The organism is Streptomyces sp. NPDC088254 (assembly GCF_044740925.1).
In the GTDB taxonomy this organism is placed as follows: domain Bacteria; phylum Actinomycetota; class Actinomycetes; order Streptomycetales; family Streptomycetaceae; genus Streptomyces.
This window is the reverse complement of the sequence record NZ_JBIURQ010000012.1, coordinates 171,301-228,971: the sequence shown is the minus strand read 5'-3', so window position 1 is coordinate 228,971 and position 57,671 is coordinate 171,301. Positions and strand designations below refer to the sequence as shown.

Genomic DNA, 57,671 nt, shown 5'->3' with positions numbered 1-57,671 from the left:
GGACGGCGAGACTGCTGGCGGTCCCGGCGCTGATCCTGGCGCTGCTGGCGGTGATCGCGTATCCGATCGTCAACAAGTACTGGTGAGACGGGCGCCTACTTCAGCAGACGGGACATCCTGCGGTCCGCCAATGGCTTTCCGTTCGTCTGGCAGGTGGGGCAGTACTGCAGCGAGGAGTCGCTGAAGGAGACCTCGCGGATCGTGTCGCCGCAGACCGGGCAGGGCTCGCCGGTGCGGCCGTGGACGCGCAGGCCGCTCTTCTTCTCCGCCTTGAGCCGTCCGGCCGCCACGCCCCGTGAGCGTTCGACGGCCTCGGTGAGCGTCGTGCGCAGCGCCTCGTAGAGGACGTGGACCTCCTCCGGGGTGAGGGAGGCGGCCAGTTTGAAGGGGGACATGCGCGCGGCGTGCAGGATCTCGTCGCTGTAGGCGTTGCCGACGCCGGCGATCAGGCTCTGGTCGCGCAGAGCGCCCTTGAGCTGCCGGCGTTCGCCCGTGAGGAGGCCGGCGAAGCGCTGCTCGTCGAAGTCGGCGGCGAGCGGGTCGGGGCCGAGGCGGGCCACGCCGGGCACCTCGCGCGGGTCCCGGACGAGGTGGACGGCGAGACGCTTCTGCGTCCCGGCCTCGGTGAGGTCGAAGCCCTCACCGGTCTCCAGGGCGACCCTGAGGGCGAGGGGGCCCTTGCCCGGCCGGGGCGGGCCGTCGGGGAGGCGGTCCCTCCAGTGCAGCCAGCCGGCGCGGGCCAGGTGGGTGACGAGGTGCAGGCCGTCGTCGGTCGACAGGTCGAGGAACTTGCCGCGCCGGCGCACAGCGGTGACCCGGTGGCCCTCGACGGCCGTCAGCGGCGGGTCGTAGGTCTTCAGGACGCTGATCGCGACGGGCAGGACGCGTACGATCTCGTGGCCGACCAGGTGCTCGGTGAGGAAGTCCCTGAGCGCCTCGACCTCGGGCAGTTCCGGCATAGGTCCAGAGTGCCACCGGAAGGCCGGGTCCTCAGGTCCGCTCCGCGCCCGGCGGGACCTCGAACTCGCACCACACGCACTTGCCGCCGCCCCGCGCCTCCACGCCCCAGGCGTCCGCGAGCAGGTCGACGAGGAGCAGGCCGCGCCCGGAGACGCCCGACACTCCCGCCTCGCGGCGGCGCGGCAGGGCGCTGGAGGAGTCCTCGACCTCGATCCGCAGCCGGCGGCCCTCTCCGACGAGGACCCGCAGGGTGACGATCGCGGCGCCCTCGGTGTGCATCAGGGCGTTGGTGACGAGTTCGTCGGCGACCAGTTCCATCTCGTCGGAGCGCTCCCGGCCGCCCCAGGCACGCACGGCGGCGCGGATCATGTGCCGGGCCCCGGCGAGGGCCTCGGGGTCGCCGGGCGCGACGTGCTGCTGGAGCCGGCCGCCGCCGGGCGGGGTGTCCGCGCCGCGCCTGCGCAGCAGCAGGAGGGCGACGTCGTCGTCCCCGCCGCGTTCCTCGGCGACGTCGATGAGCCGGTCGGCGAGTCCTCGTACGTCGTCGGGGCCCTCGGCGATCATCTCCATGAGCGCCCGCATGCCGTCGTCGAGGTCGGCGCCGGGCTGTTCGACCAGCCCGTCGGTGCACAGCAGCAGGGTGTGCCCGGGGTCGAGTTCGAGGGTGGCGACCGGGTACTCCAGGCTGCGGAACTCGGCGGACAGGCCGAGCGGCATCCCGCCGGGCACGGAGATCCGCCGGCAGACGCCGTCGGCGCCGCGGACCAGCGGGTCGATGTGACCGGCCCGCACCATCTGGACCACTCCGGTGGACAGGTCGGCCTCGGCGTACAGGCAGGTGGCGAAGCGGTCGGTGTCCAGCTCGTGCAGGAAGACGGAGGCGCGGGCCATCACGGTGGCCGGGGTGTGGCCCTCGGCGGCGTAGGCGCGCAGCACGATGCGCAGCTGGCCCATGACGGCGGCGGCGTGGGTGTCGTGGCCCTGGACGTCGCCGATGACGGCGCCGACCCGGCCGCCCCGGGAGGAGTCGCCCCCGGGAAGCGGGATCAGGTCGTACCAGTCGCCGCCGATGTCGCGGCCGAGGGAGCCGCCGATGGTGGCGGCGCGGTAGCGGACGGCGACGTCGGCACCGGGCACGCTGGGGATGCTGCGCGGCAGCATGGCCTGCTGGAGGCCCTGGGCGATGTCCTTCTCCTGTTCGTAGAACATGGCCCGTTGCAGGGACTGGGCGATGCTGCTGCCGAGGGCGACGAGGATGTTGCGCTCCTCGGGGGTGAAGCCCTCCCGGTCGCTGTAGAGGAGGCCCACCGCTCCGATCGGCCGGGCCTGGACGATGAGCGGCAGGTAGGCGGCCGAGGTGATCTCCAGGTCGGTGAGGTGCGGCCACAGCACGGGGTAGCCGGCGGCGAACTCGTCCGGCGACTCGATGAAGCGGGGGGTGAGGGTGCGCACGACCTCGCTCATCGGGTACGGCTCGTCGATGCCGGTGACGAGGGTGCCGGGCACGAAGCTGCCCTCGGGGCCCTCGGCGATCAGCCGGATGCGGCCGGCCTCGACCAGGCCCATGACGAGGCTGGTCGCGCCCAGGTGGGTGAGGCCGTGGGTGTCCTTGAGGACGTCGATGACGTCCTGCACGGTCCGGGCGTGCGCCAGGGCGGCCGTGGTGAGCTGGACGACGTTGGTCTGCTCGCGCCGCGCGTCGTCCAGGGCGGCCTCGTCACGGCGGGCGGCGAGGTCGCGCAGCTCGTCGGTGGCGTCGCGGACGATGCCGATGATGCGGCGGGGGCGTCCGGTGTCGTCGCGCCGGATGTAGCCCTGGGTGTGGGTCCAGCGCAGCCGGCCGTCGCGCAGCCGCATCCGGAAGTAGACGCCGTAGTGCTCGCTGCCGTCCTTGATGGCCCGGGCGACCAGGGCGTCCAGGCGGATGGCCTCGGCCGCCGGGATGCGCGGGGCCAGGCTCTCCGGGCGGCCGTCGTATTCGTCGGGACGCACGTCGAAGATGGCGTGGGCGCGGGCGTCCATGTGGAACAGCCCGGCGTCCAGGTCCCAGTCGAAGCCGCCCATGCGGTTGAGGGCCAGGATCGGATCCGGGTGGGTGGGCCAGTCGTCCGGGAGGGACAGCTCGCTCGCTCCCCGATCAGCCATGGGCCTACCTTGCCAGCATTTGCCCGAATCTTCGAGTGGGCTGGGTCACGTCCCGGCTTGCGCGGGCTCGGGCCCCGGGTTACCCAGGCCCTGGCGAGGAACACGCGCCGCGAGCGGGGCGGGCGGGGAGAAGGGAGGCGTACGGCCGTGGACTGGTTCACCTCACCGGAGTACTGGACGAGCCGGCTGGTCTTCCAGCGGGCCCTGGCCGGCGTGTACCTCGTAGCGTTCCTGACGGCGGCCCTGCAGTTCAGGGCGCTGATGGGCGAGCGGGGGATGCTGCCGGTGCCGCGCTTCACCGCGCGGGTGCCGTTCCGGCGGGCGCCGAGCCTGTTCCACTGGCACTACTCCGACCGGTTCTTCGCGCTGTGCGCCTGGACGGGCTGCGCGCTGTCGGCGGCGCTGCTCGCGGGGCTGGACGGCTCGCTGCCGCTGTGGGGCGCGATGCTGCTGTGGCTGGCGCCGTGGGCTCTGTACCTGTCGATCGTCAACGTCGGCCAGACCTGGTACGGCTTCGGCTGGGAGTCGCTGCTGCTGGAGACCGGGTTCCTCGCGGTGTTCCTCGGCAACGACGAGGTGGCGCCGCCGGTGGTGGTGCTGTTCGGGCTGCGCTGGATCCTGTTCCGGGTGGAGTTCGGCGCGGGCCTGATCAAGATGCGGGGCGATCCCTGCTGGCGGAAGCTGACCTGTCTGGACTACCACCATGAGACGCAGCCCATGCCGGGCCCGCTGAGCTGGTTCTTCCACCATCTGCCGAAGCCGCTGCACCGGGTGGAGGTCGCCGCCAACCACGTCACGCAACTGGTGGTGCCCTTCCTGCTGTTCACGCCCCAGCCGGTGGCGACGGCGGCCGCAGCGCTGATGATCCTCACCCAGCTGTGGCTGGTGCTGTCGGGCAACTTCTCCTGGCTGAACTGGATCACCGTGGTGCTGGCCGTGCCCGCGCTCGCCCTGCCCGCCGATCCGCCGCCCGTGCCCGACGCCCCGCTGTGGTACGTCGTGGTGGTGTCGGCCGTCGCCGCGTTCCTGCTGTTCCTCAGCCACCGCCCGGTGCTCAACATGCTCTCCCGGGGGCAGGTCATGAACCGTTCGTTCGACCCGCTGCACCTGGTCAACACCTACGGCGCGTTCGGCAGCGTCAGCCGCGTCCGCTACGAAGTGGTCGTCGAGGGCACGCTCGACGAGACGCCCCGGGAGGACTCCGACTGGCGGGAGTACGAGTTCCGGGGCAAGCCGGGCGATCCCCGGCGCTGGCCGCGCCAGTTCGCCCCCTACCATCTGCGGCTGGACTGGATGATGTGGTTCGCCGCGCTCTCCCCCGCCTACGCCGGTTCCTGGTTCGGCGCGCTGGTGGAACGGCTCCTGGAGGACGACCGGGACACCCTCAGACTGCTGCGCCGCTCACCGTTCCCGCCCGGCACGCCCCCGCGTCACGTCCGCGCCCGTCTCTTCCGCTACCGGTTCACGACCTGGCGCGAACTGCGGGAGACCGGGGCCTGCTGGGAGCGCACGTTCGTGCGTGAGTACCTGCCGCCGACCCGGCTGTCGACGACGGCTCACCGGCCGTAGGGCGTGCCTCGGAAGTTCCGTCGTGCGGTGCGGAGTCGGGGTGGCGGAGGGCCGGTGGTGCGGCCGTGGGTGGTCACCGGGCGGTCGGCGGGCGCAGCCGCAGGCCCTGCACGCCGCCGTCGACGGCGAGGGCGGTGCCGGTGGTGGCGCCGGACAGGGGGCTGGCCAGGTAGGCGATGGCGCCGGCCACCTCGGCGGCGCTGACCAGGCGGCCGAGGGGCTGGCGGGCCTCCAGGGCGGCGCGCTCGGCGACGGGGTCGTCGGCGGCGTCGAGCAGCCGGGTGACCCAGGCGGTGTCGGCGGTGCCGGGGGTGACGCAGTTGACGCGGACGCCCTCGCGGACGTGGTCGGCGGCCATGGCGAGGGTGAGGGAGTACACGGCGCCCTTGGCGGCGCTGTAGAGCGCCCGTTGGGGCAGTCCGGCGGTGGCGGCGATGGAGCAGGTGTTGACGATCGCCGCGTGCGCGGAGCGGCGCAGGTGCGGGAGGGCGGCGCGGGTCACCCGGACCATGCCGACGACGTTGACGTCCAGGACGCGGTGCCACTCGGCGTCGTCGTTGTCCTCGACGGTGCCCAGGGCGCCGACGCCCGCGTTGTTGACCAGCACGTCCAGCCCGCCCAGTTCGGCGACGGCGGACGTGACGGCCGCGCGCACGGAGGCGTCGTCGGCGAGGTCGGCGCGGTGGCCGGACAGCGGCGGCTTCACGCCCGTCGGATCGAGGTCGAGGACGGCGACCCGGGCGCCGCGCTCGGCCAGCAGTTCGGCGGTGGCCCGGCCGATGCCGGAGGCGCCGCCGGTCACCAGTGCGGCGATCCCCTCGAACTCGCTCATGCGTGCCATGCCGCATGGATAGCAGATCGAATGCGCGTCGCGACACCCCGCACCGGCAGAGGCGGAGGAACGGTTCGCGCCGGCCGGCCCCTCTCGACGGGACGCGGGACAGCGGGCACAGTCCTCCCACACGTACTCGCGAGTAGCACCGTGCCGCGCGAGGGCACCGCACCGCACACGGACCACCGGTCCCCGGCGCGGCGCGCGGCTGCCCTCGGGGGCCCACCGCGGCGCAGTTGGTGGGGCGGCCGGGCACGGAGGGCGAACTGCTCTCGCCGGCGGAGCAGTTGGAGGAGCTGCGGCCCTGGAGGCGGACCGCGCCGCTCACTTGAGACGACGTGGGCCGCAGGGGTGTGGCGCACGCACACCCCTGCGGCGGGCGATCGCGAGATCCCGTCCGGGTCAGTCGACGCTGGGCAGGATGTGGGGCTCGGCGAGGTCGTCCTCGTAACCCGCCAGACGGATGGGGGCGGAACGGGCCCACACGTCGAGGCTTCCGAGTTCTCCTGGCCGGCGGCCCGCGCGCTCCGTGCGGTCCTTGGGGCGCTGCTCGCGATTCGTCGTATCCGGTGTCACCGCGCACTCCTTATGTGTCGGGTCACCCTCGGGGCGTGCCGGCCGCTTCGCCGTCCGTCGCCCGGTCGCGTCCCGGGGGCTGTCTGAAGGCAGTCAAGGACGCGGTGGCGCCGGTCTACTCGAAGGGGTGCAGGCCGTGATGAGCCGGCTGTCCCATGACGGACCGTGGGTGTGGGTGGCACTCCGTGTTGCTGTCCGTCCGCTACAGACTAGCCAAATGAGCGGGGGGCCGCTCGATAGCGCTCGAAGTTTTGGGGCAACCATGGCCGTACGGCCCTGTCGCCCGCAGGGGAACGACGTCCCTGGAACCGCTCCGGCGCCCGCCGGGTCTCACCTGAACGATCTGCGCGGGCGACGTCCGGCGGGTGCGGGTCACCACTTGCCGGGCGCGTAGTCCTTCAGGAAGACGCCGTACACGTCCTCGCCCTCCTCGCCGCGGACGACCGGGTCGTAGACGCGGGCCGCGCCGTCGACCAGGTCGAGCGGGGCGTGGAAGCCCTCCTCGGCGAGGCGCAGCTTGTCGAAGTGCGGGCGCTCGTCGGTGATCCAGCCGGTGTCGACGGAGGTCATGAGGATGCCGTCGGTCTGGAACATCTCCTGGGCGCTGGTGCGCGTCACCATGTTCATCGCGGCCTTGGCGGCGTTGGTGTTCGGGTGGCCTGCCCCCTTGTAGCCGCGGCCGAAGACGCCCTCCATCGCGGAGACGTTCACGACGTAGGCGCGCCCGCTCGCCGCCTTGCGCGCCGCGTCGGCCATGGCCGGGCGGAGCCTGCTGATCAGGATGAACGGCGCGGTGTAGTTGCACAGCTGGGTCTCCAGCAGCTCCACCGGGGAGATCTGCTCGATGGTCTGCACCCAGGTGTTGGTGTCCACGACGTCGGGGACCAGGCCGCCCGCGTCGATGGCGGTGCCGTCGAGGTGCCGGGCGACGCTGGCGTTGCCGGCGACGAGGGCGAGGTCGGCGACCTGCTGCGCGTCCATGCCGCTGGTGCCGAGCGGCAGCGCGGCGAGGCCGTCGACCGCGCCGGAGTTGAAGGCGCCGATCACGTGGTGGGCGGGCAGCTCGCCGGCGGGCAGCGGGGCGCTCTCGCCGTCGACCAGGGCGGCGTAGGCGGTGGGCAGGCGCCGTACGGTCTGCGTGGCGTTGTTGATGAGGATGTCCAGCGGACCGGCCTCGGCGACCTGCTCGGCGAGGGCGACGGCCTGCGCCGGGTCGCGCAGGTCGATGCCGACGACCTCCAGGCGGTGCATCCAGTCCGCGGAGTCCTCCATCGCCTTGAAGCGGCGGATGGCGTCCTTGGGGAAGCGCGTGGTGATCGTGGTGTGGGCGCCGTCGCGCAGCAGCCTCAGCGCGATGTACATGCCGATCTTGGCGCGGCCGCCGGTGAGCAGGGCCCGCTTGCCGGTGAGGTCGGCGCGGGCGTCGCGCTTGGCGCGGTTGACGCGGGCGCAGTCCGGACAGAGCTGGTGGTAGAAGTAGTCGACCTCGACGTAGCGGGTCTTGCAGGTGTAGCAGGAGCGCGGGCGCTGGAGTATCCCCGCGACCCTGCCCTCCTCGGTGACCGACGAGGGCAGCAGGCCCTCGGTCTCGTCGTCGATGCGCTGGGCGGAGCCGGTCGCCGTGGCCTCGGTGACCGCCTTGTCGTGGGCGGTCTTGGCGGCCCGGCGCTCCTGGCGGCGGCGCTGCTTGACGGTGCGGTAGATCCCGGCGGTGGCCCGGCGCACGGCGATCGCGTCGGGGTGGTCGACCTCCAGCGTGTCGAGCTCCTCCAGCACGGAGAGGCAGACGGCGAGCCGCTCCGGGTCGATGCCGGGGCCGTACACGACCTCGTCCACGGCCGCGTCCGTGATCGCCGAGCCGTGGCCGTCCTCTGTCACCGTCATCGCGCTGCGTTCCCTGCTCACCCGCGCGGCGCTCCGACCGAGGCCGCTGTCGAATGCGGAAGTGTACGGAGCGCCGGGCCGCACCTCCAAATGGGCGAAGGACCCCTCAGGGGTCGCAGGCCGTGATGAGGGTGCGCAGTTCCTCCGAGAGGGCGTGAGCGAGGCGGTCGAGGTCGGGGACGGCCTCGGCGTCGGCGACGAGGCCGTAGTGGACCCGGCCGCGGTAGGTGGAGATCGCGACGGCGAGGGACTGGCCGCGGGCGAGGGGGGCGTAGGGGTAGACCTCGGTGACCGGGTTGCCGCCGAGCTTCAGGCCGAAACCGGGCAGGGGCACGCTGGTGACGAGGATGTCGAACCAGAGCCGGGCCGCCTGGCCGACCAGGGGGCCGCCGAGCCGGTGGCCGAGGGCGGGCACGTGGTCGGCGAGCAGAGCGACGGCGCCCGCGCCCCGGTTGGGCCCCGCGTCCTTGTTACGGTCCATCGCGGCGCGCACCACGCCGAGCCGGCCCAGCGGGTCGCTCTCGTCGACGGGGAGCCGCATCAGGTAGCCGGAGAGCCGGTTGCCCTGCGGGTGGGCGCTGCGCGGGCGGCGCCGGGAGACGGGGATGAGCGCGCGCGGCGCGACGCCCTCGCTGCCGTCGCCCCGCTCGTCGAGCCAGCGCCGCAGGGCGCCCGCGACGACCGCGATCAGCACGTCGTTGACGGTGCCGCCGACGACCTTGCGGATGCGGTGCACGTCGTCGAGGTCGAGGACCACGCCGGCGGTGCGGCGGGTGCCGGTGGGCGCGGCGGTCAGCGCGGCGGTGGAGCGCATGCCGAGGGTGTGCACGGCGACGGAGGCGCCGATGTCGAGGGCGCGGCCCACGTCGGACAGCGCGTCGCGCAGCAGGTCGGGCAGCCGGCGCACGTCGGGCAGCAGGCCCCGGGGCGGCTCGGCGGGGCGGGGCCTGCGCTCGGGCAGGTCCATGGGGTCCAGGATGGCGGCGGCGAGCGTCAGGGCGCGCAGGCCGTCGGCGAGGGCGTGGTGGAACTTGAACAGGACGGCGAAGCCGCCGCCCTCCTCCCCCGGCAGCACATGGGCCTCCCAGGGCGGCCGCTCGCGCCGCAGCGGGCGTTCCATGAGCCGGCCGGCCGCGGTCTGGAAGTCGGCGGCGGGCGGGTGCAGCACGACGTGGTCGCCTGGGTCGAAGGCGGGGTCGGGCTCGCGGACCGCGCCCCCGAAGGCGGGCGGCTGCCACACGTCCCGGATCCGCATGCGCAGTCCGGGCACGGCGGCCGCCCGGGCGGCGAGCAGATCGGCGGCGTGGGCGGCCGCGGTCGGCGAGGACGCCGCGAAGACGCCCAGCGCGCCGAGGTGCATGGGGTGTGCGGGGGACTCCAGATTCCAGAACGCCAGGTCGAGAGGTGTGAGCGGATCGGTCAAGGTCTTGCCTCTCGTCGAGGACGGATGGCAAGCAGTCAACAACCCCCGGACGATCACGGTCAAGCATGATCGCACTACCCTCGGTTAACACCGCATTACGTTCACGACACCTGACGGCCCTTGCCCAGGGCGATCACGCCTCCTTGCGACACGGTGTACAGCTCGGCGTCGCGTTCCGGGTTCACCCCGATGGTCGCGCCCGGCGGGACCTCGACGTTCTTGTCCAGCACCGCGCCGCGCACCACCGCGCCCCGGCCGATGTGGACGTTGTCGTGCAGCACCGAGCCCTGCACCACCGCCCCCGGATCGACGAGGACGCCGGGCGAGAGCACCGAGCGGGTGACCTGGCCGCGGATCAGGCAGCCGGAGCTGATGATCGACTCGCTGGCGATGCCGCCGGCGTTGAAGCGGGCCGGGGAGAGCTGGCCCGAGTGGGTGTAGATCGGCCAGCTGCGGTTGTACAGGTTGAACGCCGGGCGCTCGGCGATCAGGTCCATGTGGGCGTCGTAGTACGCGTCGAGCGTGCCGACGTCCCGCCAGTAGCCCTGGTCGCGGGTGGTCTCCCCGGGCACGTGGTTGTCGCTGAAGTCGTAGAGCTGGGCCTCGCCCCGGTCGGTGAGCTGGGGCAGGATCGAGCCGCCCATGTCGTGCACGGACCGCTCGTCCTCGGCGTCCCGCTGGAGCGCCTCGATGAGGGCCTTGGTGGTGAAGATGTAGTTGCCCATGGAGGCGAACACGCACTCGGGGTCGTCCGCGAGGCCGGGCGGGTCGGTGGGCTTCTCCAGGAACCGCTCCACCGTCTGCCCGTCCGAGCCCGGGGTGATCACTCCGAAGGCGGAGGACTCCGACTTCGGGACGCGGATGCCCGCCACGGTCACGCCCGCCCCGCTGTCGATGTGCTGGGCGAGCATCTGGCGCGGGTCCATGCGGTACACGTGGTCGGCCCCGAACACGGCGACGTACTCGGGCCGTTCGTCGTAGACCAGGTTCAGCGACTGGAGGATGGCGTCGGCGCTGCCGAGGTACCAGCGCGGGCCGAGCCGCTGCTGGGCCGGGACGGGGGTGATGTAGTTGCCGAGCAGGCTGGACATCCGCCAGGTGGTGGTGATGTGCCGGTCCAGCGAGTGCGACTTGTACTGCGTGAGGACGCAGATGCGCAGGATGTCGGCGTTGACGAGGTTGGACAGCACGAAGTCCACGAGCCGGTAGGTGCCGCCGAAGGTGACCGCTGGTTTGGCGCGGTCGGCGGTCAGGGGCATCAGGCGTTTGCCCTCTCCGCCCGCCAGGACGATCCCGAGCACCGAAGGCCCACCACGACGCATGGCCGCTCCCCTCACCCTGCTTTGATCGACGGCTGCCCCCGGGCGGGGGAGCTAGGACTGCTTGAGGATCTCCTCGTACAACCGGACGGTGCGCCGGGCCACGGCGTCCCAGCCGAACTGTTCCACCGCGCGGACCCGTCCGGCCTCACCCATACGGCGGGCTCTCCCCGGGTCGCCGAGGACCGCGTCGAGTGCCGCGACGAGGCCCGCCTCGAAGGAGGCGCCGCCGTCGGCCGCGCCGTGCACGGCGTCCACGCCGTCCGGGGGGACGAGCACGCCGGTCACGCCGTCCTCGACGACCTCCGGGATACCGCCGACACGGGAGGCCACGACGGGCGTGCCGCACGCCATCGCCTCCAGGTTGACGATGCCGAGCGGCTCGTACACCGAGGGGCACACGAACACAGCCGCGTGGGTCAGCAGCTGGATCACATCGGGGCGCGGCAGCATCCGCGGGATCCAGTGGACGCCGTCCCGGGACCGGCTCAGCTCCTCGAACAGCTCGCGGAACTCGCGGTCGATCTCGGGCGTGTCGGGTGCGCCCGCGCACAGCACGACCTGGGCCGCCGGGTCGATGCGCCGGGCGGCGCGCAGCAGGTGGGGCACGCCCTTCTGCCGGGTGATGCGGCCGACGAACAGCACGAACGGCCGGTCCGGGTCGAGGCCGATCCGGCTGAGCGCGTCGGTGCCGTGGTCGGGCCGGTACAGGGCGGTGTCGATGCCGTTGTGCACGACGTGCACCCGCTCGGGGTCGAGGGCCGGGTAGCAGCCGAGGATGTCGTCGCGCATCGCGCCGGACACGGCGATCACGGCGTCGGCGGCCTCCACGGCGGTCCGCTCCGCCCAGCCGGACAGGGCGTAACCCCCGCCGAGTTGCTCGGCCTTCCAGGGGCGCAGGGGCTCCAGCGAGTGCGCCGTCACCACGTGCGGGACGCCGTGGAGCTGCTGGGCGAGGTGTCCGGCGAGGTTGGCGTACCAGGTGTGGGAGTGGACCAGCTCGCGGCCTTCGAGGGCGGCGGCCATGGCGAGGTCGACGGAGAAGGTGCGCAGCGCGTCGTTGGCGCCGTCGAGCGCGGACCAGGGGCGGTGACGGCGCACCCCGGCCGCCTTGTCCTTGGCGGAGCCCTCGCCCCAGCAGTGCACGTCGAGGTCGACGAGCTCCCGCAGTTCGCGGGCGAGGAACTCGACGTGGACGCCCGCGCCGCCGTACACATCCGGGGGATACTCCCGGGTCAGCAGTCCCACACGCACCCGGAACCCCTATCTCTGAAGCGGCCGGTCCCTTTCATGGTCACTCAGACGGGCCGCGCACGGAAGAGCGCGGGGGGCGTGTGAAGCAACAGTCGCCGCACAGGCCTCCCTGGGGCACCCGGTAGTACAGGCAGCAGCTGCGGCGGCGGAAGGCGGTGCCGGTGAGGGTTCCGGCGCGGGTCGGGGTTCCGGCTCCGGTGAGAGTTCCGGTTCCGGTGAGGGTGCCGGCGTCGGCGAGCAGGGGGTGGGTGAGGAGCTCGGCCGTGAGGGCGCGGCCTCGGGCGGCGACGTCGTCACGGCCGTGAGCCCGTGCCCAGCCGTCCAGTTGACGGGCCGCGCCGGCCAGCGCGGAGGCGGCGTTGCCCCGCAGGAGGCCGGGGGCGACGGGGCAACGGGCGCGCAGGGCGGCCGACAGGGGTTCGAGGTGACCGTCCAGGACGGCCGCGGCGAGGCTCGCGGCATCGCCCGGCCGGGCGTGGGCCTGAGTGAGGAACAGGTCGTCGGGGGCGCTGCCTTCCGGGTCCCAGCGCAGCAGCCGCGCGTCGAGGTCCGGCAGCGCGCCGTACAGGGCGGCGCAGCCGAGGGCGACCGACCAGAGCCGGGCGGCGAGCCCCTGCTGGGCCACGGAGGCGGCGATCCGGGCCTCGGGGGCACGCAGGGCGTGGGCCACTTTGCGGAGGCGGAGGGTGAGGGGGTCGACGTCGGGGTCGAGGGGCGGGGGCGTGCGGTAGGCCTGTGCCAGGGTGGGAGGCGGTGCTGTCGACCTCGCGGCCGTCGCCGTCGCGGCTGTTCGCAGAGCGAAGAAGGGGCCGAGCGGGTACAGGGCGGCGAGGGCGGGGTCGAGGTCCACGACGTGCAGTACTACCAGCAGCGGGCGCCGGTGGCACCGAGGGTCGTAGGGGGTGGATGATGAGGGGTGACCCTGAGTCCTCCCCCACCCTGGGGAGGACCGTGATCCCGTAGTACTCCATCGGCAGTATGACCCATTGAGTGCTCAGGGACGACGACGGGAACAGATCGGCACGGCAGTGTGTTCTTCATGAGAGCCGACCCTTCGCCGCGCCGGGCCCCGAGCCCCCGCCTCACGCAGAGGAGCCGCTGATGAGCGCCCTCGCGTTGTCCGTGCTCCTGTCCCTCGTGTCCGCGGTCGCCTACGCGGCCGGGGCCATCGTGCAGGAGCGCGTCGCGGAGTCCTCGCCCGCCGGGCAGTACGCGCCGCTGCGGCGGCCGGGCTGGTGGGCGGCGGTGGCGCTGAACGGCAGCGGCGGGCTGCTCCACGTGGTGGCGCTCGCGTACGGTCCGCTGAGCCTGGTCCAGCCGCTGGGCGCGCTGACGATCGTGGTCGCGCTGCCGATGGCGGCGCTGTGCGTGGGCCGCAGGGCCGGGGCCACCGCGTGGCGTGGCGCGATCATGGCGACGGTCGGTCTCGCGGGTCTGCTGTCCCTGGTCGGCGCGGCGGACGCGCAGTCGCTGAACACCGCGCAGCGGGTCGGCGCGGCCGTCGTCACCGTCGGCGCGGTGGCGGCCCTGACGGCCGCCGGGCGGGCCGCTCACCGGCACCCCGCGGTGCGCAGCATGCTGCTGGCGACCGGCGCGGGCGTCGCGTTCGGCATGTCGTCGGTGTTCACCAAGACCGTCGCGGTCGACTGGTCCGACGGCGTCTCCGCGGGCGACGTGCCCTCCCTGGCGGTCATCGGCGTGCTGGCCACGGCCGGCATGCTGCTGTCGCAGGCCTCCTACCGGGGCGCGGGCCTCGCCGCCCCGCTGGCGACGCTGACCGTGGTGAACCCGGTGGTGGCGGCGGCGGTCGGCATCACGATGTTCGGGGAGACGTTCCGCTACGGCTCCATGGGCACCGCGCTCGCCATGGGCTGCGGCGTGGTGGCGGCGGGCGGCCTGATCCTGCTGACGACGGAACGACTGGCGGCGGAGCAGCGGGAGGCCGCGCCGGTGGAGGTTCCCGTTCCGGGGACGGTGGAAGGCGCGCGGTCGGTGACACGGGAGCCGGCCCCGGTGGCCGCGTTCGTGCCGGAGCCGGGGATCGCGTTCTCGCCGGGTCCGGTGGCCGCGTTCACGCCGGCGCAGACCGCCGTACCGGAGCAAGCGGCCGCGTTCGTGCCGGCGCAGGTGGCCGCGTTCACCCCAGCGCAGGCCGTACGGGAGCCGGTTGCCGCTTTCGCGCAGACGCCGGCCGTACCGGAGCCGGTGGCCGTCGGTGTTTCCGACAGCCCCGGCCCCGCCGGGCTTCCGCCCCTGTACGGGCCGTTCTACGGCGGCACCTACGTCAGCACGTCGGTCGGCACCCTCGTGCCCCGGCAGTCAGTGCTCGACCGGCACCGCGTCCGGGTCAAAACGTGACGCCGCGCGCCCGCAGATAGGCCACGGGGTCGACGTCCGACCCGAAACCGGGCCCCGTCCGCACCTCGAAGTGCAGATGCGGGCCCGTGCTGTTGCCCGTGGAGCCGGACCGGCCGATGCGCTGGCCGGCGCCGACCGACTGCCCGTCCCGTACGGAGATCGCCGAGAGGTGGGCGTACTGCGAGTAGTGGCCGTCGGCGTGCCGGACGACCACCTGGTAACCGAAGGAGCCGCCCCAGCCCGCGCTGACCACGGTGCCCGAGGCGACGGCCTTGACCGAGGTCCCGGTGGGCACCGGGAAGTCGACCCCGGTGTGGTAGCCCTTCGACCAGGAGGAACCGCTCGCGTGGTACCGCGTTCCGAGGCCCCCGCTGACGGGAGCGACGACGGAGTGCCCGGCCGACGTCGGCGTCCTGCGCTCCGGGGCCGTCCTCGACGGAGCCGAAGGGGCCCTGTCCTTGCGGGACTTGCCGGCGGCCGGAGCCTTGCCCTTGCCCTTGCCCTTCCCCGCGGCGGACTCCCTGGCCTCGGGAGCCTTGTCCCGGGCCGGGGCCTGACCGTTGAGTCTCAGCCGCTGACCGGGGACGATCAGGTCGGGATCGGCTCCGACGACGGACCGGTTGACGGCATGGAGACGCCGCCAGCCGCCCCGTACGTCTCGTTCGTCGGCGATACCGGAGAGGGTGTCGCCGCGCACGACGGTGTACATCTCGGCCCTGCCGGCGCGCGACTGGGGCGTGGACTGCGGCTGGACGTCCTTCAGTGAACTCCCTGCGGACTTCTTCGACGTCTTGGCGGTCTTGGACGTCTCGGCCGTCTTCGCGGTCTTGGCCGCCTTGGATTCCGCCGGAGCGCCGGCCGGCCGGACGTCGGGGGCGCCGCCGCCCCGCTGCAGCCCGGCCCGCACGGAGCAGGCCGGCCAGGCGCCCGGCCCCTGGACCTCGAGCACCCTCTCCGCGACCGCGATCTGCTGGTCCCTGGTGGCGAGGTCGGCGCGCGGCGCGTACCGCGTGCCGCCGAAGGCCTCCCAGGTGGACTGGGTGAACTGCAACCCGCCGTAATAGCCGTTGCCGGTGTTGATGTCCCAGTCGTTGCTCGACTCGCACGCGGCGACCTTGTCCCAGGTGTCCACGTCGGCCGCTTCCGCGACGCCAGTGCCCAGGAGCGGGATGGCCATGCCGGCGCCGCCCGCCGTCACGGTGAGCGAGGCCCGGTTGATCCTGTTCGGCTGATACCGGCGGTGCCGACCGCGTACGGCCATGGAGGTCCCCCTCGACATTGCGTCAGGAGCGGCAAAAGTAAAGGCGGCCAACAGGCCATGACAAGACGAGTATCGGCCGCCCTGTCTCAACTCCGCCGGGATGTAACGCCGTTGTGGGAGCCGTGGGGCGGGCGGGGCGGCGGGGAGCGATACGGGACCGGTCCCGGGAAGGGATTTCGGTCCGTCTCCCGGCCCGATGACGCGCGTCGCAGACGTGCGCGGGGCTGCCCGGGGCGTCAGGATGGGCGGCGGGACCGGAGGGACCGGCGGGCGGGACGACGACCCGGGCAGCCGGCGCGGGCCGGACCCGCCAGCACATGATCCTTATCGTTGAGGAGCCAACCGTATGAGCACGTCAGCCCAGATCGGTGTCACGGGACTCGCGGTGATGGGCCGCAACCTCGCCCGAAACTTCGCGCGCAACGGCTACACGGTCGCCGTGCACAACCGGACGGCGGCGCGGACCCACGCGCTGGTGAAGGAGTTCGGCCACGAGGGCGAGTTCGTGGCGGCCGAGACCGCCGAGGAGTTCGTGGCGGCGCTGGAGCGGCCCCGCCGGCTGGTGGTCATGGTGAAGGCCGGCGAGCCGACCGACGCGGTGATCGAGGAGTTCGCGCCGCTCCTGGAGCCCGGTGACATGATCATCGACGGAGGCAACGCGCACTTCGCGGACACCCGCCGCCGGGAGCGCGAACTGCGCGAGCGGGGCGTCCACTTCGTGGGCACCGGCATCTCCGGCGGCGAGGAGGGCGCGCTGCACGGGCCGAGCATCATGCCGGGCGGGTCGCCGGAGTCGTACGCCTCGCTCGGTCCGATGCTGGAGAAGATCTCGGCGAAGGCGGCCGACGGGGCGCCGTGTGTCACGCACGTCGGTCCGGACGGCGCGGGACACTTCGTGAAGATGGTCCACAACGGCATCGAGTACGCCGACATGCAGCTGATCGGCGAGGCGTACCAGTTGCTGCGGGACGTGGCCGGCTACTCCCCCGCGCAGATCGCGGAGGTCTTCCGGACCTGGAACACCGGGCGGCTGGACTCCTATCTGATCGAGATCACCGCCGAGGTGCTGTCGCACGTGGACGCGGCGACCGGGAAGCCGTTCGTGGACGTGGTGGTGGACCAGGCCGAACAGAAGGGCACCGGCCGCTGGACCGTGCAGATCGCGCTGGACCTCGGCGTGCCGGTGTCCGGTATCGCGGAGGCCGTCTTCGCGCGGTCGCTGTCCGGTCACGCGGCGCTGCGCGAGGCCTCGCGCGGCCTGGCCGGACCGAAGGCGGCGACGCTGGACGAGGCGGAGGCGGCTGCCTTCGCCGACCGGGTGGAACAGGCGCTGTACGCCTCGAAGATCGTGTCGTACACGCAGGGCTTCCACGAGATCGCGGCGGGCAGCGAGGAGTACGGCTGGGACGTGGACCTCGGCGCGGTCGCCGCGATCTGGCGGGGCGGGTGCATCATCCGGGCGGCGTTCCTGGACCGGATCCGTGCGGCGTACGACGCGCGGGCGGACCTGCCGAGTCTGCTGTCGGACGAGACCTTCGCCTCGGAGATCACCGAGGCGCAGGACGACTGGCGTGAAGTGCTCGTCGCCGCGACCCGGCAGGGCGTGCCCACGCCGGGGTTCGCGGCGGCGCTGGCGTACTACGACGCGCTGCGCGCGGAGCGGCTGCCCGCGGCGCTGACGCAGGGCCAGCGGGACTTCTTCGGGGCGCACACCTACCGCCGGGTGGACCGGGAGGGCGCGTTCCACACGCTGTGGGGCGCGGACCGGTCCGAGGTCGAGGCGTAAGGAGGCCTTCGCGCCCCTCATGTCAAGGGCGGGCCCGGCTCCGGAGTGGGGGCCGGGTCCGGGCCCGGGGGGACCGGCGAGGGGTCGGGGACCGGAGGGATCGGTGACGGATCCGGGGTCGGAGGCGGCCCCGGGTGGGGCGGGGCCGGGGGCGGCGTCGGATCCGGGCCGGGGGGCGGCTCGGGCGGCGGCACCGGGGTGGGGTACGGATCGGGTCCCGGCGTGGGAGCGGGCGGTACGGGGTCGGGCTGCGGGTTCGTCATGGTGTCCTCCGGCCATGGAGTGAGCGTGGCTCTGGACTCCTCCCCCGCGTACCCGGGGGCGGCGCGGACAGTCACCCGGTGGTGGCAGCGGGTACGCCCGGGCGGGCCCGCCCGCTTGCCGCGCCGGGGGCGGGGTCAGAAGCGGCCGGGGTGGGCGCGCAGCCAGTCCTTCGCGGCCTCGAGGAGGGCCGGATCGGCTGCCGGGGCCTCCTCGGGGTGCCGCTCGGCCCACTTCACGACGTACGGGCACAGGGGCGCGACGACGACGCCCTCGCGGGCGGCCACGGCGTACAGCTCCCGCGCCAGCGAGCCGGCGATGCCCTTGCCCTCGTGGGCCGGCTCGACGATCGTGTGCACCGGGACCAGGGCGCGCCCTGGCGACTCCAGCACGAAGTACTCGATGCGGCCGACGACTTCGTCGCCGTCGCCGAGGGCTTCGAGGCGGCCGGCCGCACGGTCGTCGCGGATCCGGATGTCGCTCATGGGCACGCTCCTGGTGCGGGGGTTCAGACGGACACGGCCTGCGGACTGCGCTCCTGGTCGGAGCCCGGCACCGGCTCCGAGGGGTCGGCGCCCAGGGCGACGATCCGGTTGTCGCGGTCCACGTGCACGACCCGGGGCCGCAGGGCACGCGCCTCGGCGTCGGTCACCTGAGCGTAACTGATGATGATCACCAGGTCCCCGGGGTGCACGAGATGCGCGGCGGCCCCGTTGATCCCGACGACACCGGAGCCCCGCTCCCCCTCGATCACGTACGTCTCCAGCCGCGCCCCGTTGGTCACGTCGACGATATGAACGAGCTCACCCGGCAACAGATCGGCGGCGTCCAGCAGATCGGCGTCGATGGTCACGGATCCCACGTAGTGCAGGTCGGCCTGAGTGACGGTGGCTCTGTGGATCTTGGACTTGAACATGGTGCGCAGCATTTTCAACTCCTGGAAGACGGCTCCCTGCCTGCTTTGTGCAGGTCAAGGGCGTCCCTCACTGTACATCGGCATGCGTCGGAGTGGCTGATTGTGAGGAACATCGCTTGCTATTGGGGCAAGGCTCCCTGCCTGGGCTTTCGCGTGAACCAGGCTATTGAGACGCCACCGACCAGGTACCTGTTCGGACAGCCTATTCAGGATGTCCGGGAACTTGATGCTGACTTGCCTGACGTCGCATCAGGTGCATGCGTCACGGGTATCAGCACCAAGGTTTCTCATGGCAAAGCAAGCTCGGCAACGAGATGGAAAGGAGTGTCGAAACTCCGATTGTGGCCGCCGACAGGAGGCGGGTGTGCTGGTCGAATCTCAGTGGGGCCAGGGGCGCCCCGGCCCCACTCGGTGGGTCAGCCCTTGACCTCAAGTACGCCCAGCGCCGTATGGAGGACCGGCTCCACGCGCAGGCGCATCCCGTCCCGGTCGAACACCTGGAGGGCCTCCAGGCAGACGACGGCACCACGCGCCTCCCCGGACGAGAGACCGGCCATCTCGGCCGCGGTGACGAGGTAGGCGTCGTCATGCCAGTCGGTACCGAGCTGCTCAACGACCCCGTCGTAAGCGGCCTTGAGGGTGTCGTTCTCCAGCAGTCCCACGGCGTCGACGAACTGTTCGGCGCCGCTGGCCTGCTCCAGCCACGACGTCAGGTCTGCCAGCACTCGGTCCTGGTCCGGTCGGTGATCACGCAGCTGCAGCGCCTTGTCCAGCAGGTACGGCCAGCCACCGGTCGCCTCCGCCAGGCGCGTCAGTCGTTCCTCCGTCTCGCACAGGCTGTGGCGTTGCGTCCAGTCCTTCAGGCTGAGCAGGTCATGCCGGCGCAGCACCACGACGGTGTCGTGGTCCGCGTCGGGACCGGTGAGTAGGCCAGACCAGAAGCCGAGCTGCTCCACACCCGACACGAGGACCACCGAGCGGGTCGCCTCGGCAGCCTCGGGCAGCACGGCCCTGGCCAGGTCGAAGGACTCCCGGCAGGACTTCTCACTGCTCTGCGAGAGATCGCTGATGAGCAGTCGCCGCTCGCTGGCGCGGCCGCCGGCGAGCTCCTTGCGGAACGCCTTGGCACTTCCGATCGCGGGCACGGACCAGCCCGCCACCCTGCCGGTCACCTCACGCAGAGTCCGTTCCACATCCGCGACGCCGGTCCCCTGCGTGCCGAGAACGACGCGGACCTGGTTGACGTATTCACCCAGCAGGTAATCGATCTGGTTGACGGTGAGCGGGGCCGACCTGCCGTCAGAGAGGTCCGGACGGCTCTCCAGGACAACGGTCTCCTCCAGCCGGGACTCCGTCTCCGCTCGCAGCAACCGTGCCTCGATCTCCTGGGCAGTACCGATCATGCGCAGCGCGTTGGGCCCCCGCAGGTGCCAGCCCCGCCCGTCGTTGTTCGGCGCCAGGACACCGAGGCCGACCATCTCCTGCAGATAAGCACGGAAACCCTCGCTGTCCAGGTACTCGAAGCCGCGGGGCCACCAGCCGGCACATTCCTCCCGCAACTCCCTGTCACTGAGCCGGGTTTCCAGACCGTTGTCCCGGGCATGCTGGGCAAGGACATTGGCGATGACGTGGTAGCGGTCGTCGAGGGCGAGGGTGTCCTTGAAGGCCGCGGTGATGTCCGAGCGCAGCGAGGTGTCCTGCTCCACCGCGTCGACATCGGACTCCTCGATGGTGTACGGAGGCGGCGCGAGTGGTGCGCGCGCCCGCTTGTCCTGCATGACCTGCACCATCCGGCTGCCGAAGATCTGCAGCAGGAAGGGCTGGTACGAGCAGAATCCGAGCACCCGGTTGACGAGGTCGACGTCGGCGAACTCGAAGCCGAGCGCACGCATCGGGTGCACGATCAGGTCGGCGGCGAACTGCGGAGCGAGCGGTCCGACGACCGTCGGGGTCTGCGCCAAGTGGCTGAACGGGCCGTTCCTGGCGAGTCGGGTGAAACGCTGCACCGAGTGCAGACCGGCGAAGACCACCTTGGCCCGCCCGCGCGAGTCCTCGCCCAGACCACGCAGCCGGCGGGTCTCCGTGCACTCGGGGACGTCTGCCTCGAAGAAGCGGTCGCACTCGTCGAGGAGGATGAGTAGCCGCCGGTCGGGATCCTGAGCGAGCCACCGGGCGATCCCGTCGGTGACCCGCTGCCATGCCTCCTGTCGTGGGCCCCGGCGTCGAGGCTCCTCCAGGACTCCCTGCCTGATCAGCTCCTGGTCCAGCGTGGGCCAGATGGCTTCGGCACCGAGTGCGGTGCCCCGGCCGATACCGATCTTGTCCAGGTTGAGGTAGAGCTTGCGGTAGGACCCCGGCCGCTGCTCCTCGAAACGGTCCCCCGCGTCGGCGAGCAGGGCCGACTTGCCGAGACCCCGGCCGCCATAGAGGATTTGGGTCCCCGCAGGGTCGTGGATGCTCTTGCGTTCGCGGTCCCGGCCGTAGAACATCTCCCGGCCGATCTGGCCCCGCTTCTCCTTGATGTACGGGTTCACCGCGGAGAACGGCAACAGCGTCTCGGTCGTGGCGTCCACCCGCCGGTTGCCGTGCGCGATGAGGTAGGCCAGCGCGGCGTCGTCCACCACCATGATCGGCTTTGTGTCCTGGGAGGCGGCGGCCAGCTCATTTCGGGTCCTGCTGTCCAGTGTCCCGAAGTGGACGACCAGCAGACTGCTCTCGTCGGGGTCCTGCAGAGCGCGGGTGATGAGCAGTTTGGCCGCGGGCCGGCCCCAGATCAACAGGGCGCGGAGCTTGCCGCCACGGTCCTTGATCTGCGATCCGAAGGCGGGCGCCCAGGCACGGCCGGTGACGTGCACGGGTGCGAGTTCGAAGAACCGGTAGTCCTTGCCGCGCGGTAGGTCGTCCAGAGGCCGTGCGCGCCGGGCCTCGTATCCGAGGAGGGCCAGAGCCGGATTGAGGCTCTCGCGTGGATTGATGTTGATACGGTCCTTGGTCGCGGCGAGCGTGCTCCACAACTCCAGAGCTGCGGTCGCCCGTTCGGCTTCCTCCTCCGAAAGTCCTGCGTAGTCCAGCACGACGTTGTCGCCGTACCGGCCACGGGCGCGGACGGCCGCGATCAGCTCCGCGTCGATACCGCCCGGCAACGAGTCCGGCACGGCGGGAAAGAAGGCTTCCAGATGCGAGTCCTCGGACCTGATCTCCGGTACCGGCTCGCCCAGTTCGAGGAAGTAGACCAGTTCAGCCGCGGTGGCCAGGCTGTCGGTGTCCAGATTGCGCAGGACACGTTCGCGATCCTCCGCGCTCACGTCCGTCAGCGCGGCCAGCCGGGCACGCAGCCGGTCAGCGGCTTCCTCGCGGTAGCGGGGCAGCAACTCCTCGACTCGGTCGAGGTTGCGGCGGACCGCGGCCAGCTCGCCCGGCCGGTCGTGCTCCAGGTGTGCTCGGGCGTCCGCGAGCAGCTCCTGGAGGCTGACGTCCTGTTCGACGGTGAGTGCCTCGTCAGCCTGGGACCGGCGCAGCCGGGCGGCCAGTTGCCGCTGCTTTTCGGCGAGCGTCGCGCGGCGCTCCTTCTCGAACGCGCCGAGGTGTGCGCGACGCTCCTCCGAGAGCGACAAGGTGTGGGCCGCAGGAAGGACATCGAAGTCCGCGAGGTCCGTGATGATGCGAATCACACCGAATTCGTCACGAGCGAGCTGCTGCTCAATCGCGTCGTCCCAGGTACGGTCCACTGCATTCAGCAAGCGGTCCAAAGTCGGCTTCTCGCCCGGCACAGCCGGTTCGGCCTTGTGGAGCTCGACGTCCAAAACCGTCTGAACGTCCGGTTCGGCTCCCGTCTCGACCGGTCGACTGTTCGCATCCAGCCCGTAGAAGACCTCGGCGAACAGGTCCCGCGCCACGTAGGCGGTGGCTTTCGCCAACACGGCGGAGCTGCGTTCGGCCGCGGTGAGGTCGTCGGCGACCCGTTCACGCAGGCCGAGGAGGGAGAGGCGCAGGGATGCGACGGACTGGAACGCCCACACGTTCTCCTCCGCGCGTCCTGCTTCCAGGTCGCGCTTGACCGCACGCCACTGCCGTACGGCATCCCGGACGCGCTCCAGGCAGTGGCGGACGTTGTTGCGACCCGACCCCTGGATGCCACGACCGCCCGGTCCGCGCAGCGCAGCGTCCATCTCGTCGATCGCGGCCTCGACCTGAACTCGGCGAGCGAGCTTCTCCAGCAGCTCGTCGGCCAGGTGCTCGGCGTCCGGGGCCCCGGCCACGATGGCGGTGAGCACGCTGCCGAGCAGACCGGTCGGCGCCAGCCAGCGCTGCACCATGGCGCTGGCCCGTTGGAAACGCAACCGAGGCACGGTAAGCAGAGCCTGGCAGGCATCCACGGCCGCACGCAGTTCGCCCTCGGTGTGGGAAACATCGGCGACAACGGCATGGGGCGGCGCGATGAGCAGTGCTCCCTGCAGTGCGCGTTCTGCCACCATGGTGGCCACTTCGTGCAGGGCATCGGGCAGTTGCGGGGCAAGCGCCCTCAACTGCGCACCGACCACGGGCGCACCGGTCACGAGGGCCGCGCGGACCAGCGTGGGCAGCAGGAGCAAGGACAGCGCGTCGCTGTCGCTCTCCTTACGGGCTTCCCACTCGTGCAATGCCTCCTCGATGACCTGAGCCGCTCGCCTGGTCCTGGAGTGCAGCAGTGTCGCCACGGCGGCCAGGCGCAGGACCGTGGACTCGGTGTCCGGGCGGTCGGCGGCCTGCGAAAGGTGGGCGGCAAGCCCGAAGCGCTTCTCGGCGATCAGCCGGGCGAGGACGAATTCAATGTCCCTCGCTCCCGTGTGGTCGGCGGTACCCGTGGTGGTGTTGTCGACGGCAGCGGTCACCGCGGGGTCGGCCGCGACCCGCCGTTCCGCCGCCGGCTGCTGCTGGTCGGGGTCGGCGGACCGGGGAGGTCGCGCGGCCGGGACGGAATCGGCAGTGCTGTGGTCCTGGGTCTCAGGCGCGCCGATGTCAGCCTGTGCGGCGGTGGCCGCCTCCGAGGATGTGACCAGTGCCGGCGCCTCGGGAACCTCGGCGGAGTCCTCGCCCTGCGGGGCGGCGGCCGTGTCGTGGGTGGTGGGCCTGTCCTCGGTCAGCGAAATCTGGTGGTACAGGACGGCGGCCACAGCGTACGGCGGGTGTGCGACCGACAGCTGCTGTTGGAGTTCGATGATCTCCTGCTGTGCGTCCAACCGGTCCTTCATGCCGGCGAGGCGCACCAGCAGCGTGAGAACGTGTGCGTACGCGTCGTCCTGTTCGTCCCACTCCTGCTTCGCGAGCAGTGACTCCGCCCTCAGCCTGGCGTCCGCGATCACCGCGGCTACCGCACTGCCCGGAGAGCAGCCTAGAGCCGTCACCGTCTCCACCACGTGACGGGCCTCGGCGTTCCTCTCCATCCGTTCGACGCGTGCACGAACCTCGTCGATCGCCCTCAGGACATCGGTGAGGCGGTCGGTGACCCCGGTGACGCCGAGTGCGGAGAGTACGCCCCGCGCGCGGGAGAACGCCGGGGCGACGGTGGCAAGCGGCGCCAGATCCGTGTCGGCGGGCGGGCACCCGTCGAGCAGTGCGGCGCTCACGCGGTCGGCGGCGCCTCGTGCCTGCTCGACGACGTGCTTGAGCTTCTCCTCGACGGAGGCCAGGTCGTCCAGGGAGCACCCCTCGCCAGGGGGCTGCACTCCCTGCTGCGCCGAGGACTCGGCCAGGTCCGGAACCGAGAGGTGACCGGGCCGCCGGGGAACCGGGACAGCAGCGGTCGGCTGAGTTTCCTGAACCGCCGCATCCTCGTCCAGCGCGGTGACGTGGTCACACCCGGGAGTCACGTCGATCACCTGCTGGGCGGCCTTGAGTACGGCGGCCAGTGCCGCCTCGTCCGCCTCCATACCGAACCAGTCGTGTTCTGCGGCCCATACGAGCAGTCGGGCGTCGTGCGCCGAAGCCTGAAGGTGGGAAAAGAGCGCCAAACGGAGCAGGCAGGTACCCCAGCGGTCTACGAGACCGGGGCTCATGTCGGCGGCCCCGCGCTCAGCGACCACGTGATCGATGTCGTTCATGATCCGGGCGGTGAGATGGGACGCGGCATGCCTGTGGTGAGTCGGCTCCATCCGCTGCAACCGCTTGAGCACCTGCTCACTGAGCACGCGCCCGAATCGCCGCGGCTCGACCTTGCGGAAGCCGAGGCCCCTCATGATGGCCTGACGATCCCTGGGGCCAAGGGAGTTCAGCGCGAGTTCCGTCTCGCCGACCGTGAGGGCGCCGAGGGCAGCGTCCAAGACCTGGCCGAGCCCGTCGAGCGTTGCGGCGAGTTCCCTGAGCAGTCCAACCGGTGTGCCGTGCGGGGAGTGCGGTGGTTTGGCAACCACGGGATAGCTGACGGTCATTCAGTCCCGATCTCTTGTTTCCTGTGATGTGGATGCGGGGGGTGTGGCGTGTGGCGAGCGCATGCCCGGCCGATCCGGCTGGCGCGGATCAGCGCCGGCGGGAGTGTTCCGTGACGAAGGTGTAGCCGGGCGGCAGTTCCCAGCCGTCCGCCTTTCCGACGTGGCGGCAGTGCTGGCGGTAGGCAGCGCGCTGGGCATCCGTCGGATTCGAGCCCGCAGGCAGCCTCCGCAGAAAGCCGTGGACGTAGTGCGCGACACCGTGGACCTGCGGCGGCGCGCCGGCGCCCGAGCCCGGCCGTGGCACCACCACGGGGTTCGGCGCGTAACCGATCAGGGCGATGGGCGGCTCGCCGTCGCGGGCAGGATGGTGGGGCTCGCCGTCCGCACCGCGGCTGCCGATGGCCGGGTACAGGTGGTCTTCAGCGAGGAGCTCGTCCACGGCCTGCTCCAGTGCGGTGGCTTGGTGGGGGGCGGGAGTTGTGCCGTAGACGCCTCGAGGGAGGGCGGCCCGGTCGAGAAGGGCATGTCCGTCGGGCGTGAGGCGGCCGAAGCGCCGCACGGCACGCAGGACGAGACGCCGGGTGTCGAGGCCGGCGGACGAGTCACCGTCCCGGTCACTGCCAGGCGCTCCTTCCCGGGTGAGCACTCCCGGATCGTAGCGGTGCGCAATGAGCTGCCCGTGGATGTCGACGGGGTGTTCCAGTTCGACGGTGTGCACCCGGAAGACGGTGCCGCCGCGCGGCCACTGGATGTACAGACACAGCCCGGGGAAGAAGTCGATGGGCCACTGGACGTTCCGGAGCATGCCGGTCTCCCCGGTGAGATGCAGAAGCACCTCCTGGACTTCCTCGGACACGTCGAGCTTGCCGCCGGGGTGGCTGAGCTCCAGGCGTACCCGCACATCCGTGCCGAGATATGCCAACCCGTCCCGGGCCCTGGCGCTCAACGGGAGTCGGTCCTCCATGAGGTGGGCGAGACGCAGCGGGGTCTGCCAGCAGATCTCGCTGTCGTTCATCCTCAGGTAGTTCGGCGGACCGATCCGGTCACCGTCCACGAGCGGGGTGTCCGCGGGTTCGGCATCGACGTACGGTTTGTCCTCAGGCTGCTCCTCTTGGGGGACGCACTGTACGTGCGACACCGTGACAGGCCGGGGCGGCGCGGGTGGATGCACCGTGTCATGCCAGCCGCGCCCCGCTGGGCGCAGCGGATCACTGTCGTCCGCCTCCTCCGAGCCCGGGTAGTGGGACCGCCAGATGCCACCGTTCTGGAAATCGTCGTCGAGGGTGATCCGTACGTCGCTCCCGGCGCGTATGCCGTTGTCCGTGTCTCCCCGGACGAAGTCCGCGACCGCCAGGTTGGCGCGGCACACCGAGACCGCGTATTCCACTCCGTTCAGCAGTGGTTCGGCACCGTCGACGCCGCGCAGCCACGGCCCGATCGCTGTGTACACGGTGCGGGAACCATTCAGGCCGTGCCGTCGGCGGGTGGCAGGGGACGCACTGCGTTCTAGGGAGCCGACAAGGGCTCTCAGGTCGTCGCCGCCCAGTGGCCCGTCCTGGCCCAGGGCGGCCCCGATGCGGGTACGGGTCAGTGCGTAGTGACCCCAGCTGCGCAGGTTGTCGCTGGTGCGCAAGGCGTGATCGATGGTGTCCAGCAGTCCGCTGAGGGCGTTCTTCACCCGCTCCTCCGTGCCACTTCCGGCCAGGTGGGCGACGGACACGGGAACGAGGGGGCTCACCAGTGCTTCCCGCTGGTGGGTCAGCAGGTGCTGCACGAAGGCGGTGCAGTCGTCGAGCGCGGCCTGCGGCGCCGAGCCGTAGCGGGCGTCGACGACGACGTGGCCGTCCTTGTTGAGCCACTTCTGACGGGCCCGGAACCGCTGCAACTTCACCTCGTCGAGCTGCAGCGCGGAGCCGAAGGCCGTGAGATCAGGGACCAGCAGCTCCCGGCGCACTGGGTGCGGTGCCTCCGATGGTTCGCCCGGTCCTCGGTCACCGGCCGGTGCCCCGGACACCCACGCGGGTACGTCGGCACCCTCTTCGACGCCGGGGTGGCGGCCCTCCTTGTAGACGATCTCCGCGTACAGCGGGTCGGATCCGGTTTCGATGCGCACGAGTGCCCCGACGGGCAGGGCCGGTACTTCGTCGCCCAGCGTCAGGGAGGGGAACGCGTCCAGGTCGAAGGGTCCGTTGCCATGGCCTTCACCACCGAGTTCGTAGCCGAAATAGGCCGCGTTGAAGGCGACCGCGGTGTGCACCGGACACACGCGGTCGGCCACTACCGCCTCCAGATAGCAACGCAACCGTTCTATTTCCTCGTCCGGTGTGCTGCGGTGTCCGCCGGTCATGGCGGGAGTGAGCACAGGCTCGCCGTCGAACGGCCGCCAGATGTCCGGTCCAGTGCTGATCATCGTGGTCACGCCCAGCCGTCCTTCCGTTCGGATCCGCTTCCCACCCGGCGGGATCTCGCGTGTCGGACCGGGCGGACGGCTCGCCAGAGGTTGTCCGGACCCTCGACTGCGGCTCCGGCTGCGGCCAGCCGTGTGAGGCTCGCGCCTACTGCCGCATAGGGCAGATCGGCCCGACCGCCGAAGTGGCGGCTTTCCCGGATCGCCTTCGGCAGGGGGATCATCTGTCGATTCCGCGGGTTGTAGGAGGATTCGTCGCCTCGCAGTGCGTGCCAGAGTCGGCGCGGGTGTGCGCCCTGCGGCTGGAGCTGCAGCAGCCGGTGGATCTGGAGGTCGACGCGCTGATTGCGCAGTGAGGTGTCGGCACTGCCTCCTTCGCGAGGGCGCGGGCTGTCGAAGGCCTGGGCAACGGCAGGGCGCCGCTCCTCCACGGGCCACCAGCCGGTGTCCCAGCAGGCCGAGCAGCGGCAGCGGGCCGTCGTGCAACATCCTTCGGGCAGGTCGCTGACGCCGAAGTAATCGGCGAAGACCCGTTGGGCGCAGACCGTGCTCGCGTCGAAGAAGTGCCGGAGCCTGGCCAGTTCCTCGGCTGCTCGGCGGCCGCGTCCGCCGAGCAGCGGGAGGAAGCCGTCGGGCAGGGTGCCCGTGCGGATGGTCAGACCGGTGACCAGGCGGCGGCTGGGTGCCGCGGAGACGTCCAGGAGCCCACGGTCGTGGAGGTCGGCGAGCAGTTCCCAGGTCGCCGACGGTCCATCGGCGACCGAGCGGTAGTCGGGGTATCGGGCGGCGAGTTCCCGGTCGAGAGCTCGGACGTCGACCTGTCGTGGGGTGTCCCAGGACAGGGCGGTGTCGATGACAATCTGCTCAAGCGGCACGAGCCCGACCGCTTCCTCGTCGCGCTCCGCTGCAGTCGTCGGCGTCTGTCCTGCGCCGCGGCCGACCGGTCGGAGGTCGCCGGGTTTGACCGCGCAGAACGGCGGGTGATCGCCGAGGTCCTCGACAGCGCCGAGGTCGGCTAGCGCGCTGAACGCCCGCATGATGCCGCCCTGGTAGCGCTCCTGGATGTGTCGGTCGTCCAGCTCGGCCTCGCTCAGCGCACCGCTCGCGGCGTCCTCGGCCATGAGCAGGTCGGCCAGCCGCACCGGATCGAGCGTGCCGTCCCGCTGGGCGAGGACAAGCCGGCCCATGCGCCGGAGAAGCGACGGGGGCAGTTCCTGGCCCGTCATGAAACGGACCATACGCAGACCCCGGCTTGTCGCGAGGGCCAGACCGCTGTTGACGGGGCCGTCGCCGGCCGTGCCCCGGCCCGCGCCGTCCCGCCCCGCCCGACCCAACTGCTGGTAGAGCGCGGCCAGGTCGGTAGGCGGCGACACGCACATCACGGTGCGTACGTCGGGCCGGTTGACACCGAGCCCGAACGCGGAGGTAGCCACCACCACGACCGGGATGAAGCCGTCGTCGCCTTCCCGGGGCGCCTCCCGGAACTCCGTCATGACGGCGGCCTTCTCAGCCTCCGTCAGACGGCCGTGGAACCGCAGCACGCGGACGCCGCCGTCACCCACGTATTCGCGCAGGTGGGTGTAGAGGGTGTTGACCTCCTTGACGGTGAGGCAGTAGAGGATGGCGTGACCGTCGAGCGCATCGACGACGCGCTCGACCAGCCCCGCCACGCCTCCCTGTCCGAGCCGGTCGAGGGAGCGGCGGAAGACGGCGAGTTCGGGCCTGATCGGGTTCTCGCGCACCGTCAGGAGCCCGCCGACGACTTCGGGATGCTCTGCTTCGGCGGTCGCCTCGGCCGAAGCGGGCTCCGGGACCTCGGCGGGCAGACCGAACAGTCCTTCGCGCAGCGCCTCGTGGACGGCCCTGTTGGCGGTGGCGGTCACCGCGGTGACCGCCACCCCGTGGTCCCGGCGCAGCTCGTCCAGGAACCTGCTGACCCGGCGCATGCTGGGCCGGAAGTCCTCCCATTGCGGGAGGGTATGTGCCTCGTCCACGGCGATCCGGGTCACCCGGCCCGCCGCCGCGGCCGCGCGGACGGTCTCCCGGAAGCGCCGCTGGCACAGGCGTTCCGGGCTGACGTAGACCAGGCGGATACCGTGGTCGGCTCGACCGAGGAGCTGGTCCGTCACTTCCGTCTTACCGGCCCTGCTGCTGGACTCGCGCAGCGGGGAGATGAGCGCGCGGACCGCGCCACCGATGGACCGGTTCAGTTCGAGGGCTTGGTCGTGCATGAGAGCGACGAGCGGACTGACGACCACGGTGACGCCGGGCAGGACCAGGGCGGGCAGCTGGAAGGTGAAGCTCTTGCCGAAGCCTGTGGGAAGCAGTCCGAGTACGTTGCGTCCCTCGGCCACGGCGGCAACGACGGCCTGCTGGGCCGGCTTAAGGGCCACGGGTTCGTCGACGAGCCGCAGCAGTCCTCCGATGCGGGCGCAGCGGTCCTTGATCTCCTCCACGAGCAGCCCCTGTTCCCGCAACTTCCGAGTCTCCTCGGTCGTCAGCGCCAGTTCGCGGATGCGCCTGGTGTGCGGCAGGAGGGTCTGTCGTTCGAGGGCTTCGTCGGTACACAGCTCCGCGGCCCGGGCGGGATCCAGGAGGTGGTGGGCCGCCATGAACTCCCAGATGCGACGCCATCCTTCAGCCATGGTTGCGACGTTGCCGCCGCCGATGTCGCCGGTTTCCGGGTCGGGGCGCTGAAGTCCGTCGTCAAGGCTGCCGAGGAAGGCACGCCGGTAGGAGCGGCGCAGGCTGCTTGCTCCCGAGAGTTTGCGGTCGCTGATGACGACGACGCCGCGGTGGTGGTCGGAACGGATGAGCCGACCCACCGCCTGACGCAGTTGGAGCGCGGCGAGCGGCAGGTAGTAGTGCTCGGTGGCGGCACCTTCCGGATCGGAGTGGCCGGCCTGTTCGGCCCGTGCGGCGACCGCCGCGCGCCGGGCCTCCACGATCGGAGCGGCGAACGGTGCGAAGGGCAGTTTGTTGATCCACACCACACGCAGCCGCTCGGCGTCGGAGACGTCGACCCCCTGCCAGAGCCCCTTCGTGCCGACGAGAAACCCTCCACCGTCCCGGCGGTCGGTGAAAGCCTGATAGGCCCGGCCGTTGCCGAGAGTGAGCGCCTCGACGACCGGGGCGTCGAGGGCGCGGGAGCGCAACTCCCGTACGAGGTGGAAGCCGATGCCCGCGGCGGTCGAGCGGGCGGTCGTGAGGATCATGCCGCCGCCGTCGAAGCCGTTGCCGTCGGCGCGTACCCGCGTTATTTCGGTGGCGAACCCGGCGACCTGGTGGGCGACGGTCCGCAAGGCGCCCTCCTCCTGCTCCGCCCAGGAGGGGAAGTCAGAGAAGCAGACGACCTCTGCCTGACTGCGCAGGGCGAACGGGGAGGGCAGGGCCAGCGTCGGCAGATCGTCGGGCAACCCGAGTCGGGTCCGCATGAAATCCCATTCCCCGGCGACACGCAGGGTCGCGGAGACGTAGTGGACACGGCCGAAGGACTCCAGGTAGCGCCGCCACTCCGGGTCTGCGGGCAGATCGACGGGACTGGTGGCGACACGGAAGCGGTAGGACCGCAGCTCCGCCCTGGGTTCGTCCACTTCCTCCAGATGTGCGACGCGGGAAGGGAGAGCCTCGTCCAGGGTGAGGGCGGGGTCGAGAAAGGCACGGATGTCGGCCGTGATCCGGTCGAGGGCCGTGGTGAGGGAGTCGGTGTGCTCCGCGAGCGCGGTCAGGCGCTCGCGTACCAGGGGATCGATTCCGGTAGCGTGCTGGACCACGTACCGCTCCAGCGTCATGCGACAGGACACGAGCGCCTTGGCGATGCTCTCCAGCACCAGCGACAGCCGCCGGGTGTGCCGGGTGCCGGAGGTGCCGGCGTAGGGGCTGGCGAGCGTGGTCGACCGGCTGCCGATGCGTACGCCCACGCCCTTGGCCTGGGCGTCGAAGGCCTGCGCCGCCAGCCGCGGAAGGCGTTCATCGTCGAGCAGCCGTTCGAGTTCGGCAATCGCTGCGGCGGCCTGCTCCTTAGCTGTGCCCGGGTGAACGTCCGCGATCCATGCCTGGTACTCCGACAGCAAAGCTTCCAGGTCCTGGTAGTCGGCGGTCACGGTCAGCGCGGATGTGGCGGCGTTCTCCAGCTCGTGCGCCTCGTCGATCACGAGGAGCACCTCGGGTCCGACGGCACGCAGGTCGTCCAGGTGGGAAAGGACGAGCGCGTGGTTGGCGAGGATGAGGCGGTGGCTGTCGATCGACTCCCGGACGGTGTCGGTGTGCACGGTGAGCGGGTTGCCTGCGGCGGGTCCGTAGTCGCCGTCGCGCTGGGACAGCGACTCCAGCCAGAGCGGCAGGCCGCGCCCGGTGTAGTCGGCGAAGAAGGCGGGCAGGTCCACCGGGTCGACCGATCTGGCCGTCCAGGACTGCGGGGGCTCCTTGGCCGCGAGCAGGCGCAGTGCGAGGAAGACGGCGAGTTCACGGAACCGGCTCCGCTGGGAGAAGCGGGCGCGGGCGGTGCCCGCGGAGCCTCGCCGACGCGTGGCCTCGGCGAGGGTCTTCGTCAGGGCTGCGAGGGAGAGCCGGTTGGACTTTCCCTTGACCAGGTCGGCGACCCCAAGGATGCCCGGCAGGGCACGCTCCAGGTCCTGGATGTCCTTCGCCATCTGGCTCTGCAACTGTTTGGTGTACGTGGCGATGACAGCGGTACGACTGTCGCCACCGGCGAGCCAGTCCAACGCGGCGGCAAGTACCGCATAGCTCTTTCCGGTGCCGGTGGGCGCTTCCAGTAGGCCGCCGACACCGCGGTCGGTCCAGTCGTGCAGTGTCGCCGTCATCTCCTGCTGGGCGGGCCGGGGTTCAACGCGGGAGCCGTGCACGACCCGGGCGAGAGCGGTCGGCTCGACCCGTCCGCCGGCGCCCCGCAAGACGTCCGGCACGTCCACGGCGCCCTTGCCCGGTGCCCTTCCGCCAGGGGTTCGACGCGGCGTGTGCTGTTCACACTCGGCACCCAACAGGCGGGCCACGTGCGCCTGCTCCCACACCTGCGGCTCTCGATCGTTGGCGTCCTCGCCCTCGGCCAGTTCCCGCAGCAGCCGCCAGGCGTCGGAGTCGGGGCAGACGTCGGCGATGAGATCGCGCAGTTCGGCCGTCCTGCCTGCGAACTCCGCGGCGGCCCGCTCCAGGAGGCGTACCAGCAGTACCGCGTCGCCGTCCGCAGTGTGGGCGCGGAGGTCCGAACGGGAGACGTCGAGCTGCAGCGCGAGGTCCTGAAGTCGGTGGGACGGGGCTGTCGGCCAAACGGCGTGCGCGAGGTACAGGCCATCGACAGGGCGCACGACGGACAGCGGATCGCGGGTTCCGGCCTCCTTCGCCGCCTCACTGACGACGGGGAAGTCCAGTGTCGTGCCGTTGTAGGCGACCACGACATCGGCATCCGACAGGAAGTCGCTCAGCTCCGTCCACGCCTGTTGCGGCGGTAGCCCCTGGCCGAGTACGGCGTTCCGGACTCTGCCGTCACGCAACTCCGCAGTGTCCCCAGGGAACCTGAGGTAACGCCCCCAGCGGGGGGCCGCAGCGACCCACTGCCGATCGGCGCCGAACCTGACCGCCGCCACCTCGTAGACGTGCCGCTCCACGTAGGGAGCGGTCACCGTCGTCCGTACCGCGCTTTCGACGTCGAGCGCGACAGCCCGCAGCACGGATCTCTCGTCTGAGCGCGCGGCAACAGCGGACCCGGCGCCTGGCCTGTGCCGTTCAGACGTCACCTGTGCCGACGGCGCCGATGCCTGCGGAGCAGCAGGTAGGAGAAGGCCCCCCGAAGCGATCAGCAAACCTCCGCGGACTGCCTCGGCGACCAACTTGACCAGCCGCTGCTCCGGCAGTGCGCCGAACTGTCTCTTGGCCTCGACGAGCAGTTCACGCTCAGAAATGCCGGACGAGAAGGCGCGGACCAGCTCTGCAACCTTCCGCGACGCCGCAGAAACCGTCTGCCCTTCGGGCACGCATACCCCCCTTGCATACGGCTCCGGCCCATGCACGACCGCGCCGCTCCGTCGGCTCTCCCTCCCCTGGAGACCCGTGACGTGGCCTACATCATAGTTTGATTCGCACGGTTACGGACCTTCCGCGGAAATATTTCGGGAGCTGACGGGCATGGGGACAGCGTGACGGAGTTCAGCCGCCACGGGGCCGTACTGCCGTGGATGCGAGCACAGCGGGTCAGCCCGGAGAGCCTCAGTCCCTGAAGAAGGAGCTCATTCATGGGCGAGCTGCCGAACCACGCATCAAGCCTTCCGAGCAGAGAGATGGGCGGCGCATAAGAGGTCCTAACAGAAGTTGTTGATCATGTGACTGTCGGCGTGGTTGCTCGTTGGTCGTGCCGTGGGGAAAAGGGAGTCGCGGCCGTGGATCGTCTCGGACGAACTCTGGTCGCTCATCGAGCCGTTGTTGCCCGCGCCGGGTCCGAAACTGGTCGAGGGCAGACCGCGGATCCCGGACCGGCAGGCGCTGTGCGGGATCCTGTTCGTGCTGCATACCGGCATCCAGTGGGAGTACCTGCCCCAGGAGCTGGGCTTCGGCTCCGGTATGACCTGCTGGCGGCGTCTGGCCGCGTGGAACGAGGCCGGTGTGTGGGACGCGCTGCACCTGGTGCTGCTGAAGAAGCTGCGGGCCGCGAAGAAGCTGGACTGGTCGCGGGCGGTGATCGACTCTTCCCACGTCAGGGCGGCCCGGCGCGGCCCAAAAGCGGACCTAGGGAGCGTATGCGGTTGTGATCATCGGGCGGTCCGGGTGAGTTCTCTGAGCCAGATCATCGAGGCGCGGAGGTGAAGGCCGGCGAGGTAGCTCGCGGGTGTCTTGTCGTACCGCGTAGCGATGCCTCGCCATGCCTTCAGCTTGTTGATCAGCCGCTCGACGGTGTTCCGCTCCTTGTAAAGATCGGCGTCGTGACTGACAGGCCGGCCGCCTCTGGAGCCTTTCTTCTTCCGGTTGGCGGCCTGGTCCTTCTTCTCCGGGATGACCGCCTTGATATGGCGTTTGCGCAGGTGGGCGCGGTTGCCGCGGGACGAGTACGCCTTGTCCCCGGCGACTGCGCCGGGCAGGGTGCGGGGACGGCCGATGGGCCCGCGCACCCACACCTTCCCCAGCACGGGGATGAACTGGGGGCTGTCGGCGGCCTGGCCGGCGGTCAGGATGAGCGCCAGCGGGCGGCACTTGCGGCCGCCGGCGACATGGATCTTGCTGGTCTGCCCGCCCCTGGAACGTCCGAGCAGGGCGGCCTTCAGCCGGAGTTTGCGCCGGCGTCGGATACGCCGCCGCTCTTCCCGCTCGGGATCGACTTCGGCCTCCTGCCCGGTTTGTTCGTCGCAGTCGCCCCTTTTGACCTGGCCTTCTCCGTCTCGGCGGCAGCCTTCTCCAGAGCGGTGAGGACGTCTTCGGCCATGTGCATCCCGGCAGCGTCGTGGTGGGCCCGGGCGGTGGTGGAGTCGATGCTGACCAAAGACAGGTCCACCTCGCCCCGCTTCGCGGCTTCCGCGATCAGGCCCTCCATCAGGGCCTCGAAGACGCCGGCGTCACGCCACTGCCGGAAGCGGTTGTGGACGGTCGACCAGGCGCCGAACTCCGCCGGCATCTCCCGCCACTGCCCGCCCGTCTTGAACCGCCAGATCACGCCCTCGAACTGCTGCCGCAGCCGCTCGGGGTACGGGCCGTACTCGCCGATCGGCAGGTACGGCTCGATCAACTCCCACTCCGCATCCGTCAGTTGCACTCGCGTCACCCAGAAAGGTCTACCGGTCCACACCCTGCCGCGCAGGCAGATCTCACAGATTGATCACGACGCAATACGCTCCCTAGTCCGGTCGACCGCGCACGGCCGGGCAGCAAGCACCACGTCCTCACCGACGGCCAGGGCATCCCGCTCGCAGTGTCCCTGACCGGCGGAAACCGCAACGACGTCACCCAACCCCTGCCTCTGCTCGACAAGGTTCCCGCGGTGGCCGGCCTCGTCGGCCGGCCCAGACGCAGACCCGACGCGCTCCTCGCGGACCGCGGTTACGACCACGACAAGTACCGGCGCCTGCTCTGGGCCCGTGGCATCCGCCCCGTCATCGCCAGACGCGGAGAAGAGCACGGCAGCGGACTGGGCATATTCCGCTACGTCGTTGAACGCACGATCGCCTGGCTGCACGGCTTCCGACGCCTTCGCATCCGCTGGGAACGACGCGAAGACATCCACGAAGCCTTCCTCGGACTCGCCACGTGCCTGATCACCTACCGCCACGTCCAGCGCCTTTGTTAGGACCTCTAAGGCGGTCCCTGCCGCGGGTGCAGGTCAGCAAGCCGGACACCGTCCGGCCCTATGCTGACCGTTTGCTGACCCGGAGGCAGCGATCAAAGCTCTGACCTGCGGAAACGCCCAACCGCTAGATCTTGGACTTGAACATGGTACGAAGCATGGAGAAGCTCCCGGTTTGTCTGCTCCCTGCCTGCTCTTTCCAGGTCAAGGGCGGTCTTCGGAGAGTACATCGATTCGCATCTTCGGTCAGCTGTCCTCAGGTGCTTCAGGACTCACGCTGACCACCTGCCGACTTTCCTGACGCCCCGTCAGGTGACTGGAGGAGGGCTTCACCCCTTATCGCGGACCCCACCGTGGCGACGACCCAAGCCTACGCAGCACCCGCCGAAGGACGTCCGTGATCACAGTCACGCGGACGGTCTGGACGGCGGTCAGGGGAGGCGCTCGACCGGGCATGAGGCGCTCTTCGGACAGCCCACTTGGAAAGCGCTTGTACTCGGAAGGTGACCCTAGGCGCGAGAGAAAGTCTCGACCCCTGCAGCGACCTGCACACGGCCTGCCCGAACATCCCCCAGCTTGGGAGGAGATTCCGATGGCTGCCAACGCCATGGAAACGACGTTCCCCGCGTTTCCGAAGGGGCTGACCCCGCGCCCGGAGCATGCGCATCAGGGCCCGGGCGGGAACATACTGGCGTGTAGAGGTGAGAGCCATGGCGCCTTTGCGAGACGGATTCGACGCGCCTCCGCCCGTAGGACCGCACGACCTCCTCGATGCGTCCGCCGACGCGGTAGCGCTGGTGTCCGCGGCCGGCAAGGTGATCGGCTGGACGCGGGGGGCCGAAGCACTCCTCGGCTACTCCAGTGCGCAGGTGGTCGGGCGTCCCGCCGCAGAGCTGCTGGCGATGCCCGGGGACCCGGTACGCGTCGCCCGTATCGCGGAACGGTGCCGCGCGGGAATGGGTTGGAGCGGCCGGGTCGCCGTCTGGCGCGACACTGCTCCCGTCGAGGTCAGCCTGCGCGTGTCCGGGTCCTTCCACATCGGCGAAGACGAGTGTTTTCTGATCTCGGCACGACCGGAACGGCAGCAGTGGACCATGGGCGAGTCCGTCCTCGACGGCTTTCTGACCCGCTCTCCGGTCGGCATGGCGGTGATGGATCTGGAGATGCGCTACGTCTGGGTCAACGACACCCTGGAGCGTTTCGGCGGTGTGCCACGTGAACAACGGCTGGGGCGCCGGCTGAGCGACCTGCTGCCGGGCCTGCAGGGGGAGACCATCGAGGGCGTGATGCGCAAGGTGCTCACGACCGGCGTGCCGGTCACCGACTACGAGTACATGGGATGGAGCTGGGCGGACCCGCACCGTCAGCACGCCTACTCCACCTCGTTCTTCCCGCTGGTGGATGCCAACGACTCCGTCACCGGGCTGTGCTACATGGTCATGGACGTCACCGAGCGCTGGAACGCCCGCCGACTGCTGTCGCTGGTCAGCGAGGCCGGGACCAGCATCGGCAGGACGCTGGACGTGATGCGCACGGCGCAGGAACTCGCCGACTTCGCTGTTCCGCGCTTCGCCGACTTCGTCATCGTCGACCTTCTCGAGCCGGTCCTCAGCGGCGAGGGCCAGGGGACCTGGTTGCCCGACGCCGGGCCGGCGCCGGCCCGGCCGGTGATGCGCCGGGCCGGAATGAGCTCCGTACGACCGGGCTGCCCGGAGGCCGTCGCGCGGACAGGAGACAAGGTCGACTTCGTTCCCCCGCCGCACGACGCGAACCTGCTCGTCGACGGCGAACCGATCTTCATACCCGTACTCGACCCGAGCGATCCCCTGTGGATCACCGAGCAGCCGGCCAGGACGGCCAGCATCCGCGAGTTCGGTCTGCACTCCCTCATCTCGGTGCCGATGCGGGCGCGCAACACCGTCCTCGGTCTCGCCACTTTCGCCCGGTCGGTGAACCCCACCCCGTTCCAGCAAGACGACGTGCTGCTTGCCCGGGAGCTGGTGGCGCGGGCGGCGCTGTGCGTCGACAACGCCCGCCGCTACACCAGGGAACACACCGCGGCGGTCACGCTGCAGCGCAGCCTGCTCCCGCACGCCCTGACCGGTGGAACAGCACTGGAGGTGGCCTCCCAGTATCTGCCGGCGGACGCGTCGGGCGGGGTCGGCGGCGACTGGTTCGATGTGATCCCGCTGTCCGGTGCCCGTGTGGGTCTGGTCGTCGGTGACGTGGTCGGCCACGGCATCACCGCGGCGGCGACGATGGGCCGGCTGCGCACCGCCGTGCAGACCCTCGCCGACATGGACCTGCCCCCCGATGAGCTGCTGGCCCACCTCGACGACCTGGTGCTCCGGCTGAGCGAGGAAGCGACCACCGGCCCCGCCGACCAGACCGCCACCGCCTTCCTCGGAGCGACCTGCCTGTACGCCGTCTACGACCCGGTGACACAGCGGTGCACGCTGGCCCGGGCCGGCCATCCACCGCCGGTCGTCGTCACCCCGGACGGGCAGTTCTCCTTCCCGGAGCTTCCCGCCGGTCCTCCGCTCGGGCTGGGCAGCATGGCCTTCGAGGCCACCGAGATCGAACTCCCCGAGTACAGCATCTTCGGCCTCTACACCGACGGCCTGGTCGAGGGGACCGACCGCGACATCGAGGGCGGCATGTCCCGTCTCGGGCATCTGCTGTGCTCGCCCGGCTCCGACCTGGAAACTCTGTGCGCGAACGCGGTGAGCCGACTCGTTCCCGCGCCGCAGCCCGACGACGTCGCCCTGCTGCTCGCCCGCGCCCACGCCCTGGGCCCCGATCAAGTCGCCTCCTGGGACATGCCGCTGGACCCGGCCGCCGTCGGTGACGTCCGCGCAGCCGCGACACGTAAGGTCGAGACCTGGAGCTGCCGGGAACTGGCCATGACGACGGAGCTCATCGTCAGCGAACTCGTCACCAACGCGATCCGCTACGCCTCGGGCCCCGTACGCCTGCGACTGCTCCGTGACGCTCGCCTGACCTGCGAGGTCGCCGACGGCAGCAGTACGGCTCCTCGCCTGAGGCACGCCCGCAGCATGGACGAGGGCGGCCGAGGCCTCTTCCTCGTCGCCCAGCTCTCCCATCGCTGGGGTGCCCGCTACACGCCCGGAGGGAAGATCATCTGGGCCGAGCAGGAGCTCCCATGACCGCACCGTCCTCATGCGGACCATGGGCGCTGGAGTGCGGGCAGAACCGGAACGGCCGCATCCCGCCGCCCGTCAGGCGCCGGCCCCACTGAGCAAGAACCGGCAAGGTCATCGGGAAGCTGTCCGCACAGCACCGGGCGGTGGACTTCCGCGACTTCCTTGACGAGATCGACCGCCGGACCGATGCCAGCCTGGCGGTCCACGTGATCTGCGACAACCTCTGCTCGCCGAGCTGCTCCATGGTCTGCTGGACGGGATCAGCCGGCATCAACGGCCGTACCCTGCCGGTCAGCGCACGCGAGTCTCCTCGATCGGGGCGGCGCGCAGACGCCCGGCCTCGGCAGGCAGGTGGGGTGTGTGGTTGACCAGGCGGGCGGAGTTGGCAACGACGGCGATGCTGCTGGTGTTGTGCAGCAGGGCTGCGGCGACGGGGTTGAGGGAGCCGCCCGCGCTGGCGAGCAGGCCGGCGAGGTTGACGCCGATGGCGAGGCCGTAGTTTTGCCGTACGACGCGCAAGGTGTGTCGGCTGAGTTCGACGACGGCGGCGACCTGGCGCAGGTCGTTGCCGGCGAGGGCGATGTCGGCGGTCTCCAGGGCGACGTGGGAAGAGTGTTCGCCCATGGCGATGCCGACGTCGGCCAGCGCGAGGGCGGGGGCGTCGTTGGTGCCGTCGCCGACCATGGCCACCGTGTGGCCTTCCCTCTGGAGGTCGCGGATCAGCTGGAGCTTGGCTTCGGGCAGAGCGTGGGCGTGGACCTCGGCGATGTCGAGGGCGTCGGCGACGGTTTGGGCTGTTTCGACGGCGTCGCCGGTCAGCAGGATGATGCGCTGGACGCCCAGGTCGCGCAGTTGCTGAATGACCGTGCCGGCTCCGGCGCGTACGGCGTCGGAGACGCCGAGCATGCCGATGAGGTCCTCGTCGTGGGCGAGGCAGATGACCGTCTCGCCCTGGCGGCGCAGTTGTTCGGCCCATTGCCGGGCGACCGGGGTGAGTTCGAGTCCGTGGCGGCGCAGCAGGGCGGGACTGCCGACCAGGAGGCGGGTGCCGTCGAGTTCGGCGCGCATGCCCATGCCGAGGACGACTTCGCATGCCTGGTGGATCGGTATGTGGAGGTGCTGTTCCTCGGTGCGGGTGACGATGGCGTGGGCGAGTGGGTGGCGGGCATGCAGCTCGCCGGAGGCGGCCAAGCGGAGGACGTCGTCGGCGGTGTGGTCGCCGTGGAGTGCGACGACGCTGGTGACGAGCGGGCGGCCGAGGGTGAGGGTGCCGGTCTTGTCGAAGACGACGGCGGTGACCCGGCCGACGCCCTCCAGGTGCGTACCGCCCTTGATCAGGGTGCCGTGGCGGGCGCCGTTGCCGATGGCCGCGCTGATGGCAGTGGGGGTGGCCAGGCCGGCCGCACACGGGCAGGCGACCAGCAGCATGGTCATTGCACGCCGGGCGTCCCGGGTGACCAGGTACGTTCCGGTCGCCAGGGCGAGTGATACGGGAACGAAGCGGCGGGTGAAGCGGGTGGCGACGGTCTGGATGGGAGCCCGGTCGGCCTGGGCTTCCTCCACACGGCTGATGATCCGTCCGACGGTGGTGTCGCTGCCGACCGACGTCGCGCGGACGACGAGGGAGCCGGAGGTGACGATGGTGCCGGCGTACACCTCGGAGCCGTCCCGGGTGTAGACCGGGAGGGCCTCGCCGGTGATCGCGGCCTGGTCGACCAGTGCCTCACCCGAGACGACGGTCCCGTCGACGGGGATCTTGTGGTGCTCGTAGACCGCGACCACATCTCCCGGTGCGACGTCGTCCAGGGCGACCTCGACTTCCACGCCGTCGCGTAGGAGCCACACCCGGTCCTCCCCGATACTGAGCAGTTCCTCGATGGCACGGCGGGTACGGCGCAGCGTGATCGTCTGGAGGAACTCGCCGATGTTGAGGAGCCACAGGACGGTGAGGGCGACCACGTTCTCGCGCAACAGCAGGGAGATGACCGTCGCGGCGGTGACGAGCGTGTCCGTACCCGGATGCTGACGACCCGTCATGGTACGAAGTGCGCCCCGGAAGAACGGCAGGCCGCTGAAAATCGTGACGGCGCCGAGAAAGCCGGAACGGCCGCCAGTCACCCAGGGCGGCCGGCGCAGCACCAGCCGGTGCACGGCCACCACGGCGAGCACCGCCCCGCCCACGATCAGTCGGGCCACCTCGCCGGTGGAGGAGTCGGGCGCCGACCGCGTTCGCTTCTCAGGTGCGGAGAGCGGCGGAGCCTCCCCCAGCGCCTCGACCAGCCGGTCGACGTCCAGCCGGTCGGGTTCGACCCAGAGGACGACACTTCCCGTGCGGGGGAAGATGCGCAGGGCACGGAAGCCCGGCAGGTCGGCGAGCCGCTCGTCGACCAGTCCCGCGGAGCCCGGCCGTGCCTTCAGCCACGGGACGGTCAGCCGCACCCGGCCCGCGGCGGCGGAACGTATGAGAACGCCGGCCATGATCAGTGCTCGTGGTCGTGGTGGTGACCGCTGATGTCCACCGCGGACGGGGGCGGCGCCTCCTCACCCAGTGAGGAGCGGGCCTCCGCCATCATGTCTCCCGCCTTGAGCCGGGCTTCCTCCGCGGCGGACCCGAGCCACCGGGCGGCCATGATGCCTCCGGCGAGGCTGCCGACCACCGCCTTGCGCGCCGCGGGTTTGGCCTTGGGAGCGGCCTTGGACGCGCCACGCAGGACGGCCACTCCGACCACCCCTGAGACGGCGTGGTGCGCGAGTCGGCCGAGGGCGGCACCGGCGAGAGCTGCAGGTTGCATGACGATCTCCGTGAGTGCAGGCCAGCCGCAAAGCAGCCGTACGGCTACCTCAATTGTGCGCCTTCGTATGCTCCTGTCGCATCCGTGACGTAAGCGACGGGCTTGCCCGATGGCGAGGAGGACGGCGTATCACGACGGCCAGGGCATAGACGGCGACGGCGGTCGAGACGATGGCGAAGCTCGGCGGAAGGGCGGGCGCCGCGTGACTGAGGGCGAGCCCCGCCCACATCTCCCCCACCGCCAGACCGACGGCCAGGGCCAGCCCCCCGTACGGTCTGCTCGTCAGGCGCTGGGCAGCGCCGGCGGGGGCGGCCAGCAGGCCCAGCAGCAGCAGTGCGCCGACCGCCTGCACGGCCTCGGCCGCGCAGGCGCCCGCCAGCGCGAGGAACCCCATGCCCAGGAGACGGACCGGCACCCCGCGGGCGGCAGCGACCGTCTCGTCGAGCGAGGCGAAGAGCAGCGGCCGGGCCAGCAGCAGCATCGCCGCACAGATGCCCGCGGCCACCCAGGCCGCCAGCTGGGCGCGGGCCGAGGACAGGCCGAAGACGGAGCCGAACAGGACCTCGACGCCGGCGCCGCTGTCGGCGGTGCTGCGCGTGGTGGTGTAGAGAGTGAGGAAGAAGACGCCCAGGCCCAGCACCCAGGAAAAGACGCTGCCGATGGCCACGTCGTCGGCACGGCCCCGCCGCCCGAGGGCCCCGAGCAGGAGCGCCACCGCGATCGTCGCTCCGAACAGGCCGAGCCTGGGGTCGTAGCCGAAGGCGAGTGCCGCGACGGCACCCGTGAACGCCACATGACTCAGGGCGTCGCTGGTGAAGACCTGTGCCCGCAGGACGAGGAAGTAACCGACCAGGCCGCACGCGGCCGCGATCGCCGTACCGGCGAGGAGGGCGTGGCGGAAGAAGGGCTGGTCGAGCATGGCCGCCGACACGTATGCGCCGCTCATGTCGTTCATGTGGCGCTCCTCGCGGTGGGCCGGGCGGCGCGCCTGCCCCGGCGCAGCGCACCCTGGCCGCGTGCCAGCACGTACGCCGTGAACGCGAAGGTCGTCACCCAGAACCCGACGGGGTACACCGAGTGGTACGCCGCGGTCAGGCCCAGCCAGGTCACCGCCAGGGCGATGGCCACCGCGAGCACCAGCCCGGCCGACGGACGGGCGGTGAGCTGCTGGGCGGCGGCCGCCGGCATCACGAGCAGGGCGAAGATCAGCAGGGTGCCGGTGATCTGACTCGCCTCGGCCGTCGCCGCTCCGAGCATCACCAGGAACAGCAGGGACAGGGCGCGCAGTGGCACGCCACGCCCGGCGGCGACCTCCGGGTCCACGGAGGCGAACAGCAACGGCCGGCCCATCACGGCCAGCGCCGCCAGAACGACTCCGGCCACGATGGCCAGCAGCACCACCTGGCCTCGTGTGATGCCGAGGAACCGTCCGAACAGCAACTCGTTGATGCTGCTCAGCGCCCCCTGGTGCAGGGAGGCGAAGAGGAACCCGCAGCCGAGCAGGAACGCCTGCACCGTGCCCGTGACGGCCGCCGCCTGCCCTTCCCCCCTGCCAGGCCCTCGATGCGGGGCGAGTACGGCGATGGCCACGGCAGCCGCCAGGCAGAAGGTCAGGTAACCGTAGACCGCACCCACACCCAGGAGCGTGGCGCCGGCCGCACCGGGAAAGCCGACGACGGCAATCGTATGACCGGTAAAGCTCTGCCGGCGAAGCACCATGAACCAGCCGAGCGCCGCGGCGAGAACCGAAGCCGCCGTGCCGGCGAGAAAGGCGTTGACCATGAACGGGTAGGTCCACATCTCACCGAGATCCAGGGCAACGGACCATGGCGGGGCGGGACCGGTCACCGCCCGCGTCACGTGGCTCCCCCCGCTCCCGGATGCGGATGGCCGCTGTCAGGGGCCTGGTGCGCCTCCGGCGTTCCCACGACCGCCAGCCGCCCGTCCCGGGTGCGCAGCACCTCCACCGGCGTGCGGTAGAGGCGAGACAGGGTCTCGCTGGTGATGACCCCTTCGGGCGTCCCGACGGCAGCACCGCCCTCGGCGATGTACACGACCTGGTCCAGGTAGGGCAGGATCGGATTGACGTCGTGGGCGACCATCACCACCCCGACCCGGTCCCGTCGGCAGATACGGCCGATCAGCGCGGCCACCGCCCCCTGGTGGGACAGATCCAGACTCTCCAGCGGCTCATCCAGGAGCAGCAACTCCGGTCGGCGTACCAGCGCCTGCGCGATCAGCAGCCGCTGCTGTTCCCCGCCCGAGCACGCGCTGATCGGCCGGTGCGCGTAGGCCCCGGCACCGACCAGATCGATCACCTCGTCGATCCGTGCCCCGGCCGCCCGCCGCCGGGGGCTGAACCGCGCCGGCAGCGGCAGGGGAACCCCCCAGCGATCACCGTCGAGCCCCAGCCGGACCAGGTCCACACCGCGCACGGGCAGGGACGCGTCGAAACCGCGCCGCTGCGGCAGGTAGCCGACACGGTGATTCGCGCGGCCAGGTGGCCGGTCGAGGACCCGCACCTCTCCGCAGGGCGCGCGCAGCAGGCCCAGCAGAACCTTGACCAGGGCGCTCTTGCCGACGCCGTTGGGCCCCAGGACGGCCACGAACTCGCCCGCGCCGACGTCCAGATCCATCCCCGACCACAAAGTCCGCCCGCCGAGCCGGACGGCGGCGCCCCGAAGGGACACCAGCGAGCCGTCGGCCGTTCCTGTGACCGCTGGGGCGTGAGGGGCAGCGGCCTCGGATGCCGCCTCCGCATCGACCTGCGTGTCGGTGGCTACGATCCGTGCGTCCTCGGCGGATCGAACCCGGCCCTGTGGACGTGCGGTCATGGCCCCGTACCCTTCGCCAGCGCCCCTTCGATGTCTTCCAGTTGCGCGACCTGCCAGTCCTGGAAGGCGGTGTCCGGCGGGATCGGCGTCTCGGTCACCGTCGCGACGGGGATACCCGCTTCCTTCGCGGCCTTGACCTGGGCCGTCACGTCGGGGGTCGAGTTCTGGCTGTTGTATATGTAGATCTTGATCTGCTTGTTCGCGATCTGACGGTCGGCGGCCGCCTTGTCCCGGGCGGTGGGGTCGGTGCCCTCACTCATGGCGTCGAGAAACGCTTCCGGGGTGAGGATCCGCAGACCGAGCGCTTCGGCAAGAGGGGTGACGATCGATTCGGACGCGCCGATCGGCGTGCCCGTGTACTTCTCCTTGATGGCCGCGATCAGGTCGTCATAGCGGGCCAGCGCCTTGTTCTCGAAGTCGCTCTTGCGATCGTCGAAGTACACCGATCCGGCCGGTTCGAGCTTCTTGTAGTCCGCTGTGATCCGGTCGATCACCTGGTGAACGTCGGCCGGTGAGTACCAGCGGTGTGGATTACCTCCCTCTTCCACCCCGATCAGCTCCCCGACGTCGAGCACAGTCCGGTCGTCGGAGGGATTCGCGGCCAGGAGCCTGGGGGCCCAGGCGTCGTAGCCGACCCCGTTCACGATCACGTAATCGGCGTCGGCGACCTTCCGGGCGTCCTGCGCGGTGGGCTCGTAGTCGTGCGGGTCCGCGTCCGGGTTGTCGATGATGCTGGTGACCTTCACGCGGTCGCCGCCCAGTTGTTCGGCGATGCTGCCCCAGAAGTTCTCCGCCGCCACGACCTGGATGCTGTCCTGTTGACCTCGAGCGGGCGAGTGCGGAGTCGTCTCGGTCTCCGCTGAGGAGGCGTACGCCGTGGTCGTCGCCAGCAGGGCCGCCACGGCGACGAGGGCCCGTGCGGCCAGAGAACGCCGGACCGGTGTGGAGGAAGCCCCGGGACGCATACCGACCTCCTTGCTCCTGCCTGAGCCCACCGCACAGGCCCAGGGCCGGACCTTTCCACCCTAGGCAGAAACGATTTTCACCACCACGCGAGCGCCACTCCGCACCGAGGAGCCATCTCCGCGTGACCCCGAGATTCGTAATGGGACCCATTTTCATATAGCGTCCTTCTCGCACACCCGAGGAGGAAGAACCATGGCTGTCCCCAAGCGGAAGATGTCCCGCAGCAACACCCGCCACCGCCGCGCCCAGTGGAAGGCCGCCACGCCGACGCTGGTGCCGGTCACGATCGACGGCGTGCGTCACCTCGTACCGCAGCACCTGGTCAGGGCCTACGAGCGCGGGCTTCTGCGCCCCGCGGACTGAGGGGACGGACATGGCGCACGATCGGCTGCCGGTGACCGTTCTGTCCGGCTTCCTCGGCGCGGGGAAGACCACGCTGCTCAACCATGTGCTCGGCAACCGCGAGGGACTGCGCGTCGCGGTCATCGTCAACGACATGAGCGAGGTCAACATCGACGCCGCCCTCGTGCGCGGCGGCGAGGCGGCGCTGTCGCGCACCGAGGAGCGCCTGGTCGAGATGACCAACGGGTGCATCTGCTGCACGCTGCGCGACGACCTGCTGGAGGAAGTGGACCGGCTCGCCCGGGAAGGGCGCTTCGACTACCTCCTCATCGAGTCCAGCGGCATCTCCGAGCCCATGCCGGTCGCCGCCACCTTCGCCTTCGCCCGCGACGACGGCGCCACCCTCGGCGATCTCGCCCGTCTGGACACCATGGTCACGGTCGTCGACGCCGCCAACTTCCTGCCGGAACTGGCCAGTGGCGACGAGCTCGTCGAGCGCGGCCTCGACCAGTACGAGGACGACGAACGCACCGTCAGCGACCTGCTGATGGACCAGATCGAGTTCGCCGACGTCATCGTGCTCAACAAACTCGACCTGATCGACGACGCCGCCGCCGAGCGACTGCGGGCGACGCTCACCCGCCTCAACCCCGTGGCCCGGATCGTCACTGCCGTCCACGGACACGTGGAGCTCAAGGACGTACTCGGCACCCGGCTGTTCGACCTGGAACGCGCCCAACAAGCACCCGGCTGGGTCATGGAACTCAACGGCGACCACGTCCCGGAGACCGAGGAGTACGGCATCTCCTCCACCGTCTTCCGCTCGGAACTGCCCTTCCACCCCGGGCGTCTGTGGCGGTTCGTGACCGAGGAGATGGACAGCGGCGCCTACGGGCAGGTCCTGCGTTCCAAGGGCTTCTTCACCCTGGCCAGCCGCCCGCAGGTGACGGGGCTGTGGTCGCAGGCCGGCTCCGTCGCCCGGTTCGAGCCCTCCGCCGCCCACGGCACCGACAGCCCGGCGGGCCAGGAGCTGGTCTTCATCGGCACGCACCTGCATGCCGAGGCGCTCCACCGCGCTCTCACCGACTGCCTGCTGACGGACGGAGAGAGCCTGCCGGCCGACGATCCGTTCCCCGCCTGGGACACCTACGGCATCGACGACACCTGCGACCACGAACACCCCGAACTGGTCGCGCGGCCCTGAGACTCCGGGCGGGCGGTGGTCGCAGCCACGGCATCGCCCGCCCGGTACTTCCCGTACACGCAGACCGAATCGGGGCACTGGTATGCCGACCACGGTGTACGGCTGGGCACGGCCCGGGCTTCACCGCCGTGACCGCCGTACAGAGCGGGGAGCTCGTCGGGTTCGCCACCACCCGGACGACCCTCGTCCCCTTTCCCACCGACCGCCGCTGTCCCCAGGCGGCCGCCGGTCTCGGCACCGACCACACCGCCGACATGCTTGTCGGGGCCCGCGAGACAGACGAGCTCTCGGTCCGCGCCGACGCCCGGGGCACCGGCCTCACGGGCAAGCTCCTGGAGGCCGTGACGGCCGACGCCCCCGAGGGGCCGCTCCTGGCTGCCGACGTCCGTCCAGTCGCCACGGGCCATGTCCTCCTACCGCCGCCAGGGCTGGACCCGGGCCACCCACCCCTCCCCCGACGGCAAGGGCATCGTCGTCGCCGACCTGCTGATCCGTGAGAGCGCGGCGCCATCCGGCGTCCTGCACGGCGACGACTCTCCGACGAAGCAGGGGTGAGCAGCCCGACCGGCCGTCACGGCATCAGCGCGATCAACACCCGCTCCTCGAGGTCCTGCCACACGACGTCGACCTCGGCGAAGCCCGCCTCGCGCAGCGCGGCCTCGTGATAGTCGACGACTGGCGAAGCCCACTCGTCCTTGGTGCCCTCCGGCCAGATCTGGCGTCGGGTCTCGACGGCCTCGCCCAAAGCGGGCACGGACTCCACGCTCTTCCACCAGGTCTCCCAGTCCTCGGCGCCACGGGCGATCGCTGCGGACTGCCGACGGGCGTTGACGGCGGCGCAGGCACCCCTGATCCGCTTGCTGCGCGGGCCGGCCGGGAGGTAGTCGGCGTTGATCAGCACGCCACCGGGCTTGAGCAGCGTCGCGGCGGCCCGGTACACCGCGACCAGCTCCGGCGGGCTCAGCCAGTGCAGGGCGGTGCTGGACAGGACCGCGTCGAAGGTGCCCGGCTTGCCGTCCTCGTCGAGGGCGGTGACCCAATCGGGGGTGCGCAGGTCGGTCCGGACCCAGCGCAGCCGGCCGCCGTGGTCCCCGCACGCGCCCTGCCCGATCGTCAGCAGCACCGGGTCGACGTCGACGGCGACGGCCCGGCCCTCGGGATACCGGCGCAGCAGCCGGTCGCTGATCGCGCCGGGGCCACAGGCGAGGTCGAGCACGGTGGGGGCGGGGCCTGGGGCGAGTTCGCCGAGGAAGTCGAACATGACGTCGAAGCGGCGCTCGCGTTGTTCGATGTAGAGGTCCTGCTGCCGGTCCCAGCGGGTGAGCAGGTCGGTCCAGGTGTCGGTGTGTTCGGCGGTGTCGGTCATGGATTTCTCCGGAGCTCCGTGGTGATCGGACGATGGGCCGGCTGGGCCAGGAAGATGACAAGCCACGTGGTGGCCGGCCTGGGTGGCCGGGCGGGGCTGCGGGGCGGCCAGCGGGATCAGGGGCGGTCTGATCTCGCAGGCCGCGACGCGGTCCGGGCACCGGGCGCGGAAGCCGCACCCGTCCTGGGCGGTCGGCGAGGGCAGCGGTCGGATGGCCGACTCCTCGACCGGTCGCCGGCGGTGATGGGAGTTCAGCGCTGGTGCGGCGGCGAGCAGTTTTCTGGTGTACGGGTGCAGCGGTGCCACGGCGAACGTCGCGCTGGCGGCCTGTTCCACGACCCGCCCGCCGTACATGACCGCGATACGGTCGGCCAGCCGCTGCACGACGGCCAGGTCGTGGGCGATGAACAGGCACGCCAGTCCGAGCCGGTCCCGCAGTTCGGACAGCAGGTTGAGCACCCCCGCCTGGATGGAGACGTCGAGCGCCGTGACCGGCTCGTCGCAGATCAGCACGTCCGGTTCCAGAGCGAGGGCGCGCGCGATGGCGACGCGCTGACGTTGTCCACCGGACAGTTCCTCTGGGCGTCGGTCTGCGAGTTCCCGCTCCAGCCCGACGGTGTGCAGGAGGTGTTCGACACGGGCCTTCTGCTCGGCGCGGCTGCCGGCCTTGTGGATCCGCAGCGGTTCACGGATCGCCTCGTGGACGCTCAGACGCGGGCTCAGCGAGAGCCCGGCGTCCTGGAAGACCATCTGACACCGGCGCCTCACGTCGCGCGCCGCCCGCCCCCGCGCCCGGTGCACGTCCGTCCCGGCGACCCGCACGGCACCGCGATCCGGTGTGAGCAGACCGACCGCGGTCCGGGCCAGCGTCGACTTGCCGCAGCCGGACTCCCCCACCAGGGCGAGGATCTCGGCCCGGTCGACCCGCAGCGACACGTCGGTCAGCACCGGCCCGCCCGGTCCGCCCCGGCCCGGGTAGCCGACCGTCAATGCGTCGATCTCAAGCACGGGTGCCTCCACGGGGCCGGGGTTGGACGGCCACCTCGGGCGAGGGATGGCGCAGACAGCGAGACCAGTGGGACTCACCCAACGGGTCCAGTTCGGGTACCTCGGCGGCGCAGCGGGGTTGGACGAGGCGGCAACGGGGCCCGAAGGAGCACCCCGCGACGTTGTCCGGTCCGGCGCCGGGTGCGCCGGGCAAGGTGACGAACGGAGTTCCGGGCGCGACGGCGAAGTCGGGCACGGCGGCGAGCAGGCCCTGGGTGTAGGGATGGTCCGGTCGCGTGAGCACCCGGTGAGCCGCCCCGTGCTCGATGATCCGGCCGGCGTAGGCGACGGCGACGGTGTCGGCGATCTCGGCGACGACCCCGAGGTCGTGCGTCACCAGCAGGACGGCGGCTCCGGTCCGGTCGCGGTAGCGCCGCAGCAGGTCGAGGATGTCCGCCTGCACCGTGACGTCCAGGGCGGAGGTGGGTTCGTCGGCGACGAGCAGGCGGGGTTCGCCGGCCACCGCGATGGCGAGTTGAACCCGCTGGCGCATACCTCCGGAGAGTTGGTGCGGATAGCGCGGCGCGGCGTCGGGCAAACCGACGGCGTCCAACAGAGAGGCACGCCGGAGCCGGACCGCGGCCCGGTCCGTCGCGGAGCCGGACAACCGGATGGCCTGATCGAGCGATGCGCCGACGGTACGCAGCGGGTTCAGGGCGGCCAGGCTGTCCTGGAAGACGACGCCGATCTCCCGCCCGTAGAGCTGCCGCAGGGCCGTCTCCGGTGCGTCGACCAGGTCGAGTGTGCCGTCCGGGGTCCGCAGCAGAGCCGAGCCGCTCACCTGCGCCGATGGACCGAGCAGGCCCAGCGGCGCCAGCGCCGAGCTCGACTTGCCGCTCCCGCTCTCCCCCACCAGCGCCAGGATCTCCCCGGCCGCCAGGCGAAGGCTCACGTCGGTCACGACCCGCCGATCGCCGTAGGAGACGCTCAGTGCCCGGACCTCGAAGACCGCGCTCTCCTGTGCGGATTTCGCGCTCTCCTCCACGGACTCCGCGCGGTCCGAAGCGGGCCCGGCCGGGACGGGGGCGTTCACGGAGGGGACGACCGGAACGGGAGCGTTCGCGGTGGGGACGACCGGAACGGGAGCGTTCACGGAGGGGAGGACCGGAATGGGAGCGTTCGCGGTGGGGACGACCGGAACGGGAGCGTTCACGGAGGGGACGACCGGCTTCCTTCGGCGGCGCGGAACCCGCCCCCCGACGAACAACGCCGACGGCCGTGCCCGGTCGCCGGTCGTGAGGTTCTCACCCAGCAGGTTCGCCGCCAGCACGACCGCGGTGATGGCGATCCCGGGCGGATAGGCCAGCCACCACGCGGAGTCCAGGAAAGGCCGTGCCTCGACGAGCATCGCCCCCCACTCCGCGTCGGGCGGTGGGACGCCCAGGCCGAGGAAGCTCAACGACGCCACGGCCAGCACGATGACGCCGAGGTCGGTGCTGGCGTAGACGAGGCAGGGGCCGATGGTGGCCGGGAGCAGGTGCCGCCCGATGATCCGGCGGCGGGGCGCACCGAGCACACGCAGCGCGTCCAGGTGCACCCCGCTGCGAGCGCTGCGGACCTGGGCGCGGGCGATCCGCGCGTAGGGCGCCCACCCGGTGAGGGCGAGGGCCAGCACGATGTTCTCCGTGCCCGGACCCCGGACACCGATGACGGCCAACGCGACCAGCAGAGCGGGGGCGGCCATCGTGACGTCGACCAGCCCGACCAGCATCCGGTCGAAGGCGCGGCCCGTGTAGCCGGCGGTGACTCCGAGGACCACGCCGAGGGCGATCGAGAGCAGCAGCACGCCGGCCGCGACCGTCAGGGAGATCCGGGCCGCCTGGAGAAGCCGCGACAGTTGGTCGCGACCGAGCTGGTCGGTGCCGAGCAGGTGGTCTCCCCCGGGGGCCTGCAGTGTGGCGGCCAGGTCGTTGGCGGTGGGGTCGTACGGCGTCAGCCAGGGTGCACTCAGGCCGAGCAGGACGAATCCGACCAGGGGAACGGCCGCGGCCATCGTGCGCCTGCGGCGACGGGACAGGGCCGTGGCGGCCCCACGCTGACGTCCGATCACCGCACGCTCCGGACTCGCGGGTCGACAAGGCCGTGCAGCGCGTCGGCGGCCGCGTTGGCGGCCACGATGGCGAACCCGAAGTAGGCGACGCCGCCTTGCAGGGCGGGCAGGTCCCGTGCGGCGACGGCCTGGGCGAAGTAGTCTCCGACCCCGGGCCAGCCGAAGATCTGCTCGACGATGACGGTGCCGACGAGCAGCCCGGCGACGGTGAACCCGGCCACGGTCAGTACCGGCCCGGCCGCGTTCGGCAGCGCCTCACGCAGCAGGATCCGGCGCGGCGAGGCACCTCGCGCCACGGCGGCCTGGATGTGGGGTGCGGCCAGCGCGTCGGCCACGGTGACCGCGACGACCCGGCTGAGCACTCCTGCCAGCGGAAGAGCGAGGACGACCATGGGCAGGAGCCACGTGCTCGGTCCGGCCATGCCGCCGGTGGGTACCAGGCCGAGCGTCAACGCGAGGTAGAGCACCAGCAGGTAGCCGAGCCAGAAGGGTGGCACCGCGGAGGCGGTGAGACCGACCGTACGCAGCACCCCCCGTACGAACCGCCCGCGGGCGCGTACCGATGCGAGGCCGAGGGCCAGACCGAGTGCCACGCCGAGTCCACCGCCGAGCGAGGCCAGCCCGAGGGTGACCGGCACTCGGCCGGCCAGCTCGGATGTCACCGGTTGCCCGGTCCGGTACGACTGGCCGAGATCTCCGGTGAGCGCGTTGCCGAGGAACCGGAGGTACTGCTCGGCCACCGGGCCGTCCAGGCCGAGTTCGGCGCGTACCGCCTCGATGTCCGCGGCGGTGGCGGCGGGCCCGATCCGGTCCACGGCCACGGCCCGGGCCGGGTCGCCGGGGGCGAGCTGGGCCAGGGCGAACGTCATCACCGACAGGGCGAGCAGGACCATGACGAGACCTGCCGCGCGGCGCAACAGGTACCCCGTCACCGTGACGCCGGTCCGGGGCGCGCCTCCCGCACGCCCCGGTCCGGTCGATGCGGGCGCACTCACCTCAGGCCGACGCCGTTGAGCTCGAGGTCGTACTCGGTGGTCGGGATGGAGAACCCGGTCACGGTGTCACGCACGGCCCACAGTCGCGTGCGGTAGGCGATCGGCACGTAGCCGGCGTCGGCGTACAGCGCGTCGTAGAGGGCCTGGTACTTGGCCTTGCGGTCCTTCGGGTCGCGGGCGAACAGTGCGGCGTCGACCAGCCGGTCGTAGGCGCCGGTCGCGAACACGGGTGACTCGGCGCCCTCGGCGAGGAAGGCGACCGCCGTGCTCGACGGGTCGTACGGGGCGCCGTAGGTCTCGAAGAACGCGATGTCCCACTTGCCGGCCGCTTTGTCGTCGTAGTAGGCCGTGTCGTCGACGAAGACGATGTCTGTGCCGATTCCGACCTCCTTCAGCGCCCCGGCCACCGCTTCGGCGCTGCCGCGGGCGTCCTGCATGCCGTTGGCGTTGGCGGACACCAGGAACCGCAGGCGCAGCGGCTTGCCGTCCTTGCTGCGGGTGTCGCCGGAGCGGGTGTAGCCGGCGGCGTCGAGCGCCTTCTCGGCGGCGGCCTTGTCGAAGGGGAAGGTCTGGTCGGCGCCGGAGTCGGGGACGGCGGGCGGGAAGAAGCGCGACGCCGGCTCGCCGTAGCCGAGGTAGAGCGCCCCGATGAGGGCCTCGCGGTCGAGCGCCTTGCCCACCGCCACACGGACGGCCTTGTCCCCGGCCGGGCCCTTCGGGTTGAACCCGAGCATGACCGTGACGTCGGGCTCGCCGGTGAGAAGCCGCGCTCCGCCGCCGCCCTTGCTGAGCGACTTCGCCTCGACCGGGGTGATCGGGGCCAGATAGGCGCCGCCGATGACATCCAGCTCACCGTTGCGCAACGCGGCCAGGCGCGACTGGGAGTCGGGGATGACCTTGAACTCCAGGCGGTCCAGCAGAGGTTTCTTCCCCCAGTACGCGTCGTTTCGCTGCAGGACCGCACCGGTCGCGGAGTTGGAGACGAACTTCCACGGTCCGGTGCCCACCGGCGCGGAGAACTTCCCGCCGGCGCCGACCGAGGCGGGGCTGAGGAAGCGCACCGGCCGGGCTATCGACAGTTCCTGCAGCAGGGGGTCGTACGGCTCGGAGAGCTTCAGCCTGACGGTGTCCGGGTCGATCACCTCGACATCGGTGATCACCTTGGAGGCCCGGAAGAAGGAGAAGTCCTTCTTGCCGACCCAGCGGTCGAAGTTCCATTTGACGGCCTTGGCGTCGAACGGGGTCCCGTCGTGGAAGGTCACGCCGTCGCGCAGGTCGAACTCGACGGACTTGCCGTCCGGAGCCACGGTCCAGGACTCGGCCAGCTCGGGTCGCAGCTTTCCGTTGGGTCCATAGCCGACGAGCGCGTCGAAAACGCCGTCGAGGACGAGGAAGTTGGCGCTGAACGTGTGCGGGTCCAGTGCTCCGGACTCCGAAGCCAGGCCGATGCGCAGCGTCCCTCCCGCCTTCGGCGTGCCCGCCTTCGGCTCGTCGGACTGACAGGCGGTGAGGGTGAACACGGCGGCGGTCGCGGCGAGACCGGCCGTCAGCGACCGGAAGCGACCGGCCCGCGGGCGGCGGAGGGAAGGACTCACGTGGATTCTCCAGTGGTGCGGGCGTCGGCGGGCGTACTTGCGGCAAGGCGTCGCGCATTCCTCACGGCGCCCGCCGCGCGGTGATGAGGAACTGCATCCGGGGGTCCACCTGGTGGCCCACCGCGGGATCGCGGGAAAGCTCCAGCTCCGCGGCCTGGATCTCCGGCAGGTCACGGATCCGCACGTCGACGAAGCCCGCATCGCGGACCGCGGCGGCGAAGTCCTGCGGATCCGCGGACTCCGCGAGCGTCAGCGCCTGCACCACGTGGCGCTGGTAGGCGGAGTGGAACACGGCCCTGTCCGGCGTGTCCCGGGAGGTGTCGATCCCGTTCGCGAACCACAGCCCGTCGACGACGGCGAGACGCCCGCCGGGCCGCAGCAGCTCGAGCCAGTTCCGCAGCGCCTGCACCGGTTCGCGCAGCGTCCACAGCAGGTACCGCGCGGTGACGGCGTCGAACGAGGCGGCGGGCAACGGGGGGCGTACGGCGTCCCCGAGCCGGAAGACCGGCGGGTCGTCCAGCTCCGCGGCCTTGGCCCGGGCGAGGTCCAGCATCCCCTCGGCGAGATCGACCCCGGTGACACGGTGACCCAGCTGCCACAGGTGGACCGCGACCTGGCCGGTGCCGGTGCCGACGTCGAGCACGTCGGCCGGTGCCTCGGGCAGCGCCGAGGCCCAGACCTGATGCCAGCGCTGTGCGGCCTCACCCATGTGCAGCCGGCTCGTCGGGTGCGCGTCGTAGTCGGGGCCGTGGCCGCTCCAGTACGACGTGATGGGTTCCTGCACGTCGGAATCGGTCATTCCGGCTGCTCCGCTTTCTCTTCTTCGGCGAGTTGCTCCGGGCCGCCGACGGCCTGCAGCCCGTGCTTGACGGGGACGACGTCCAGCGGGTGCGTCCGGTCGCGCGCGACGGGCCGGTGCGCCGGCGACGTCCTGCACGACGGAGTTCGCGCGGGAGGGCCGGTGCCGGCCGTCACACCGACTCCTCGTCGAGCTGGGCGGCGAGCAGGTTGACGTAACGGCCGCCGGCGGCGACGAGCTCGGCGTGGGTGCCGGTCTCGGCGACCCGGCCCCGGTCCAGGACGACGATCCGGTCAGCGGTGCGGATGGTGGACAGCCGGTGCGCGATGACCAGCGTGGTGCGTCCCTGTCTGGCGCTGTTCATCGCCTCGGTGACGGCTTGTTCGCTGGCGGCGTCGAGGTTGGACACCGCCTCGTCCATGACGAGGATCGGCGCGTCCTTGAGCAGCGCGCGAGCGATCGCGATGCGCTGCCGCTGCCCGCCGGACATCCTTGCGCCGAGCTCCCCGGCCACCGTGTCGTAGCCGTGGGGCAGCTCGGCGACGAACTGGTGCGCCTGGGCGGCACGGGCGGCCGCCTCGACCTCCGCGTCGGTGGCGTCCGCACGGCCGAGCCGTATGTTCTCCCGCAGGGACGTGTTGAAAAGGAACGTGTCCTGCGGCACCAGGGTCATCAGCCGGCGCAGGTCCTCGGCGGGGAAGTCGCGCACGTCGTGCCCGCCGATCGTGATGGAGCCGGCGGCCGCGTCCCAGAAGCGCAGCAGCAGGTTGGCGCAGGTGGACTTGCCGGCCCCGGAGTGCCCGACGAGCGCCACGGTCTCCCCGGGGCGGATCTCGAAGGAGACGTCCTCGACGGCGGGCCGCAGGTCGTCGCGGTAGGCGAAGCCGACCCCGTCGAAGCGCACCACCGGCGCGATCGGGCCGGCCGGTGCGGCGTCGACCAGATCGGTCACCGGGGGAGGCTGCTCGATCAGTGTGACGATGCGTTCCGCGGCGGCGGCCACCACCGACAGCTCCCGGGCGACCTCGGTCACCTTGAGCACGGGCATCATCGACATCGCGGCCAGTACGACGGCGACGGGGAAAGCGGTGGCGGCCAGTTCGCCCTGGGCCACCAGGCGGGCGCCGAGCACCAGGACGACGAGGATGCCGAGCAGGGCGATGGTGTCCGTCGCGGCGTACTCGATTCCGGACCGCCGGCCGTGCCGAGCCTTCGCCGCCACGAGCCGCGAGCCCTCCCGGCGCAGCAGCTCCAGCCGCTGCTCCCGGCCACCGAAGTTCACCAGCTCGCGCAGTCCCTGGAAGGTGTCGGCGCTGTCGGAACCGATCCGGCCGAGTGACTCGCGCAGTTCCCGGCCGTGCGCCTCGGCCCGGCGGCGCAACCAGGCCGGCACCGAGGCGAGCACCAGCAGCACCGGCAGCAACGCCACCGCCAGTGACCAGTGGAAGCTGCCCAGCGCCACCGTGGTCGCCACGGGGATCGTCGTGGCCACCGCGAGCGGGCTCAGCGTGTGCGCGAAGAAGAGCTCGATCTGCTCGACGTCGGCGATCGCCGCCGATCCCAGGTCACCCGACCGGCGTTCGAGCATGTACCCGGGGGAAAGCCGCTCGAAGGCCGCGTACACCTTGCCGCGGGTGTCGGCCAGGGCACGGAAGGCGGCGACGTGGGCGAACACGCTGTCGGCCACGTTGAAGAAGGCGAGCGGCACGATGAGCGCCGCCAACAGCACGATCCACCCGGTGAGTTCCCCGGCCGGGGTACCGGTCGCCGCGAGCGCGACCACGTAGGCGCCGATCCCGGCCGAAGCGAGCGCGAGCAACTGGTGCACCGCGCCGGCGAGATAGGCGACGGCGATCAGCCTCCGGTGCTCCCCGAGAAGCGGCATGAGCACCCGCAGCCGGGCGCTCGACGACCGCGGCCGCGCGTGATCCTCACCGCCGGTGTCGTGCAGGTGGTCGTGGTCGTGGGTGACAGCGGTCATCGCGTCGCTCCCGTCTGAGTGGCGACGAGCTCGGCGTAGGCCCCGGCTGAGCCGAGCAGGTCGGCGTGGCTGCCCGCCTCGACCACGAGGCCGCCGTCCATGACCACGATCCGGTCGGCGCCGCGGACCGTGGACAGCCGGTGCGCGATGACGACGCTCGTCCGGCCACGCATCAGCTCGGTCAGCGCCTGGGTGATCTCGGCCTCGTTCGCGGCGTCCACACTGGACGTCGGCTCGTCGAGGACGAGGACCGGCGCGTCCTTGAGCAACGCACGTGCGATCGCCAGCCGTTGGCGTTCGCCGCCGGACAGCTTCAGCCCGCGTTCACCGATCACGGTGTCGTAGCCCTGCGGCAGCGCGCGGATGAACCTGTCGGCACGGGCCGCCGCCGTCACGCGGTCCAGCTCCTCCGGCCGCGCGTCCGGCTTGGCCAGCAGCAGGTTGTCCCGGACGGTGCCGTGGAAGAGGTACGTGTCCTGGGACACGACTCCCACGAGCGCGCGCAGCTGTGCCAGCGGCAGTTCGCGGATGTCCCGCCCGCCGAGCCGGATCACACCGTCGTCGGGGTCGAAGTAGCGCATCAGCAGCGCGATCAGCGTGCTCTTGCCCGCGCCGGAACGGCCGACGACCGCCAGTCGCTCACCCGGTGCCACCGTGAGGCTGAAGTTCCGCAGGGCGGGGGCGCTTCGCGTCGGGTAGGTGAAGGAGACGTCGGAGAAGGTCAGGCCCGGCGGGTCCTCGGTCGGCGCAGGAGCCGCCGTGGCCGGCTCGGTCACGTCCGGCTCGAGGCGCAGCAGCTCGGCGACGCCGACGCTGGCCGGGATCGCGGAGTACGCGGCGTGGTAGGCGGCCTCCAGGTCGTGCATCGGCCGGAACGTCTCCCGCGTGAGCATG

36 protein-coding genes and 4 pseudogenes (2 of these 40 only partly in view) are annotated in these 57,671 nt (G+C 71.3%); 10 read left to right on the top strand and 30 right to left on the bottom strand.

Annotated features, from left to right (window positions below; all coding sequences use genetic code 11):
- Nucleotides 1–86, top strand: partial view of a caspase domain-containing protein gene (locus ACIOC0_RS32000; protein WP_402159234.1) — the end only. It extends 1,723 nt beyond the left edge of the window; only the last 86 of its 1,809 coding nucleotides appear in the window; the start codon falls outside the window, past its left edge; it ends in the stop codon at nt 84–86.
- Between the two features lie 9 nt (nt 87–95).
- Here ACIOC0_RS32000 and ACIOC0_RS31995 read toward each other — a convergent pair whose 3' ends face one another.
- Nucleotides 96–959 carry an Fpg/Nei family DNA glycosylase gene (locus ACIOC0_RS31995; RefSeq protein WP_402159233.1) on the bottom strand — a complete coding sequence of 288 codons (864 nt, stop codon included), beginning with the start codon at nt 957–959 and terminating at the stop codon, nt 96–98.
- A 31-nt stretch (nt 960–990) separates the two neighbouring features.
- Nucleotides 991–3,105: a SpoIIE family protein phosphatase gene (locus tag ACIOC0_RS31990; RefSeq protein ID WP_402159232.1), complete on the bottom strand. Its 2,115-nt coding sequence runs from the start codon at nt 3,103–3,105 to the stop codon at nt 991–993.
- Between the two features lie 147 nt (nt 3,106–3,252).
- On the opposite strand from ACIOC0_RS31990, the gene ACIOC0_RS31985 reads away from it, so the two are divergent.
- Complete coding sequence (locus ACIOC0_RS31985; RefSeq protein WP_402159231.1) at nt 3,253–4,674, top strand: lipase maturation factor family protein; 1,422 nt, start codon at nt 3,253–3,255, stop codon at nt 4,672–4,674.
- Between the two features lie 73 nt (nt 4,675–4,747).
- Here the strand turns inward: ACIOC0_RS31985 and ACIOC0_RS31980 are convergent, their stop codons facing one another.
- From ACIOC0_RS31980 to ACIOC0_RS31950, 7 genes are all read right to left on the bottom strand, one after another.
- Complete coding sequence (locus ACIOC0_RS31980) at nt 4,748–5,506, bottom strand: SDR family NAD(P)-dependent oxidoreductase (RefSeq protein ID WP_402159344.1); 759 nt, start codon at nt 5,504–5,506, stop codon at nt 4,748–4,750.
- A 402-nt stretch (nt 5,507–5,908) separates the two neighbouring features.
- Entirely contained in the window at nt 5,909–6,082 is a 174-nt protein-coding gene (locus tag ACIOC0_RS31975) for a hypothetical protein (protein ID WP_402159230.1), read from the bottom strand.
- A gap of 372 nt (nt 6,083–6,454) precedes the next feature.
- Nucleotides 6,455–7,966: an SDR family NAD(P)-dependent oxidoreductase gene (locus ACIOC0_RS31970; protein WP_402159229.1), complete on the bottom strand. Its 1,512-nt coding sequence runs from the start codon at nt 7,964–7,966 to the stop codon at nt 6,455–6,457.
- A 106-nt stretch (nt 7,967–8,072) separates the two neighbouring features.
- Nucleotides 8,073–9,389, bottom strand: coding sequence for a wax ester/triacylglycerol synthase family O-acyltransferase (locus ACIOC0_RS31965; RefSeq protein WP_402159228.1), 1,317 nt, complete (start codon nt 9,387–9,389; stop codon nt 8,073–8,075).
- A gap of 101 nt (nt 9,390–9,490) precedes the next feature.
- A complete protein-coding gene (glgC, locus tag ACIOC0_RS31960; RefSeq protein ID WP_389028141.1) occupies nt 9,491–10,711 on the bottom strand; it encodes a glucose-1-phosphate adenylyltransferase in 1,221 nt (406 codons plus the stop codon).
- Nucleotides 10,712–10,762: 51 nt separating this feature from the next.
- Nucleotides 10,763–11,962 carry a glycogen synthase gene (gene glgA, locus ACIOC0_RS31955; protein WP_402159227.1) on the bottom strand — a complete coding sequence of 400 codons (1,200 nt, stop codon included), beginning with the start codon at nt 11,960–11,962 and terminating at the stop codon, nt 10,763–10,765.
- A 40-nt stretch (nt 11,963–12,002) separates the two neighbouring features.
- The gene (locus tag ACIOC0_RS31950) at nt 12,003–12,812 is read right to left on the bottom strand and encodes a (2Fe-2S)-binding protein (protein WP_402159226.1); all 810 of its coding nucleotides are present in this window, start codon (nt 12,810–12,812) and stop codon (nt 12,003–12,005) included.
- 251 nt (nt 12,813–13,063) lie between these two features.
- On the opposite strand from ACIOC0_RS31950, the gene ACIOC0_RS31945 reads away from it, so the two are divergent.
- The gene (locus ACIOC0_RS31945; protein ID WP_402159225.1) at nt 13,064–14,320 is read left to right on the top strand and encodes a DMT family transporter; all 1,257 of its coding nucleotides are present in this window, start codon (nt 13,064–13,066) and stop codon (nt 14,318–14,320) included.
- Here the strand turns inward: ACIOC0_RS31945 and ACIOC0_RS31940 are convergent.
- On the bottom strand, nt 14,310–15,581 hold the full coding sequence (locus tag ACIOC0_RS31940) for a transglycosylase family protein (RefSeq protein ID WP_402159224.1): 1,272 nt from the start codon (nt 15,579–15,581) through the stop codon (nt 14,310–14,312). The two genes, ACIOC0_RS31945 and ACIOC0_RS31940, sit on opposite strands and share 11 nt — an antisense overlap.
- 346 nt (nt 15,582–15,927) lie before the next feature.
- Between ACIOC0_RS31940 and gndA the strand changes: the two genes are divergently transcribed.
- Complete coding sequence (gene gndA / locus ACIOC0_RS31935; RefSeq protein WP_402159223.1) at nt 15,928–17,367, top strand: NADP-dependent phosphogluconate dehydrogenase; 1,440 nt, start codon at nt 15,928–15,930, stop codon at nt 17,365–17,367.
- A gap of 398 nt (nt 17,368–17,765) precedes the next feature.
- Here gndA and ACIOC0_RS31930 read toward each other — a convergent pair whose 3' ends face one another.
- From ACIOC0_RS31930 to ACIOC0_RS31910, 5 genes are all read right to left on the bottom strand, one after another.
- Nucleotides 17,766–18,113 (bottom strand): GNAT family N-acetyltransferase, encoded by a 348-nt coding sequence (locus ACIOC0_RS31930; RefSeq protein ID WP_402159222.1) that lies wholly within the window; start codon nt 18,111–18,113, stop codon nt 17,766–17,768.
- 23 nt (nt 18,114–18,136) lie between these two features.
- Complete coding sequence (gene panD, locus ACIOC0_RS31925; RefSeq protein WP_351096328.1) at nt 18,137–18,556, bottom strand: aspartate 1-decarboxylase; 420 nt, start codon at nt 18,554–18,556, stop codon at nt 18,137–18,139.
- A 404-nt stretch (nt 18,557–18,960) separates the two neighbouring features.
- Nucleotides 18,961–24,933 (bottom strand): hypothetical protein, encoded by a 5,973-nt coding sequence (locus ACIOC0_RS31920; protein WP_402159221.1) that lies wholly within the window; start codon nt 24,931–24,933, stop codon nt 18,961–18,963.
- Nucleotides 24,934–25,039: 106 nt separating this feature from the next.
- On the bottom strand, nt 25,040–27,361 hold the full coding sequence (locus ACIOC0_RS31915; RefSeq protein ID WP_402159343.1) for a hypothetical protein: 2,322 nt from the start codon (nt 27,359–27,361) through the stop codon (nt 25,040–25,042).
- 5 nt (nt 27,362–27,366) lie between these two features.
- Nucleotides 27,367–33,045: a DEAD/DEAH box helicase gene (locus ACIOC0_RS31910; protein WP_402159220.1), complete on the bottom strand. Its 5,679-nt coding sequence runs from the start codon at nt 33,043–33,045 to the stop codon at nt 27,367–27,369.
- Between the two features lie 709 nt (nt 33,046–33,754).
- Here ACIOC0_RS31910 and ACIOC0_RS31905 point away from each other — a divergent pair.
- Nucleotides 33,755–34,090: pseudogene (locus tag ACIOC0_RS31905) on the top strand (transposase); the annotation flags it as partial.
- Between the two features lie 29 nt (nt 34,091–34,119).
- On the opposite strand, the pseudogene ACIOC0_RS31900 reads toward ACIOC0_RS31905, so the two are convergent.
- A pseudogene (locus ACIOC0_RS31900) lies at nt 34,120–35,123 on the bottom strand (IS5 family transposase).
- A 72-nt stretch (nt 35,124–35,195) separates the two neighbouring features.
- Between ACIOC0_RS31900 and ACIOC0_RS31895 the strand changes: the two are divergent.
- Together ACIOC0_RS31895 and ACIOC0_RS31890 are read left to right on the top strand one after the other, a co-directional pair.
- Nucleotides 35,196–35,645 (top strand): annotated as a pseudogene (locus ACIOC0_RS31895) (IS5 family transposase); the annotation flags it as partial.
- 707 nt (nt 35,646–36,352) lie between these two features.
- A complete protein-coding gene (locus tag ACIOC0_RS31890; RefSeq protein ID WP_402159219.1) occupies nt 36,353–38,809 on the top strand; it encodes a SpoIIE family protein phosphatase in 2,457 nt (818 codons plus the stop codon).
- A gap of 288 nt (nt 38,810–39,097) precedes the next feature.
- Here ACIOC0_RS31890 and ACIOC0_RS31885 read toward each other — a convergent pair whose 3' ends face one another.
- Genes ACIOC0_RS31885 through ACIOC0_RS31860 form a run of 6 tightly spaced genes read right to left on the bottom strand, consistent with a single transcriptional unit; the run spans nt 39,098 to nt 45,232 of the window.
- Nucleotides 39,098–41,284, bottom strand: coding sequence for a heavy metal translocating P-type ATPase (locus ACIOC0_RS31885; RefSeq protein WP_402159218.1), 2,187 nt, complete (start codon nt 41,282–41,284; stop codon nt 39,098–39,100).
- Nucleotides 41,285–41,286: 2 nt separating this feature from the next.
- The gene (locus tag ACIOC0_RS31880; RefSeq protein ID WP_402159217.1) at nt 41,287–41,598 is read right to left on the bottom strand and encodes a DUF1490 family protein; all 312 of its coding nucleotides are present in this window, start codon (nt 41,596–41,598) and stop codon (nt 41,287–41,289) included.
- A 49-nt stretch (nt 41,599–41,647) separates the two neighbouring features.
- Nucleotides 41,648–42,553 (bottom strand): metal ABC transporter permease, encoded by a 906-nt coding sequence (locus ACIOC0_RS31875; protein WP_402159216.1) that lies wholly within the window; start codon nt 42,551–42,553, stop codon nt 41,648–41,650.
- Complete coding sequence (locus ACIOC0_RS31870; RefSeq protein ID WP_402159215.1) at nt 42,550–43,398, bottom strand: metal ABC transporter permease; 849 nt, start codon at nt 43,396–43,398, stop codon at nt 42,550–42,552. The genes ACIOC0_RS31875 and ACIOC0_RS31870 overlap by 4 nt, the downstream gene beginning before the upstream one ends.
- Nucleotides 43,399–43,454: 56 nt before the next feature.
- A complete protein-coding gene (locus ACIOC0_RS31865; protein WP_402159214.1) occupies nt 43,455–44,432 on the bottom strand; it encodes a metal ABC transporter ATP-binding protein in 978 nt (325 codons plus the stop codon).
- Nucleotides 44,429–45,232 (bottom strand): metal ABC transporter solute-binding protein, Zn/Mn family, encoded by an 804-nt coding sequence (locus tag ACIOC0_RS31860; protein WP_402159213.1) that lies wholly within the window; start codon nt 45,230–45,232, stop codon nt 44,429–44,431. The genes ACIOC0_RS31865 and ACIOC0_RS31860 overlap by 4 nt, the downstream gene beginning before the upstream one ends.
- A 358-nt stretch (nt 45,233–45,590) precedes the next feature.
- Here ACIOC0_RS31860 and rpmF point away from each other — a divergent pair, with 358 nt between their 5' ends.
- The 3 genes and pseudogenes from rpmF to ACIOC0_RS31845 all read left to right on the top strand — a co-directional run.
- Nucleotides 45,591–45,761 (top strand): 50S ribosomal protein L32, encoded by a 171-nt coding sequence (gene rpmF / locus ACIOC0_RS31855; RefSeq protein ID WP_402159212.1) that lies wholly within the window; start codon nt 45,591–45,593, stop codon nt 45,759–45,761.
- Between the two features lie 10 nt (nt 45,762–45,771).
- Nucleotides 45,772–46,944: a GTP-binding protein gene (locus tag ACIOC0_RS31850; RefSeq protein WP_402159211.1), complete on the top strand. Its 1,173-nt coding sequence runs from the start codon at nt 45,772–45,774 to the stop codon at nt 46,942–46,944.
- Nucleotides 46,945–47,057: 113 nt separating this feature from the next.
- Nucleotides 47,058–47,499 (top strand): annotated as a pseudogene (locus ACIOC0_RS31845) (hypothetical protein); the annotation flags it as partial.
- Between the two features lie 16 nt (nt 47,500–47,515).
- Here the strand turns inward: ACIOC0_RS31845 and ACIOC0_RS31840 are convergent.
- The 8 genes from ACIOC0_RS31840 to ACIOC0_RS31805 form a co-directional block, all read right to left on the bottom strand.
- Nucleotides 47,516–49,318: an oligopeptide/dipeptide ABC transporter ATP-binding protein gene (locus ACIOC0_RS31840; RefSeq protein WP_402159210.1), complete on the bottom strand. Its 1,803-nt coding sequence runs from the start codon at nt 49,316–49,318 to the stop codon at nt 47,516–47,518.
- Nucleotides 49,311–51,407, bottom strand: coding sequence for an oligopeptide/dipeptide ABC transporter ATP-binding protein (locus tag ACIOC0_RS31835; protein WP_402159209.1), 2,097 nt, complete (start codon nt 51,405–51,407; stop codon nt 49,311–49,313). The genes ACIOC0_RS31840 and ACIOC0_RS31835 overlap by 8 nt, the downstream gene beginning before the upstream one ends.
- A complete protein-coding gene (locus ACIOC0_RS31830; RefSeq protein ID WP_402159208.1) occupies nt 51,404–52,339 on the bottom strand; it encodes an ABC transporter permease in 936 nt (311 codons plus the stop codon). Before ACIOC0_RS31830 ends, ACIOC0_RS31835 begins: the two co-directional genes overlap by 4 nt.
- A gap of 59 nt (nt 52,340–52,398) precedes the next feature.
- A complete protein-coding gene (locus ACIOC0_RS31825; RefSeq protein WP_402159207.1) occupies nt 52,399–53,997 on the bottom strand; it encodes an ABC transporter substrate-binding protein in 1,599 nt (532 codons plus the stop codon).
- 61 nt (nt 53,998–54,058) lie between these two features.
- Nucleotides 54,059–54,796: a class I SAM-dependent methyltransferase gene (locus ACIOC0_RS31820; protein WP_402159206.1), complete on the bottom strand. Its 738-nt coding sequence runs from the start codon at nt 54,794–54,796 to the stop codon at nt 54,059–54,061.
- Entirely contained in the window at nt 54,793–54,972 is a 180-nt protein-coding gene (locus tag ACIOC0_RS31815) for a hypothetical protein (protein ID WP_402159205.1), read from the bottom strand. Before ACIOC0_RS31815 ends, ACIOC0_RS31820 begins: the two co-directional genes overlap by 4 nt.
- On the bottom strand, nt 54,969–56,777 hold the full coding sequence (gene cydC, locus ACIOC0_RS31810) for a thiol reductant ABC exporter subunit CydC (RefSeq protein WP_402159204.1): 1,809 nt from the start codon (nt 56,775–56,777) through the stop codon (nt 54,969–54,971). Before cydC ends, ACIOC0_RS31815 begins: the two co-directional genes overlap by 4 nt.
- A protein-coding gene (locus ACIOC0_RS31805; protein ID WP_402159203.1) for an ABC transporter ATP-binding protein crosses the window boundary here: on the bottom strand, nt 56,774–57,671 show its 3' portion. The gene runs 839 nt beyond the window's last position; only the last 898 of its 1,737 coding nucleotides appear in the window; its start codon lies beyond the right edge, outside the window; its stop codon occupies nt 56,774–56,776. Before ACIOC0_RS31805 ends, cydC begins: the two co-directional genes overlap by 4 nt.

What these genes read in the sequence shown, in the direction of transcription:
- ACIOC0_RS31875 (WP_402159216.1), bottom strand. Translation starts at nt 42,553, where the DNA reads ATGAACGACATGAGCGGCGCATACGTGTCGGCGGCCATGCTCGACCAG.
- ACIOC0_RS31940 (WP_402159224.1), bottom strand. Translation starts at nt 15,581, where the DNA reads ATGGCCGTACGCGGTCGGCACCGCCGGTATCAGCCGAACAGGATCAAC.
- ACIOC0_RS31885 (WP_402159218.1), bottom strand. Translation starts at nt 41,284, where the DNA reads ATGGCCGGCGTTCTCATACGTTCCGCCGCCGCGGGCCGGGTGCGGCTG.
- ACIOC0_RS31880 (WP_402159217.1), bottom strand. Translation starts at nt 41,598, where the DNA reads ATGCAACCTGCAGCTCTCGCCGGTGCCGCCCTCGGCCGACTCGCGCAC.
- ACIOC0_RS31870 (WP_402159215.1), bottom strand. Translation starts at nt 43,398, where the DNA reads ATGTGGACCTACCCGTTCATGGTCAACGCCTTTCTCGCCGGCACGGCG.
- ACIOC0_RS31915 (WP_402159343.1), bottom strand. Translation starts at nt 27,361, where the DNA reads ATGATCAGCACTGGACCGGACATCTGGCGGCCGTTCGACGGCGAGCCT.
- cydC (WP_402159204.1), bottom strand. Translation starts at nt 56,777, where the DNA reads ATGACCGCTGTCACCCACGACCACGACCACCTGCACGACACCGGCGGT.
- ACIOC0_RS31890 (WP_402159219.1), top strand. Translation starts at nt 36,353, where the DNA reads ATGGCGCCTTTGCGAGACGGATTCGACGCGCCTCCGCCCGTAGGACCG.
- glgC (WP_389028141.1), bottom strand. Translation starts at nt 10,711, where the DNA reads ATGCGTCGTGGTGGGCCTTCGGTGCTCGGGATCGTCCTGGCGGGCGGA.
- panD (WP_351096328.1), bottom strand. Translation starts at nt 18,556, where the DNA reads ATGCTGCGCACCATGTTCAAGTCCAAGATCCACAGAGCCACCGTCACT.
- gndA (WP_402159223.1), top strand. Translation starts at nt 15,928, where the DNA reads ATGAGCACGTCAGCCCAGATCGGTGTCACGGGACTCGCGGTGATGGGC.
- ACIOC0_RS31980 (WP_402159344.1), bottom strand. Translation starts at nt 5,506, where the DNA reads ATGAGCGAGTTCGAGGGGATCGCCGCACTGGTGACCGGCGGCGCCTCC.
- ACIOC0_RS31865 (WP_402159214.1), bottom strand. Translation starts at nt 44,432, where the DNA reads ATGACCGCACGTCCACAGGGCCGGGTTCGATCCGCCGAGGACGCACGG.
- ACIOC0_RS31990 (WP_402159232.1), bottom strand. Translation starts at nt 3,105, where the DNA reads ATGGCTGATCGGGGAGCGAGCGAGCTGTCCCTCCCGGACGACTGGCCC.
- rpmF (WP_402159212.1), top strand. Translation starts at nt 45,591, where the DNA reads ATGGCTGTCCCCAAGCGGAAGATGTCCCGCAGCAACACCCGCCACCGC.
- ACIOC0_RS31970 (WP_402159229.1), bottom strand. Translation starts at nt 7,966, where the DNA reads ATGACGGTGACAGAGGACGGCCACGGCTCGGCGATCACGGACGCGGCC.
- ACIOC0_RS31945 (WP_402159225.1), top strand. Translation starts at nt 13,064, where the DNA reads ATGAGCGCCCTCGCGTTGTCCGTGCTCCTGTCCCTCGTGTCCGCGGTC.
- ACIOC0_RS31820 (WP_402159206.1), bottom strand. Translation starts at nt 54,796, where the DNA reads ATGACCGATTCCGACGTGCAGGAACCCATCACGTCGTACTGGAGCGGC.
- ACIOC0_RS31850 (WP_402159211.1), top strand. Translation starts at nt 45,772, where the DNA reads ATGGCGCACGATCGGCTGCCGGTGACCGTTCTGTCCGGCTTCCTCGGC.
- ACIOC0_RS31995 (WP_402159233.1), bottom strand. Translation starts at nt 959, where the DNA reads ATGCCGGAACTGCCCGAGGTCGAGGCGCTCAGGGACTTCCTCACCGAG.
- ACIOC0_RS31930 (WP_402159222.1), bottom strand. Translation starts at nt 18,113, where the DNA reads ATGAGCGACATCCGGATCCGCGACGACCGTGCGGCCGGCCGCCTCGAA.